The organism is Yoonia maritima (assembly GCF_003003285.1).
Taxonomy (GTDB): domain Bacteria; phylum Pseudomonadota; class Alphaproteobacteria; order Rhodobacterales; family Rhodobacteraceae; genus Yoonia; species Yoonia maritima.
In genome coordinates, this window is the sequence record NZ_PVTP01000007.1 from 1 (window position 1) to 57671 (window position 57671).

Below are 57671 nucleotides of genomic sequence, written 5' to 3' on the forward strand. Positions count from 1 at the left end.
CAAGCCATACGTCGATTGGGACAACGGTGCGTGAAACCGTTCAATGCGGCCCAGGACAGAACCAAATCCAAAATACAGCCACCAAACGCACCCCAGCGCAAAGCACGTAGATTCAACGTAAGCGTTGCAAACGCTACCTCTTTTTCTGACTAATAGGGTAATCCAGTGCCTGATACCTTCCCTCAAAAAGGAAAGTATCATGACGCAGCGGACGATCTGGGGATTTGAGGTCGAGACTTCGCCCAAAGGAAAAAATATCTGGCCATATGACCTAAAACGAGAGGTCGTTAGACGAGGCTGAATTGGCGGTCGACGTCTTCGGAATTGAACAAAAGAACGCAGTTCGCGGGTTCGCGATCTCGTCCGGCGCGCCCCGCTTCTTGCAGGTAGTTTTCCAATGACCCCGGCACATCCCCGTGGACGACCAATCGCACGTCCGGCTTGTCGACCCCCATCCCGAAGGCATTGGTCGCGGCGATGACGCGCAGGTTTCCTACGCGGAAATCCTCTTGAATCTCGCGTTTGTCATCAGCGCTCAGGCCCGCGTGATAACGCTCGGCGGCGATGCCCTGTTGTTTCAGGAACTCCGCCACACGCTCCGTGGCGCTTCGGGTTGCACAATAGACGACCGCCCCGGAAACACCTTCGCTTGGGAGGTGGGACTCGATCGTGTCGAGGATATCCGCCATCTTGGTCGCCCGCTGCGTTGGCAGCACCTGAAAGCTCAGGTTCGACCGTGAAGCGCCGCCGTCTATCAGGGTTAGATCGGCGCCCAACCGGTCCTGGAAATGACTGCGGATGTCCTGCACAACATCGGGCTTAGCTGTCGCAGTCAAGCAAAGCACTGGGGCAGGGTCGTTGCCTGAACTTTCTTTGATAAACCGCGAAACGTAGCGATAGTCTGGCCGGAAATCGTGGCCCCATTTGGAGACGCAGTGCGCTTCGTCCAACACCCACAGCCCGACCTCACGCTGGGCCAGAACGGATCGGACTGTCGTGCTGCGCAGTTGCTCAGGCGAAATCAGCAGGATCGCAGCATCTCCAAGCCGGACCTTATCAAGGGCGTCCTGCCGCTCAGGCAATGACAACAGCCCGTTGACTGTGACCGCCGACGAAATGCCGGACCGCACCAAGCCTTGAACCTGATCCGCCATCAGCGCGACAAGCGGCGATATGACGACCGTCAAGGCCCCGGTCTTGTCATACCGCGACAGGGCAGGGATCTGGTAGCAGATGGATTTGCCCGTGCCCGTCGGCAAGATGCCCAACAAGTGGTCGCCATCCATAGCGGTAGCGACGATTTTCTCTTGTAGGGGGCGTCCGTCGTCGTCCACCGGTTCTGGGCGGAAACTCGGAAAGAGCACAGGATCAAAGCTGTAGCTGGTCAGTAGTGCCGAATGATATCCGTCCTGATTAAACGTCTCATCGTAGCGCAAGTGTTAATTCCCTGAATGCATCGTCATCGGAGCGCCAATCTGCGCCTCGCTGTCTCTCAATGGGTCTCAAGGTACTTCAACCCCCTGTCGGTGATGCAGCCACCCTCAAGAAGGCCGACATCCTCAAGGAAGATCCTTGCGGTGTGCAAGCGGGGACCACTGGGCTCGACACGTATACGGGAGCGAGCGCGCAACCGCGCATCCTCCAGCTCAACCAGATAAGTATAGCCGCCTTGAAGTCTGAGCTTCCGTGCCGCCACTTCGAGATGACGGCGAATGATCCGATCGTTAAGTAGTAGTCCCATAGCTTCACGAGCACTCATGGTCCTGTGCGCTTCGATCCAAGACAATTCTGTCGCGCATGTCTGGAAGCCCGGCTTGGCATTGAGGCTCTCTGCAAGCTCGGACACCCTCGGCCCCCACTTGCGCCAAAGGCGCGCTACTACGGTCATGATCACCTCAAGAGGTGCCTCTTCTCCGCGGGCATCTTCCTGCATTTGCTGGAGGCTCTTGTCCAATGCAGATAGCGTTCTCAGCCAATCCTCAAACGGGACGTCAGGCACATCAACCACCAGATTGCTTGCCAAAACCGGCATCGCCACTCCATCGACCGACTCCTCGATTCCATAGATCGCATGGTTCATTAAGGCTTCGTAAGCGACACGCAGCATGTCTGATGCCTGGTAGTGCTGCCATGCGGTATGGACCTCAAAGAAGTCCCCATTTGGCTCGTTCTCTGCCCAGTACCAGCGCAAGGCCTCCTGACTTACCGCTCCTCTGTCTGTCTTTCGGGAGACGTCCAGGATGGCCAGAAGAGTACGTCGCCGCTTCGAGCCTGGATCCACGCTTTCATCGCCGCCAATCAGGATTTCACGAAGAAGCTCAGCCTCCTGACCATCATGATCCAGCTCCGACGGTGCCAGTGGAAGCATCTCTGCGAGTTCACTTTTGTCCACTACACCCGCTCGCGCGACTTCAAAGAACCGATCAATGGAAATAGGGAAGGCTTCCTCGTAAGCTTCTGCCAGCATTTTGCCGACCTCAGTCGGGATTGGCATTTTATGTTCCTTGGCACGGGTCAGCAAACCGCAATCGCGCATCTGCCCGAAATAGGTGCCGGGAAAATCTCCGCGCTTTGGGCCAATGTATCTGTTTTCCCGGGGAGTGCTGAGGTCTGTCGCAGCACGGAAGTCTATCTTGTCGCTACTACCGTCTTTTAGCATCCGATTGGCGAACCTTGATCCAGCGATGCCGGTCTCAAAGGGGTGTTGCGCACAAGCAAGTGCATAGAGTGCTTCGATACGGCGAACATGCGCATCGAACTCATCGGTAGATGTGATCCGCGAGTGCTTCAAGTTATGCGTGATCCACCAGGCGTGGAACGAATAGTGCCGCAGACGAGTAGTAATTGAGCTGAAGCCCGGGACGAGTCCCTGATAGAAATTCTCGATGGGTGAAAGCATCGCCAGATGATCGAGACCTGAAGCGACACCCATTTCTGTCCACTCGACGTTACCGTCCATTACTGATCCCCGCACCATGATGTGACGAGAGCTTATGGCGAAATCAATTCAGAGGAAAAACTTTTCCGACCATCTGTTTTGAGTTTGATGCCCGTGCGATGGTAAGAACACAGGTGCGATATATACAACTCTGCAACAGGGGCCGGGACGACCCTGCGGAAAACGCGGGTCTCGGCCCAAAGCTGCCGTTCATCGCTACTGTTTTCGCTGCATTGCAGCGTCCTCGAAGCGGACATTGGCTTGGGAGTTCCGCAATTTCGGGGGGGCATGACCGTAATGCGGACGAAGCGCCATTTCGCTGCGCCTGCTCCAAGGTCTGCTTATGCCGCTTCAATCTCTGGCAGCCTTACATCGGCTTCCTTGAGCTGTTGGGCGACAATCTCATTGAACGTCATGCTTGGGTTCGTTTCGGCAAGCATTCCAACCTTTATCCAGAATTCCGCCTGCGCATTGATGGACCGGCACATGACCGTGCTGGCTTTGCGGATATCCTCGTGTAGCCCGTCGCCGATTTTTACGATGCCCATTGAAAAGTCCCTTCACGATTTATATACGAAACATATATAATTCGTATATTAGGTAATGTGCCACCAGTAAAGGGAAAGAACGCCAGATGGACAGCTATATCAATGTTCCGGTCGCCCCTGCCGCTAAAGATGCGCGCCGGACTGAAAGCATCAAGCTCTATGGACCGGACGCCTTTGAGGGAATGCGGCGCGCAGGTGCGCTGACCGCTGCTTGTCTGGACGGCGTCGCCGGTCTGATCCGCCACGGCCTTCCCTTGTCAGACATCAATACCTACGTGCTGGACTTCGCGGCATCGCATGATGCGACACCTGCGACCCTTGGCTACAAGGGCTACAAATATGCCTGCTGTACATCTGTTAATCACGTTGTCTGTCACGGCTTTCCCAATGAGAAAAAGCTGCGGGACGGTGATATCGTCAACGTTGATGTGACGCTTATCTTTGACGGATGGTACGGCGATTCAAGCCGGATGTACGCCGTCGGCAAGCCCAAACGGGCGGCAGAGCGGCTTATCCAGATCACGCATGAAACGATGATGCGCGGGATTGAGGCCGTGCGCCCCGGTGCGCGGCTTGGCGATATCGGCCATGCCATCCAGTCCTATGCGCTGTCGGAACGCTGTTCGGTGGTTCGCGATTTCTGCGGCCATGGCATTGGGCAGGTTTTCCACGATTCTCCCAATATCCTGAATTTCGGCAGAGCAGGGGAAGGGTTGGAGTTGCGCGAAGGTATGATTTTCACGGTGGAGCCCATGATCAATCTGGGCCGTGGTGACGTGAAGATGCTCGCGGATGACTGGACGGCGGTGACCCGCGACAAGTCCTTGTCGGCTCAGTTTGAGCATTCGGTAGGTGTTACTAGTGATGGGGTCGAAATCTTCACTAATTCAACAAAGGGCCTTCATGCGCCCGGTGTTGAAATTGAAAAAGCAGCGACGTGAATAACTCCCTCAGCCCCGCAACATTTTCATTGATTGGGAACGTAGTGCCGGTCTATTTGATGCATGTGGGATGCAAACGCTCGCGCAACAACTGGTTGGAACGTTGATCTGCCAAAGACCGACCTAGACCGGAAACGGGCGATCCTCGATGATGGCCTCCATCGCGAAGTAGGATGTGACGGCGTCAAGTTCGATCGTATCGATGAGCCGTTGATAGGCACTGTCAAAGCTTTCCATGTCTTCAGTAACAATTTTGATCATGTAATCATAATCCCCACCAATCCGATAAAAATCCACAACGTCAGGAATTGATATCACATGACGCCGGAATTTTGTTAGCCAGTCTTTCGAGTGACTGCGCGTGCGCAGCATCGTGAACACCACAAGGTTTTTGCCCAAAGCGCGACGGTTAATCAAAACGCGCTGCCCAGAAATCACCCCCCGTTCCTCAAGTAATTTCAGGCGCCGCCAGCAGGCATTTTGCGAAAGCCCTACCAGTTCGGCCAGCTCGCGCTGGCTCAACCGTTCGTCTCGTTGAAGCTGCCGGATAAGGGCGCGATCAATTTGATCTAACTTATGGTTCATTTTTCGATCGTAACCTTCATAATTTTAGCTATTTTGGGTAGAATAGACATAAAATATCGATCTAACATATATTAGTCTAAGGGCAATCAACATAAGGAAAACCGCCCGTGACCGCCCTGACAAACTTTCGAGACGCGCTAACCCGCCCAGATCTTATTGAATTTTTACGCAACGGTCTTATCGGGGACGGCGCAGATATCGAAACAGCATTCGGGACACGTCAGCTCGTCTATGCGGATTACGTGGCGTCTGGGCGCGCGCTTCGGCAGGTCGAAGACTTTGTGATGGAAAATGTCCTACCCTACTATGCCAACAGCCACACCGAAGCCTCGTTTTGCGGGATGACCATGACACGGATGCGCGAAGAAGCCCGCGCCACAATCGCACGTTTGGTAAAGGCCGATGACAGCTGCCATGTCATCTTTGCAGGCTCGGGCGCGACGGCGGGAATAAACCGCATTGTAGGTCTGTTACAGATCAGGGAAATGGTCGCTGCTGGCAAACGCGCGGTCGTCCTGATCGGCCCCTATGAGCATCACTCGAACATCCTGCCATGGCGGGAATCCGGCGCCGAACTCATCGTCGTGCCAGAGGCCTTTGGCGGCGGCATTGATATGGACGCATTGCGGTCCAAACTGGCGGATGCGCAGGATGCCGAACTCATCGTCGGCAGCTTTTCGGCGGCCTCGAACGTCACGGGCATCATCACCGACACAACAGAGGTCACACGCACCCTCAAAGCCAATGGGGCGCTTGCGATTTGGGATTATGCCGGTGGCGGAGCGTATCTCCCGATGGAGATGGGCGATTCCGACTGCCAGAAAGACGCGATCGTTTTCTCACCCCATAAGTTCCCCGGCGGCCCCGGCTCGTCCGGCATTGCGGTGCTGCGAGATAGCATCGTGCGTCGCTCAACCCCCACAGCACCTGGGGGAGGGTCCGTGAGTTTCGTCTCACCCTGGCGTCATGAATATGCCTCCAAAGTAGAGGCCCGCGAAGAAGCTGGTACCCCGAATGTTGTTGGCGACATCCGCGCGGCCCTTGTGATGTTGGTGAAAGATGCGATCGGGACCGACGAAATTCTTGCACGAGATGCGTTGCTTCGTGAAAGGGCCTGCTCTCACCTCGCGCATAGCCCTAACATTCGAGTGTTGGGCACCTTTGAAAGAGTAAACGCGCTGCCGATTTTTTCGTTTCAGGTGTTGGACGATGACGGCGGCCCTGTCCACCAACAGTTGTTCACGCGCATGTTGTCAGATTTCTATGGCGTTCAGGTGCGTGGCGGGTGTGCCTGTGCGGGGCCCTATGCCCATGCCTTGCTCGGCCTGGAAAAACCACAATCCGAAGACCTTTTCGCGCGGTTGGGAGCCGGCCACGAGATAGAAAAACCGGGGTGGGTGCGGTTTAACCTCAGCTACCTTCACAGCGATGCACAGGTTGAGACTATCCTGAGTGCAATCACGCAATTGGCCAGCACCGCGCGGGACAGTGCGGGCAAATACGACTGCGACCCGGCAACGGCCCGTTTCAATGCAAAGGCCGCCTAACGGCGACTCTTGTCAGCTGGAATGACCCAAAGGGTGCATAAGCCGATTTGCCCACCCGAAAATAGCAATTGAGTGGATAAGGTCCTGAATTTCGACCTCGTCCATTCCAGCTTTGCGCAGGGCTTTGATGTGGGACTGATCCGCACGGGGCGGCGTCGCGGTCAAGGCTTCGGCGAAATCCATTATCGCCGCGTCCCGCTCGCACAGCGCATCTCGCCGCCCGGTATACAGCGCTGAGGTTGCAAACGGCCCCGCCAGTTTGGCATGCTGGCGCGCATGAACGTTGGCGCAATATTGGCAGCCATTGACCAAGGACGCACCAAGCGCGCCTAATTCGCGATCCGGACGGGGCAGGCCACCCTCAACGTACATGATGGCGTTGAACAATTCCGTGCGAGCCACGTAGCTATCGGGATCATGGACAAGCGTACGCACATAGGGCGACACTTTTTTGGCGGACGGCGTGACCTGCATGGCAGCCAGTTGGCGCTCGGTGGCATCCTCAATTTCCACCGGGGGTAAATGCGGTGTCCATTTTAGCGGCTTGATTTTGATCTGTGGGATATCATCACGCATGATCGGTGTCTTTCAAAAGCGAGAGCCCGTGCACAATGCGCATTTCATAACACACCTGCGCTAAAAGCTCTGACAGGGCTACGATCTGGGGCACAGAAAACCCGACATCCAACAAGTCTTGCAAATGGGTTTTCGACGCATCGGAAGGCGTTTTCGCAATGAGATCCGTGTGACGCGCCAACGCAGCAAGTTTTCTGTCCTGCGGATCGCCGCCCGCAGCGAAGTCACGGAGTTCAGCAGTGCTTGGCGCAGGATAACTTGCAAGAAAATCAGGGTTTGATCCTGTCCCCGCCGCCCGTCGGGCCACGGCATAGCGCACGTCCGAAGTCAGCCCAAGATTGTCATCTGGATGCAGAACAGCCGCACGGCAAACCTCTGCACCGTCAACAAAATTCGGCCGGAACGCTCTTAGCTCGTACAAAGCATCGTTCGGGGAAATCCCGAGTGTTGTGTTGATGACGTTGTTCGTTTTCATGTCAGACCTTCGGTAGTTTACAGCCAGCACGGATGCTGTCCGGAACGGGGATGAACATTAATCGGATCACGGGGGTGCAGGCCCCATCACCAGATCGGGCAGCCAAAGCGTGATTGCCGGAAACGCAGAGATCAAAATCAAGGCAACGAAAGGCGGGATTAACAGCGGTAGAATAGCGATCGAAAGCCGTTCGAATTTTACACCGGATACCGCAGACATCAGGTACAGTCCGACGCCCATCGGCGGTGTCGCGATCCCGATCAGAAGTGCCAGTGTGATGATCATGCCGAATTGCACACGGTCGACGCCAAAGGCATCTGCAACTGGCAAAAGCAACGGCAAAAGAATGATCTTAGCCGGTGTCGCCTCCATGAAGCAGCCAATCACGATCAGCAGAACCACGACAAATACGAGGAACATCGCGCGGCTGTCGATGGCGTCCAAGAATCCGGTCGCAAAGGCTTGGGGCACCTGCTCAAAGGCAAACAACCACCCCATTGTCTGTGATGCGCCGATAATCATCATGATGAGCGCGGACAGCAATGCGCTTTCTTTCAGTGCGGTCCAAAGCATATTGAAACTAACGGCGCGGTAAAACACCCCGACGATAAGCGTGTAAACACAGGCAATCACGCCGGCCTCTGTCGCCGTCGCGAACCCGAAAATGATCGCTCCCAAAATGATGCAGGGCGCAATAAGCGCTGGGATGCCATCAAGGATGGCGTGCTTGATCTGCGTCAGAGTCTTTGGTTCTTCGCGCGGCATGTCTTGGAATTCGCACATCACGCGGATGTAGGCGATGAAGGACGCCGCCACCAAAAGCCCGGGCACGATCCCCGCAAGAAAAAGACGGGCGACGGACTCATTTGCCAGCCAGGCATAGACGATCAGGCTGATTGACGGTGGTACGATGGGACCAACCAGAGATGTCGCCACGGTCAAAGCCGCAGCGAATTCATGGGAATATCCACGTTCGCGCATCGCGCGCACCTCGATCTGTCCAAGGCCCGCGATATCGGCGGTCGCGGCGCCAGAAACGCCGGCAAAAATGAGCGAGGCAATCACGTTCACATAAGCCAAACCAGCACGCACACTGCCGATCAACGCCAGCGCGAAATTGAATATTTTGTCCGTCATCCCGACGGCATTCATCAAATTACCCGCAAGGATGAAAAAGGGAATTGCAAGGAGGGCAGGCTTGCTCGCGCCTTCGATGATCTGCTGCGGGAAGACGAGGGCAAAATCCATCAAGTCTGCCCAATACAAGCCAGCCACAGCCCCCGCGCCAATGGCGATAGTGACGGGAACACCGACCATCATCAGCAGCATGAAAGAGCCGATTACGACAAAGCCAAGCGTCATTTTGCGGCTCCTGTATCAAGATGTTCAAGCGGATCGGATTTTGGAAAAGGCTCAATGTCGCCGGTCAAAACCTGCAAGGCATGCAAGGCAAAATGAGCCACAAGACACAGCGCAGACAAGAACAATGGCAGGCTGTGCACGTATATGGGGAGCGCGATTGTCTCCATGTGGCCCGTCTGCAAACCAATCAATTCAATCGCTGGCGACAGAACCATATACATAAATAAGACACCGATCATGTCCGCAAAAACGGCAAGCACTTTACGGATGGGCAACGGCATACGCGCCGCAATCAGGTCAACAACCACATCTCGGTGTTCTCGCATGTAGACGAAAACACCCAAGCAAGTCGCCCAAATGAACAACAACATTGTCCAATGGAAAACTCCGTCATAAGCCCCGCCGAAAATAGACCGGCTTGCGATGTTGAAAGCATTGATCGCCAACATGATGAGCAACAATAGAGCTATTGCGGCTTTAAAAGCAGCCGCGATAGCGTCCAAACTCGCTCCGAGAACGGAGAACGTAATTTTCATTACTCCGCGCTTTCCCGTGCGGCTTCAACCGCGTCCATCAGGCCCTCTTGCAATTCTCCAGCCGCCTCACGCGCGGCGTAAAATTCGGACGTTGTCGCCAAGATCGCAGAGGTGTCGAAACTGTCAGAATATGTCACGCCTTCGAGGGCTTTGATCCGTTCAACAGTTTCATCGGCGCCTGAGAAAATGGTTTCCCAAGCGAAGGCGGACGCATCTGCATGGGCGCGCAGCAAGGCATCCTGATTTTCGGGGGAAAGGTCCTCGAATGCCTCTTGGTTCATCATGAACGCGATTGCCTGCGGGTATTCATCTGTACGCACGATGTTGGGCGCAACCTCGTAGAAACGCGTGGTTTCAATCAGCTCCAGTGGTGACGTCACGGCGTTTACGATATTGCGGTTGATCGCATCGTAGACTTCGCCCCATGCAAGCACGACAACTTCGGCGCCTTGGTTTTCCCACACATCAATCACCAGCTGGCTGTTGAACTGACGAATGCGAAGTTCAGCGATGTCTTCTGCGCTGGTAATTGGATCGACAGACAGCAGCGTGCGGAACGAACCACGTGGGAATGCAGGTGCATCGCCCAAAACAGAAATGCCGGATGCATCGGTTACATTGTCAAGCCAGCCTTGCACCATATCGCCACGTATGAATTCGGCCCAATGGTCATAATCTTCAAAAAGAAAGGGCGCGGACGCATAACGAATATTATCTTCCCAGCGTGCAAGGAACGTCATGGCGGACGGCGCGAGCTGGATGACACCCGCGCTAAGCTGCTCGACGACCGCGTCCATTTCACCAATTTGCGAGTTCGGGAAAATCCGGATGGTCAGGTCGCCGTTCGAATACTCCGCAGTCTTCTCTGCGAGGATTTCATAGGCCTGACCTTCGATGCTGTCTGGCGACACCATGGAACTAAGGCGCCATGTTTCGGCGGCAACCGGAAGCGCGGCTGTGCTCAAAAGGGCGGTGACGGCTAAGCGAGTGAAACGGTTCATTGGAGACTCCCCTTGGTTTTTTACTTTATGGACTTGCAATTATGCAAACATAGCATAATGATGAGCCTATCATGTCAATAGAAAATAATAAAAAGTTTGACCTCAAAGTGTTGGAAGCCTTTCTGGCGGCCATGTCTTGCGGGTCCATGACGGGAGCCGCCGTTTATTTGGGCATTGGGCAGCCCGCGGTAACTCGCATGATCAAAGAATTGGAGCTGTCTGTCGGGTTTCAGTTGTTCCATCGCAACGGCCCCCGCATTTCCCCCACAGATCGCGGCCTGCGGTTTCATGAGGAAGTTGAACGTGTTGTTGCTGGCCTACGCCAAATCGGGCAGCGCGCCGATGCAATTCGCACGGAAAAAGTTGCGTCTATCGACATCGCCGCAACACCCGCTATGGCCGCAGGCTTGACTGGTGCGACATTGACGGCGTTAGGTGAATTCCTTCCACAGCAGATCAATGTCCAAACCATGAATGCTGAGCACGTTATCGGGGCCCTGCGCAGCCGAACTGCGGACTTTGGTATAGCGGCCAGTCCAATTGATCACGCGGGCATGGTGCGCCATGTCGTCTGTGAATCCCGTCTTGTAGGCGTGGTGTCAGACGCATCACCACTGGCGCACTCACGCGCACCTCTGCCGCTGTCGGTCTTCGCAGACCAACGCCTCATAACTGTCGGGAACGCGTTTCGCATACGCCACACCATTGATCAGGCGTTTCAAAAATCTGGTATCATCCCCCCTTCGGAGTTTGCCACCAACGCATCATTGAACGCCATTATGGCGGCCCGTTCTGGATTGGGTATCGCAATTGTGGACCCCGTCACGGCCTACGGTGTTCCTGTAAACGGTGTGAAGATCGTCGAACTGGCGACTGAAATGCCGTATTCTTGGGAGCTGCTAAGAGACGCCAATCGGGCCTTGGCACAACATTCCAGCGCCTTCGTTGATGCCTTTTACAAAGCCTGCTTGGCAACTGTGCCCGATTGCACCGTGAAAATGGCCGAGGGCGTGACATCCTTTCCACAAAGTCAAAAAACCTTACCGGGGACTGCACCATGACAGACGCGACTAACCTGACGGAGTTGGAGGCCGACTTCACCCGCCAGCGCACCCTTCTAAACCTACCACCGAAGCCTTGGATGCCCGTCACCAAGGGCCCAAGCGGAGACCCCGTACTTGATGTTGCAATTATCGGCGCAGGGCTTTGCGGTTTGGTGGCGAATGCGGCCCTGGAGATGGACGGCATTAGCAATGTTCGCCTATTGGATCGCGCCCCTGCCGGCCAAGAAGGCCCTTGGATTACTTTTGCGCGCATGGAAACGCTGCGGACTATTAAAGAAGCCGCAGGTCCGGCTTTGGGCATACCTGCGTTAACATTTAGGGCTTGGTTCGAAGCGCAATGGGGCGTCGCCGCATGGGACGACATGACCCTCGCCCCGCGCACGATGTGGATGGATTACCTGAAATGGTATCGCAAGATGACCAAACCAGACATCATCAACGACTGTGACGTGACAGAGATCGTTCCCGAGGGCGCGTTGTTTCGCCTCTCGACCAGCACAGGCGAAATCTGGGCGCGTCGCGTGGTTTTGGCGACGGGTTTGGACGCATTAGGCGCCCCCAAACTGCCACCTGTCGCCCAAGGATTGCCAGAGGGGAGCGTGTACCATTCCGCAGATGTTTTTGATGTCGACAGCCTGAAAGGCAAACGCGTGATTGTGGTTGGGGCTGGGGCCTCTGCAATGGACAACGCCGCTGCCGCCCTTGAAGCGGGATGCGCGCGGCTTGATCTCCTCATTCGCCGCCCCGCCCTTCCTGCCATCGACAAGTTCACTGGCACAGGGTCACGCGGCATGACTGCGGGCTATATGGCGCTGACGGATGCCCAAAAGTGGGAGATCATGGACCTTGGCGACAAGTTCCCTGTGCCGCCCCCTGCCCATTCCGTTGCACGCGTCGCGCGGCATAAAAATGCTCACCTGCACCTTGGCGCACCAATCAATGGAATGTCACATGGTGCAAACGGTCTATCCGTCGAAACGCCGCAAGGCGTTATCGAGGCCGATGTCGCCATCTTTGCAACAGGGTTTGGTATCTCAGAACAGAGCCGCCCCGAACTGTCTCATTTCTTTGGGCACTGGCGCACGTGGGCCGATGTCGTTGGGGCGGACAAGGCCGCAAAGAACCCGGTTCTCGCCGCGCACCCGTATCTAAACGCTGACTTCACCTTCGCGGAGCGCACGGCAGGTACATGCCCCGCCCTCGCGCGGCTGTGCTGCTTTGCCTACGCGGCTGTGCCAAGTCAGGGTAAAGTCACATCGGGCATTCCATCTGCAACGGAAGGTGCACGGAGGCTTTCGAGCGGCCTGGTGCGTTCATTATTTGCCGAAGACGCGGCGTTCCATCTTGATCGCTTTGCGACCTATGACACCCCAGATTTCGAACCTGATATCTGGCCCGCTTCTGCATTAGCTGCGGCCAACTAGACCCTCTTTCAAAAGGCTCCTTTATGACCTCTAAAGATCTCCACTCCAGTTCCATCATTGTCGATGCTTTGCAAAGTTCCGATTTCAACCGCGAAATCCTCCTCGATGCGCAACAAGGCGGCGTCAGCGCAATCAACGCGTCCTCCGTGCTCTGGGAGAATTTTCGAGGTGGTATGGATTACGTGACAATGTGGCGCGAGAAGCTGGCAGAAAACGCCGATATCGCCATGCTCATTCGTACAACAGACGACATTCGCCGTGCGAAAGCAGAGGGCAAGGTCGGGATTATCATGGGCTGGCAAAACACATCCCCCGTCGAAGATCGCCTTGATAACTTCGCGCTCTTCAAGGACCTCGGTGTGAACATCATGCAGTTGACCTACAATACACAGAACTTCTTTGGCGCTGGGTATCTGGAAACAAGAGACAGCGGGTTGACCCGTTTCGGGCATGAAGCTGTTGATGCAATGGATGAGGCCGGCATTTTGATCGACCTGAGCCACGTTGGTATTCAGACGTCGCTGGATACCATCGAATATTCGAAAAAACCGGTCGCAATCACCCATTGTCTGCCTGGCGCGCTTTTTGATGTCCCGCGCAATAAACCCGACGAGGTGTTTCAGGCCTGTGCGGCTAAAGGCGGTGTTATTGGAACATCATTGTTCGCGCCCGGATTGGCTGCCGGTAATGATGCCACGGTTGCACATGTGATTGATGCGATGGAACACACCTTGGATCTCGTTGGGGAAGATCACGTGGCCATCGGCACCGATTTCAATCACAACCGCGCGCGTCCCGGCCCTTGGTTGCTTTGGGCCAACAAAGACAAAGGAACCGGAAGCACGCTCGCCGATTTCGGGTCTGCCAAGATTTCAAAACCCGAAGGCATTCGTCATAATCGTGAATTTGGCAATCTCACTGAGGAAATGCACAACCGAGGTTGGAGTAAGGAGCGCATTGTCAAAATTCTGGGCGGAAATTGGATGCGTCTGTTCGATCAGACTTGGTAAATAGCCGATATTGCCCATGCTCTAATGGCCTTCGGCCTGCCCAAGTGATCACAGTTGCGCGCCATGAATACCCAGCCTTAGGACACCCTTTTCCCGTGTTGCGGCAAACCGAAGTGGTTCTATTTTCAGTGCGCGTGAAGCTAAGTTGAATTCAAGGTGAGGCTCAGTCGAGCCGACCGCAGTGAGAGGGATGAAGGTCCGATTTTGGTAAGCTGCAACGCAGCATAGGGAACGTTGCTCAAGGTCCGTAATGAGCCGTGATTTGAGGGCTATATTTTCCAGTTTCCTGAAAGTAGGCGTTAGCTGCAATGCGGAAATATGACAACGTGGGCTCAAACCTGCCGTTCTCCGCGTTGCAGCAAGTCCAGTTTCACAGGTGCAGGCTCGCCGCTGCTTACGGCCCTTTGCGGACATTGGCCGGTGATCTGGGATGCTGCGGTTGCAGCCCGCATTGCCGACATTCGCTGCGAGCGCAAAATTCAGCAATGGTCGAACTCACAGTCTGCGGGACATAGTTGCCATTCATTCATGACAATCCAATGTCTGCATTTACGCTTTCTGGTGTTCGCCGTCGCACAAATTGTGGTCAGCCAATGATGCAAGCACGTAGCAATCTTCTGATACCCCTTCGCCGTCGCAACCTTTCGATATCCGGCTAAGCTCCTTCTCAAGCGTTCGTAGACGTTTGATCTTTGCTCGAACGTCCGCCAGCTGCGACGCTGCAATATCTGTTGCTGCCTCGCATGATCGATCTGGATGATCTTGGAGTTCAATCAAAGATGAAACGGCCTCGATGGAGAATCCAAGATCACGGGCATGTCGGATAAAACTCAGTCGCTCCAACCCAGCTTTGTCGTAACGCCTTTGATTGCCTGCCGTGCGCTCAGCTTCAGGCAAGAGCCCCATTTCTTCATAATACCGGATGGTCGGAACCTTGACCTTTGTGCGCTTCGAAAGCTCGCCGATAGAAAACATAAAGAAACCTCTTGAACCTCTAGTTACTAGAGATTGTATACGAATTGGGACAACAAGAGAAGAGTCCCAAATGCCCCACGATTATTTGTCTGAAACGCTGCTCCTAGACTACCAGAACCTCGCAATAAAGGCACTCATCGCGCAACGCGGGTGGGCAGCGCTGTCAGACGGCGAGCGTATCGGCGCAGCTTATGACTTTGTCCGCAACGAAGTCTTGTTCGGCTACAATTCTGACGATGCCTTGCCAGCCTCACGGGTGCTGGCGGATGGCTATGGCCAGTGCAACACCAAGGGCACGCTGCTGATGGCGCTGCTGCGCGCCTTGGGCATCCCTTGTCGGTTTCGCGGCTTTACCATCGACAAAGGACTGCAACGTGGCGTGGTACCAGAGTTGGTCTATCCGCTTGCGCCACGCAACATCATCCACTCTTGGGTTGAGGTACAGCATCGAGGAGAATGGTTAGAGCTTGAGGGCTTCATTCTGGATCAGGGCGTTTTGACGGCGCTTCAAGCCGCGTTTCCAGATCGTAACTCGCTTTGTGCTTACGGGGCAGGCACCGATTGCCTTCAAGCGCCGAACGTCGCCTGGAGCGGCAAGAGCACCTACATCCAAAAGACTGGGATCAATCGGGATTTCGGGGTCTTTGACAGCCCAGATGCTTTCTATGCAAATTATCGGCAACTGACCGGATTTCGCGGGCTAGTCTATCGACTGATCATTCGACATTGGATGAACAGGCGGGTTGCGCAGATGCGTGCGGGACGTGTCCCAACGATACCCGGTGGGGACGAGAATCTTCTGCCCGCCAAGTCCACTTTGCTAAAAAAGAAGGCCGCGTGATGGCCGGCTGCTGTGGACATGACGCCAAGTTCGACGGCGTTTCAGATAACTACAAAAGGCGACTTTGGATCGTCATTACCCTCAATGCGACGATGTTCTTTGTCGAGATGACAGCAGGCCATCTGGCCAAGTCTCAGGCGTTGCAAGCCGACGCCCTCGACTTTGCGGGCGATGCGCTGACCTACGGAATTTCACTTGCAGTCATCGGGGCATCGCTCCGCGCGCGAACAAACGCGGCATTGTTCAAAGGCGTCAGCCTTCTTCTGATGGGCCTTTGGGTGTTTGGATCGACGGTCTATCGCGTCTTCTATATTGGCGTCCCCACAGCTGAGATCATGGGTATCGTCGGCTTTCTTGCGCTGCTCACCAATCTGGCAAGCGTATTGCTGTTGGTTCGTTACAAGGATGGTGATGCTAATGTCCGGTCGGTCTGGTTGTGTTCGCGCAACGACGCGATTGGGAACGTAGCAGTGATGTTTGCAGCCCTCGGCGTGTGGGGCACGGCAACGGGTTGGCCTGACCTGATCGTGGCAACCATTATGGCCGGATTGTTCTTATCATCGGCCTTCCAGATCGTGCGCCAAGCCTTGGCAGAACGGCGCGAAACGACTGACCATAAGCACATGGAAGTGTGATGCAGGCGGTCTTGATCGTCGTCGGCCTTGTGATCGCGGCGGCCACCCTAGCCGCGATACTTTGGTCCATCGCATACCTTGAGCGCCGCCTTTGGCCACCAAAGCGATACACCAAGGCGACTCCTGTCTTGGTTTGGGTTCCGACATTCACGCTATTCGGCATCCTGATCGTCTTAGGATTGATGAATTGGGGAAGCCTACCAATCCCAACTTGGCTGCGGTTCGGAGTTGGCATTCCGCTGATTTTTGCTGGCAACGTCATCGTGTGGTCAGAGGTCGCGCAGTTCGGAATAGCCCAAACTTGCGGCGCGAAGGGGTCGCTTCGAACGGGCGGCATGTATCGCTATTCCCGCAATCCACAATACGTCGCAGATATAGCAATGATTATCGGCTGGATCGTGCTTTGCGCGTCGTCTGGAGCGGCGCTAGTCGGCCTTGCAGGAATAGCCGTTCTAATTGCCGCGCCTTTCGCCGAAGAGCCATGGCTCAAAGAGCACTACGGTTTCGCGTTCGAGGACTACTGGGCTAGCCACCGCCGCCAACACCCGCGCAATTAAACAGTTAACAACCTCTTCAAAGATCCGGCCAGCGGAGAGTCTACGGATCAAGTCAACCAGATCCTTTCCTTCAGGATACCCGATATTAAACACACGGCAGCGGTCGAGCAGTGGTGCGGGGATGCCGTCACGTTCATTCGCCGTCATGATCCAGCTGATCTGGCTCATATTGTATGTCCGGCGCGTGAAGGGGCAGCCCCATGCTGTCGATGATGTCGGTTCGAGCAGGCCCAGAAGTGCGTCCGGCAGCGAAACCCGCGACCCTCCACTGGCGGTCATGGTGCCTGCTTTCTCGATTTCATCGACAATCATGATTGGGTTGGCGATACCGGTCTTGGCGATTTCCTGAAGGGGCACGCCACCCTGCGCTTTGCTCCATGTCGCGTCACATCCCGCCACTGTAAAGCTTGCGTTCGAGCTGCCCACATCAAGCGTCCTGACGGGCGCGCCGGACAAGGCGGCGAGCTTGCGTGCATAGGTCGATTTTCCGCATCCGGGCGGGCCGATCAGGATCACGGGCGGCAGGTTCAACCATGTTTGTCCGGTATTGTATCGCGCGCGTAGGGCTTTGTAGGCCCATGTTGAGACATCGGACATCCACGGCGCGGAGGCATGCAGCTCGGCGATCATTTCATCAACGGCGTGCAGCGTTGATGGCCCCACTAAGACCGGATGGGCGGTCGCGAGCTCTTTCACAAACTTTTGCACTTCATCCTTCGGCCCAGCGTTTTTCAGGGCGCGGTCATGTAGGCCCGTTTCCTTCCGGTGGTGCTCTCTTGCAGCCTCGTAGACAAAGCTGACTTGCACGGCATCTCTTATGGCTGCGACAAAATCCTCGTCCGGATCCTCATGCGTGAAGCCAAGAAGTTCAATCTGGTCATGATCGATCAACCCCCGCTGCTCGATGATCTCAGCCACATTCGCGGTCATGAAGTCGCTGATCTCTTCTTTGACACGGTGCTCTACTGTCTTTTGGGAAACAGAGTTATCGCGCAGGAAGTCGATCATACCAACAGCTTCCGCTTTCTGCAGAAAGTCGGCTTTTACGTCGTCGAGATCGGGACGTCGGGGAAGGAGTTCGGTGAAGTCTTTGAGGTAATGTGTCATCTGTCCATGCCTTTTGGGGGCCATCAAGTATGGCGTCATCGGCACGACGGATCTGAGGATGTTCATGGGACACACAGTGATCGGCCAGGCCGATCAGCCTGGTTTACAGCTTGGGTGCTGCGATAATCTTTGGTGTGTGTATCAACGTCATGGGGTCTATATCCGACCAAAGCGGCTTCGGTTCAAGTCCCTTCGGCGACGGCTGAACCGATTGCCTACCCCAGACCTGGCTCATCGCCCTCGATATCGCTGACAATGTCTTCCGCGATCCGCGTCACCTCCGGCGCGATGTCGGTTCGCGTCAGGAATGCCCGGACTCTGTCGATGTGTTCGTCGAGCTGGAAGATCCGCGCGAACCGGTTGTTTTCAATGAAAGCGAGGCGTTTACATAATTTAGTCCGGCCATTTCAACTTCCCCTCGGATTCGAAGGTGTCGAAATTCTAGTTCGCAAACCGAGCGAGATGCATAGACGAGATGCACCTACGAGATGCAGCTGGGAATCAATTCCCAAAACGCGCTTCGCGTCTCAATCAAATCAATGAGTTATAGAAAAGCTGGCTGGGGTGGTAGGATTCGAACCTACGGTACACGCTACCAAAAAGCGTTGCCTTACCACTTGGCTACACCCCATCAGCGAGGGGGTGGATACTGCGAAGATGCGCAGTACACAAGCCCCATTTCGACAAAAAATGTCATTCTTTTAAACTATCGTCACGGAGCAGGTCTTCGGTGCTGTCTTGGTCTCGTTCTGCATCAACGATCCGGGTTAATGCGGCGTCGCTCTCGGCTTTTACAGGTTGGACGCGCGTGCTTTCGGCTGGAGGTGGTTCAGGTATGTCACGAATGATTTGAATGGCTTGGGTCGCATCCGGTATGTCAATACCAGCGTTTAGAATCGCAAGTTTTACTTGCCGTAGCGTTTCACCTTTGGCCCGAACAATTGAGCTATTATTTTGGTCAACCCAGCCAGTTACAACGAGTTCAATACCAGCGGGATGTAGGGCTTCGATCCACGCGTCAGCGGCAGGTTCTGCTAGGATAAAAGGTAAGGCCTGCACCGTTTCAGAAACGAGATTGCGAGTTTCTTGGAGGTCCGCATTGCTGTCGACCATGATTGAAAACTTGAAACGGCGCTCTGCATTTTGGCTGTAGTTTATGATCCGGCTTTTGAACACGGTGGCATTGGGGATACGAATATGGTTCCCATCAAACGACAGCAAAATCGTCGCGCGGCTGGTCAGGCGTATGACTTTGCCCTGATCTCCGTTGATTTCGACTGTATCATTCGGACGAAATGGTTGACGGATGGACAGCATGACTGATGCGATAAAGTTTTCGACAGTATCACGGACAGCAAAACCAAGCGCGAGGCCGATGATCCCGGCCGCGCCTAAGATCGTGCTTAGCAACGCGGTCGCGTTCAAGATATCCAGAGCGATAACAATGCCGAAGATAACAAAACCAATGCGAAGCAATTGCCGGTATAGGTCTGCGATAAATTGGTTCGGGGCAAGGCGTTCCCACGGATGACGCATGCGAGCGAGTGTGAAACCTACAAAAACCACCAAGGCAAAGGCGAGTGCTGCAATGGCCGCAAGCGGGAGGAATATGATAAATTGATCCACGCGCGACATGAACCTATCAATCGCGGGATTAAGGCGCTGACTGATATCGGCGGTTTCGGTTACTTGATTTTTTACCGCAACGACGCCTTCTATGCGGGCGGCTAGGGTGTCGAGGGCGCTAATCTCCATCGTCGATGTTGTTGTGCCGCGCAGGGTGACTATGCCTTCGCTGACGAGAACGGTAACATCATCATAGTTTCCAAGCTCACGCAAAATCTCTCGCATGCGGACAGCGATGTCGGCATCTTGCTGGTGATAACCTTGGGTCGTAATCGTGCCGTTCGCCTCTTGGGCGGTGGCGGGCGCAGTAAAGGATAGAAGCAGAAATAGGACGGTAATAGCGCGCATAGGGTCAATCCATGGAAATAACATGGACTGACCTTATGAATATGGCGGGTCGGGGAAAACCCCTATTACACGCGCAGTGGGTCAGCCTTAGCGAGCGCATCAAATCCCATCAGGCTTTTGACAAGGGCATCCATGTTGTCCAGTTGGATCATATTAGGCCCGTCAGACGGTGCGTTATCAGGATCTTCGTGGGTTTCAATAAACACCGCCGCAATCCCAAGCGAAACAGCCGCACGGGCCATGACCGGCGCGAACTCTCGCTGTCCGCCCGATGAGCCGCCCATGCCGCCGGGCTGTTGCACAGAGTGGGTTGCATCCATCACAACTGGGTAGCCAGTGCGCGCCATCGTTGGCAACGAGCGCATGTCGGCAACCAACGTATTATATCCAAATGAAGAACCGCGTTCCGTTAATAAGATGCGTTTGTTGCCGGTACTTTCGATTTTGGCGACAACATTGGGCATGTCCCAAGGCGCAAGGAATTGCCCCTTTTTGACATTGATAACAGCACCTGTTTCGCCAGCGGCAAGCAGTAGGTCGGTTTGGCGGCACAGGAACGCGGGAATTTGCATGATGTCGCAAACTCCAGCAACGGTTGCGCAATGTTCGGGCGCGTGAATATCGGTTAGAACGGGGCAACCGATGCTGTCTTTCACGGATTGCATCACTTTTAGGCCTTCGTCCATGCCAAGGCCGCGCTTACCACCCAACGAAGTCCGGTTGGCTTTGTCGTAGCTTCCCTTGAATACGAATTGGGCGCCGTGACGGGCGCAGACTTCAGCCATATGACCTGCGATCATTTGCGCATGGTCGGTACTTTCAAGCTGGCATGGGCCAGCGATGAGCAAAAGTGGTAGGTCATTGCTAACCGTGAGTGGGCCGATTTCGACGTTATGCATTAAGAGCTTACCTGTTCGCGAAGGATTGAGACTGTGATGGAGATGAGCAAGTAGATGCCCGCAAAAATAAGGAGTGCAAGCAAGGTGTTTTCGAATGCACGAGGGTAGGATGCTTGGTCAGGGATGACCGGATTAACGCTTTGCGATAGGTAGCGTACCTGCCTGTTGGCTTCGATCCGGGCGGTTTCCATTTGGGTAAGCGCCTGTTGCACCATGCTTGTTTGGAAGTTGTAGTTTTCCTCGGCGACCCGCAGTTCGGTATTGCGTGCAGCAAGCGACACTGCACCGGTGGACGTGCCTGTTAATTCTTCTCTGAGTTCTGAGATGAGCTGATCGATGTTTGCGATTTGGTCGCGCAATGCCTGAACTTGGATTTCGCTGGGCCGTTCAACGTTCAACCGTGATTGAAGCACGAGCGTCAACTGCTGGCGCTCACTTTCCAGCGCGTTGATCTGCCCCATCCGCGCACCGGATTCACTGCCCGCATCGATCTGCTGCATCGACTCTTGCAGTTCGAGCCAGCTTGCAAGCGCTTCGGCGCGGCGTGCTTCGGCGTCTTCATAACTTTGCAGTGCACCTGTCATTTGATCGACGCGCAAGCGGCCGGTCAGTTGGTCGACCTGTTCCTCTGCATATCCAATCAGCGCCTCAGAGAAAGCAAAGCTTGTGTTGGGGTCTGCGGCAATGACCTCCATTTTGATGATCCCTTCTGTGGGATCATAACTAATGCGGACATGGTCAGTATAAAGTTTAAAGGTTTCTTCGTTGGTCGCGTTTTCAGGAAGGCGTTGAATTGAATCGATGCGTTCGTCGCTGAAGTGCTTTTTGAAACCGTGGTCTTGCTCTAATCGCAACATCGCTTCGCGAGAGGCGAGGTAGGATTGTACCGCGATACTGTCTTGCTGCGTCGCCATTGAAGTCCCTTGAAACAGCGTAGAAAGCCCAGCAGGGCTTGCCGATTGCGACTGCGCTTGCTGGATCACGACTTCTGATTTGGTGGCGTACATTGGGGTTGCGATTGTATAGAAATACCAACCAACCATGAATGTCGGCAGCAACACAAAGAAGGCAAGTCGCGTAAACATAAGCAGCAGTTTGCGGCGGCGGCGGCGGGCAATATCAACCTGAATTTGACGGATTTCCGCGGCATGCTCGGGGTTCATTTTCAGCCCGGCTGAGCCTGCGACCTTGGCTTTGTGCCGCGGGTTTACCTTTTGAGGTAGCTGTATCTGTCCGGGTTGGCCTGCGTTACTGCTATCTTCTGGCATGACCAATTCGAGCACTGATTTCTGTTGGAATGGGTCAATACCTGCAGCACGTAACTGCCGTACTGCATCAAATTCAGAGGTAAACGTAAGGCCGCGTTTTTGGGCGACACGACGTGCCATCCGCAATTGACGCGCGGTTAGACGTTCTTTGCTGATCGCTTCGTTTTCGGTTGCGATCGCATCGGGGTCTTCTAGATGGTTTTCCGGGTTGTGGTTCTGGCCCTGAACGTTCGTTTTAGATTTGACCCCATCACGGCGGATGCGAAACCTTTTAACCTTGGGTTTAATAGTCATATGCGGCCTTTGCCTCTTCCAGTGTGTCAAACATATAGAGCTGCCCGTTTCGAAGCACCGCAGCGGTGCGGACAAAACGTTCTAATGTTGCAGCTTGATGCGACACGATAATCATCGTTGTGGTCTCAAGACGTTCACGTAAAATAGCGCCGGCTTTGCGGTTAAATTCCGCATCCGTAGACCCCGGCATACCTTCGTCAATAAGGTATATATCAAAGTCTAATGCGAGCATGAGAGCAAATGAAAAGCGTGCTTTCATACCGGTTGAATAGACCCCAATAGGCATATCGAAATATTCTTCTAAGCCGCAAAGCCAGCGGCAATACGCTTCGATGTAATCAGGGTCCAAACCGTAAAGTCGGGCAATGTACCGACAGTTTTCTTTGGCGGTCAGGCTGTTCACAACCCCCCCCATGAACCCAAGCGGAAATGACACCCGACAATCTCTGGTTATGCGTCCTTCGTCCGGTTTTTCGAGGCCCGCCATCATATTGATAAGCGTTGATTTGCCTGTGCCGTTTGGCGCAAGGATGCCCAGAGATTTGCCTAGTTCGACCCGAAAAGACACGCGATCAAGGATCACCTTGCGTTGGGTGCCTGTCCAAAAGGATTTACTGACTTCTGCAAATTCTAGCATTTCTATCCCACGATTAGCCCGCTGGTCGGGCTTACGCATCGTGACCCAGAGTCGTTAATTCTGGGTCGCGATTTTAGCGTTACGCCGTACTATCGCAAAAATGAGCGATAAATACAGCAACTTCTGTGGGTGACTGCGCCGTTTGGCGCAACACAGGCTTAGCCGTTTTGTTTTTGTACCTTGGTCAGTTTCCCAGCGACAATAGAAACAATCGCCGCAAAGAAGCTGAACAATGCACCCATTTTGGCAGCATCTTGCACCGGAATATCGCCAAGCATCACCGTGCTATCAAAGGCAACTGCAGCGATAAACAGCGACACGGTAAACCCGATTGCGGAAACGCAACCGATGACAAACAGGTCGATGATGCGCATTCCGTCAGGCAATCCCAGCCCAAGCGGACGTGCTGCGAACCATCCAAATAGCATAACCCCCAGCGGTTTACCGATAAGAAGACCGGCCAAGACCAACCACGTTGGCGACCCGATTGATGAAAATTCCACACCAGCATTTAGCAGGCCAAAGAAGAACAAGACGACCTCAACAGGGTGTTTCAGAATGTGTTCGATGTGGTTCAGTAGATCGGTAAGATATTGTTCTGCCTCAGAGAAAATACCAAATGCGCGATCTGCGTGTGGGATGGTCGGTACAATCGGCAGTAGACCCAGGGCAGGGTGAATACCGGCCTGTTGAAAGCCGTACCAGCTTGCGCATGCTGCCACGAGGTATGGCCAGAACGATAGTTTGTTACGTACCCAAGTTGATGTCGGGCGCATTTCATTACCACGGTCCATGCGACGCGGCAGGCGGTTGAACAGGTAAAAGACTGCGAGTGCGGCAAACACTGAAAGCAGCAGCCATTCTGGAGCAAGTTCGCCGGAAGGATAGAAAATCGCGAGGATAATCAGGCCCGCAGCGTCATCGGCAATTGCCAACAGAAGCAAGAACCGAACAGCCGGGTGACCGGCGCCAAACACAAGGCGACCAACAAGATAACTGAACGCAATATCCGTCGCCGTCGGAATAGCCCAGCCATTTGCAACAGCATTGTATGTTTCTGAACCTAAGAAATACGCAAGACCAAGATAAACAGAAATGGGTCCGACCATACCACCAAGCGTTGCAAACAGCGGTGTCGCTGCTTTTTTACCGCGCAAGCTGCCGTTTTGAAGAATGACGGCTTCCCAAACTTCTTTGGCGGCGATGGCAAAGAAAAACGCCATTAATACATCGTTTACAAGGTAGTGGAGCGTGAGTGTTCGGTAGGTAACCTGACCGTTTTCATCGTAATGCGCGTGCCCAACCCATGAATCATGGATCAGCTCAAACTCGACGAAATGGTGATAGCTGGTCGCATCAATGTTGGCCCAAACCAGAGCAATCGACGCTCCAATGATCAACAACAGCGAATAGTTGGTTAAAAAGTTCCAGACGCGATACATGCTATCCCCCAATTTATTTAATTCGCAAGTAAAGCAAAGGTGGCGTGTCATCAAGCTACGCAGGCGTTAACTTGTCGTGAGGGACATGATATATGAGTGCAGATGTGCAGCGAGCGTGGAGGCGCCCAGATATTAGGCGCGCATAAGGCGAAGACTTAATCAAAATGGCGCTTGAGTTTCGTATAAAGACGGAGGAATTCAACGGTTCTATATGAAAGTTCGCCTCTCTTGTGCTCTTTGGAAACATCAGTGGAATATCCACTGATATTGTGCGGTTTGATGCCTGTCATCGCTTGATCTATTACCGTCAAATCGGCTAGCCTAAATTCATAAACCCCCTTTAATTGGAGTAACTTATGTCCAATCAGCGCATTATTCGATATGATACAGCCGACACGCAGGCCGGCGGCCAAAAGCGCCCCTTTGCAAAGGCCGTACGCGCAGGAGATTACGTGCATATTTCGGGGCAAGTGCCGACAGTGAATGGTGAGGTCGTCACCGGAGGAATTGCTGCGCAAACTGAACAGGTCATTGCAAATATAAAAAACGTACTCGCGCTGGCAAGCTGTGGCATGGAGGACATCGTCAAAGTGAATTGCTGGCTGGATGACGCGCGCGACTTTTCGTCATTCAATGCCGTGTTTGAAAAACACTTTGGACCGAACCCACCCGCACGTTCGACCGTTGAGTCGCGTCTCATGGTTGATGCCAAAGTCGAAATTGACGTGTTGGCATGGAAACCGCTTTAACCCAAGGGATGATGTGTTCCGATGAAAGTACTCATTCACCAAACACAAACGACCGCTGCGGATTGCGTGGCGGGGCTTTTTGCTGATCGGCTAATGCAAAAGCCGGATACGGTTCTTGGGTTGGCAACCGGTGGCACAATGGAAGCTGTTTACAAACGGCTGATCGCCCGCCATCAAAATGCGGCTGTGAGTTTTAGTAAAGCACAGTCGTTCAATTTGGATGAATATGTTGGGCTGGCCCCGGATCATCCTTGTTCTTATTGGCACTACATGCGCGAAAAGCTGTTCAATCATGTGGACTTTGACTCGGATCGTACGTTTCTTCCACATGGCGACGCGCCGGATGCCGAGGCCGAAGCCGCCCGATATGAGGCCGCGATTGTCGGTGCCGGTGATATCGGTTTGCAGCTTTTGGGGTTGGGGGCGAATGGCCACATTGGTTTTAATGAACCGACCTCAAGCCTTGTGTCGCATACGCGGATCAAAACGCTGACTCGTTCAACCCGAGAGGCGAACGCGCGCTATTTCGATGCGTTTGATGATGTGCCGCGACTGGCGATAACGATGGGGATTGGCACAATTATGCGTGCCGATGAAATTGTTCTGCTCGCATTTGGTGCGGGCAAGGCCGATGTTGTCGCTAAGATGATTGAAGGGCCTGTTTCCGCAGCATGTCCCGCATCAATTCTGCAAATGCATCGCAAAGTGACTGTGGTCTTGGATGAAGCCGCCGCAAGTGGTTTGGCATTGCGCGCCTATTACGAAGAAGTTCACCCTGAGGTGCTTGATCCTGCGATTTGATCAAGTGCTTTGCGCAGGGCGGTAACAGACGATACGTCTGTCGCGCGCGCGTCAGTTGTTTGAAATCCAAAGTCTGAAATTTTGGGGTTATGTGGTGCTGGGGCATTGACTGAGCAAGAAGCGTGTACTTCTGTCAGGAGGAGTCTTGCTGCGAAGTCTGTTACGTTTGCCGCGTTGACCCCGCCGCCGGGCATGACTGTAATGTCCGGTTTTTCAGCCATCGCCGCCAACCGGTCCAAACCTGCCAGCGCCGTTTTTGCGCCACCAGAAGATAGGATTCTTTTGACGCCAAGTTCGGCGCAGATGTGCATTGCTTCATCAATATCGGGCGTAAGATCAATTGCGCGATGTAGTGTGATGTCTAATCCGTCTGCAGCTTGAACCAACTGTTCCAACGTTTCACCGTCTAACCGTCCGTCTGGCAAAGATGCGCCAATCACGACCCCTGCAAGTCCCGCCATTCGGACTGCGTGAATTTCAGCGACCAATCCAGCGCGTTCTGTTGCGGTCCATACAAAATCACCGGCACGTGGCCGGATCATCGCCATCGCGGGTAGGGGGGCTTCGCTTGCGATTTGCATCAACCCGGCGGATGGCGTCAGGCCCCCAACGCCAAGTGCGGCACATAATTCGATCCGATTTGCGCCGCCATCGACTGCAGCACAAATGCCTGCGGTGTCGTCAACACAGACTTCTAACGTAATCAAGATCGCACCCTTTCTAGGTAAAATAATATGGTCGCGCCTAACAATCCGCCGATTCCGCCGATGATTGACGCGGTGCCATATCCCCCCAATGATGTCCCAAGTGCAAAAAAGCCGGCCCCAATAGCTGCCCCCAGAAACATGTTCACCGCAATGAGCGATGCCGACAGCCCAGGCCGGTCTTTAATCAGGTCCAGCAAATAACTAATCGGTAGGGATATGATACCAGCGGCCGAAAACCCGGCAATCAGGCTTGCAAGATAAACCTGCCAAGGTGCTGTCGCCCCGGCCAGCGCGGCGAGATAAACGAAATATAGCCCTGCTGAAATTGCCAACGCGGTTGTCAGGTGTATTTTACGAACGACCCACGCCCAAAAGAAGATAAAAGTCACTTCGAGCAGTGCGACCAAGCCGACAAGAAACCCAATATCGGCAGCGACACCGTTTGCACGTCCCGTGACGATTAACGGTAAAACCGCTGCATTCACCGAAAGCACCTGCGTGATCAGCGCGACGCCAATGATCCGAAGAACGGTACCGGGCGCTAAAACCTTAGCGAGTTCTAAAAGCGCAGGTGCATATGCTGTCGTAGGTGTTGCTAGATTTTGATCTGGTTCAAGCCATAGTAGGATAGTCAATAAGCATCCGCCTGCAACAACGGCCGCAATGAGATAGGACAGGATCATGCTGTCTTGTTGGGCTAATATCAGGCCCACAATTCCCGGCACGACAACCCAGGCAAGCGACACCATCATGCGCATCAGGGCATTCGCGATACTGGCTTCGTCCGGGGCAAAGCTGTTGGTGTGGGCGCGTACATTGCCAAACAACATGGAATTTGTCGCATGAAAAAGCGCGAGCGGCCCAATTGTTGCAATAACAAACGTCAGTGGTGTCGGGTTGAGCCAGATCGTGCCGTAGCCGATGATTCCGAAGGACGCGACAAAGATAAGCGGTCGTCGGTAGCTTTGAAACCTGTCGGACAAATAGCCGCTGGCAATTGCGATCGTGACATGTGCGATAGATGCAATGAACGCCACCGCCGCATATGCGTTATCAGACAGTCCAAGCTCGCGAATACCAATGACTGCTTGATACGGCGATGTCGCTCCGCCAGCAAAGCCATATAGGAATATCGCAGCTGCCGACGCGCGCACCACTTTGTGGTCGCGCAGTATCGATATCCATGCGCTCATGATTAGTTTTCAAATCGCGCGGATGCTTGCGGGCTAGGGGTGAAACTGTCTCTTTGGTCGAAAGGTAGCGTCCCTTCTGCCCTGTTGATATTTGCAAGACGGGCGATGTCTTGGTTAACGACACCATCGGTTAGCGCCATCAGGTTCGGCGTTGCAATTGGCGCAAGATCGGGGGACAGATACCCCGATTTCACCACCAGCAGGCCAAATGACTTTGGGTCCAACCCAAGTCCGGCAAAGTCCGAAATATTGTGATAGGGGCGACGGCGCGCTGCAAGAACCACAGTGACCCCATCAATTTGAACGACGACTTGTCGTTCGGCTGCCGTGTCGCCCGGATGTAGGCTGCATATTTTAACTTGGCATGTGACACGACCGCCAGCAGGATCAAGCGACGCGCCGATGGTAAGAGGCAGTGTCGCGCCAACCCCAGCGTCGAAACACGCGTCAACGGCGGGGCGGTCGGTAATTCCCGCGATCAGCGCATTCTGCCAATTGCGTTCAATGAGTGATGAAAGCACATCCGCTCGGTCGCCGACACCGCCACCCGTTGGGTTGTCGCCACTATCAGCAAGGATCACGGGCTTGGTTGATGTCTGTGCTGCGATGTCTAACATTTCGTTCAGTGGGCCAGTCGTCGGGCCAAAGCGAAATTCGTCGCGGGCGTTCCAAAAGCGATTGGCAATTGTGCTGGCGGCGTCTGCGGCGGCAGTACGGTTTGTGGCCGTTACCACCGCGCAGGCTGTTGCACGGGGTTCATCTGCCCAAACATAACCAATCATCAGATCAGTGCGCCAAACGTCAGCACTTTCAAGGTCAGGTAACGCGGCATACAGCGACTTGGCTGGTTCGTCTTCGGTCGATGAACGTTCGCCGGGTAAAAGATGTGGCACTGCAGCACGCATGACACCCGGGCGCCAGCCTGTTTTTAATGCTCTCATGAGCATCGCAAATGACGCTGTCATGGTTTCTGCGACATCGATATGCGGCGCTGTACGGTAAGCGGCGAAAATGTCGATCTGATCGACGATCCGTTGTGACACGTTGCCATGCAAGTCATAGCTGACCGCGATCAGCATCTCAGGGCCGACCGCGGCGCGGACCGCCGAAATCCAATCGCCTTCGGCATCGAACATGCCATCAACATTCATTGCCCCATGCATTGCAAGATAGACAGCATCAAAGGGTTTTGCGGCTTCAAGGCGTTCCAAAAATTCGGTCTTTAACGCGTCATAGGTTTGACGTGACACAGGCCCACCCGGCACCGCGCGCGCATGCAATAGCGGTGCTATTTCGGCTTCGAAATCTTGAAGGAACGAAAAATAGTTATGTGCGGTCAGGGCGTCGCCACGCATGACGTGAAAGTCTTCGGTCTGCATAAGTACAGGAGAGTATGTCGAACATTCGGTGTGAATACCGCCAACAGCAATGCGCATGGGGTGTCCTTTGGGAAGATGAGGGAGGCTGGCGAGGCCGTGAACCGGCCTAACCATATGTTAAAGTTCAGGGTGAAGGCGGACCTGACGCGCAAAACGAAGCCAGTCCTTTTGGTCCTTTTGGGTCCATGCGGCCTCTGCCACCGCACCAAGGCGCGGAAAGACAAGGTCGTTGAACCACTGTTTGGTGGTGAAGTGTTCGCACCAGATACAGGCCTGAACGCCGCGCATCTTGCTGCGTAAATCGGCGGGAAAGTCACCTTCGGCTTCGTAGGTATAGCTTTGCTCTGGTGGGACTGGGCCCGCCCATCCCGCGCCATTTTCAAGCCAATCGGCACCCTGCACCATATCAAGATAATATGCCTGTCCGGGGGTCATCACTACATCGTATCCTTGTGCGGCAAGTTCGATCCCGACGGTTGGATTTTCCCATGCCATCAGCAAAGTGTCCTCTGGTGGGACTCCGCCACCGTGGGCAATTTCGTTCCAGCCGACCATGACTTTGCCGCGTGCGGTCAGCATTGCTTTTACCTTGCGTAAGAACCAGCTTTGCAGCTCAAATGTGCCTGCTAGGCCCTCTTTGGCCATAAGTTCTTGTGCTTTGGGCGATGTCAGCCAGGCGTTATTTGCAACTTCGTCGCCACCGATGTGAATGTACTTTGAAGGAAATATCGCAGCGATTTCGTCAAATACCCGTTCCAGCACGGTAAACGTTTCGGGGATGGCTGGGTTTAGTGCGTTATTGAAATAGCCTTGCACCGGATAGTAGCTGTTTGGGGGTTCGTCTGGATCCACAAGCGCAGGGAGCGCCGCCAATACCGCAGCGGCGTGTCCCGGTGTTTCGATTTCAGGCATAACATCGATCCCAAGGCTTTGGGCGTGAGCAACGACGCTGCGCATCTGATCTTGTGTATAATAGCCGTGCCGTTTTTCATGACCATCGCCAAGCTGTGGTAGCATCGTAGGCACGTCTGCGCCGCGGGTGGCACCTGTTTGGGTCAGCTCGGGGTAGGCAAGGATTTCTGCGCGCCAGCCTTCGTCATCGGTGAGGTGCCAATGGAAGGTGTTCATCTTGTGCCATGCTAGAATATCAACGACGCGCAGGACTTCGTCGTAGGTCCAGAAATGCCGCGATACGTCCAAGTGGCAACCGCGCCAATCATACCGAGGGGCATCAACGATACTGCCCGTTTGTGGGAAGGAAAATGCGTGATCTATCGATGCACCATGAAGCATTTGCGCCAATGCGATCAGTCCATAGCGTTGACCCGTTTCACTGCCAGAGATGATGGTTATCTCGTCACCAAAGTCGATGTGATAGCCTTCTTCTTTGATGCTTTTATCGTGTTTAAACCGCAGGCCGCGGCTTCCCAGTGTCGGGGATAGTTGAAATATGCGCTGGGCGGTTGGGAATAAACGCCCGTGCAGCGCATCAATTGAAACGACAAGCCGTCGATCTGCAATCGACATGTTTTCACTCACATGAAGAATGATAGGTGCATCCCCGGCTGTGGCATCAATTTCATTTGGCCAAGGCAGTAGCGCGAAGGGCAGCGTTAGCCGTCCTTCGGGGAGGCGCGGTGCGGGTCGCACAGGGGCTTGGCCATCATGCATCAGATCGCCAACGTGGACCTTGGCATGGGTGCCGTCAGCATAGGTAACCCAAGCGGTCTTGGCCGCGTCGTTACGGTGGAATGGCGATCTGTTGATTCCGGTTACTGAAAACGTCCAGCTGGCGCCCGGTGCAATGACCGCGTCATCGAGTGGTGCAAATTCGTGATAGTTGGCATCCCGGCGCAAGAATTTCGCACCCGTTAATAGGTGGGTCGGCATGATCCGGGTGATTGATGTGAGCGAAAGTTTGAAGTCAGTCAGTGGCGTGTCGGACAAATTGGTCAAGTTGACCGTCCATGTGCCTTCTGGGCCGGGTTCCGGGTGCCAAGTGTTTTCAAGAAAGTAAGTCATCGGGTGTCCTGTTGGCAAAGCGTCAGTAATCGTTTGATTGGCTAAAGGTGCGGGCGAGCGCGGGAATGCCAGCTGTTAATCCGCAATCGACAGGTAGGCAGGTTCCGGTAATGGCCGCAGCAAGAGGGGATGACAAAAAGCCGACTGCTTCGGCGACATCGGTAGGATGCACAATGCGCCCAAGCGCGTAATGTTCGGCGGCCTCATCAAATACGTTTGGGTTGGCTTTTGCGCGGTCTTCCCATGCTTGGGTTCTGACTGTGCCGGGGGCGACAGTATTGGCACGGATACCATAGCGGCCATATTCTACTGCGATTAATTTAGTGAGGTGGATCATGCCCGCCTTGGCGGCGGAATACGCGGGATGTCCGAAAACGCCTATTCCGTTGACCGAAGCGATATTTACGACAGCGCCTTTTGTCGCAATCAATTGATCGGCCAGCGCGCGAAACACGATATACGCTCCATCAAGGTTTAAACTGCGATCAAACTGCCAATCGTCAAGCGTGGCGGACTGCAGGCTAAGAGCGTGAGATGCCCCTGCGTTATTCACCAACGTTATCACGTCGCCCAACAACTGGGCCGTTTTTGCCATGGTCGTGCAGCTATCGGCATCGGTTATGTCAACCTGAAGCGGCTTAAATCCTTCACCCAAATGTTGTGCAGCATCTTCTGCCGCCGCAAGATCAAGGTCAGCGAGTAGAATGAGATCATGATCATGTTTCAGTCGCGCAGCAATTGCGCGCCCGATGTCACCCGCGCTTCCGGTGACGATGGCAATGCGTGGTGCCATTTTGTCCTCTTATTCGCGGCAAGATGAACCTGACCGGCGCGGCCGCGACACGCCGATCTGATATGATTAGTCGCCCAAAATCTGGCTGTCGTCGCCGCCGTCGCGGTGCTTGACCAATTGTTCTTTGATGCCGCGAAGAATGCGTGTGGATTGCGCACGGTCTTCGTAGGCGACAAGATTTGCAATAATGTCGATCACGGCTAAAGATGCATAACGTATTGATGTAGCACGAAAAATATTCTGACCTTCGGGTAGGTCGACCGAAATCACCACATCTGCGGCATCTGCTAGCGGTGACCCCCCTTGCGTCAATGCAATCGTTGGAATGCCACGTTCGCGCAGTAGTGAAAAACAACTGATCAGTTCTTGGTTTCGTCCCGACACAGATGACCCGAACACAACAGTTCCGGCTTGGGCCGCCGCAGAAAGCATCAGGTTCATTCCATGATCATTTGAAGCGGAAATCCGTGCGCCAAGCCGGAAAAGGCGGTTCTGCAATTCATTCACGATCATCGAAGAGTTGCCGCCAGATCCAAAGGCATAAATCATTTCAGCCTTCGCAAGTAGGGCAACAGCGGCGTTGATTTTGTCCAGCTCAATCGTGCGGTGCATTTCATAAAGCGCGTTTTGCGCTTTGGTTACAATGTCCTCGGCAACTTGTTCTGGTGTCGTGGTAACGGATTCGGGCTTAAGGTAGCGCAGACCGACATAAGCACTTTTGGCGAGTTGAACCTTAAAGTCAGAAAATGACGCACAACCCAGCCTGCGGCAGAAACGTGTCACCGTTGGTGGGGACACCCCCGCCCGCGTCGCGATGTCCGTGATGGATGCATTGGTCGCATAGTTCACATCTGCTAGGACAGATTCCGCAAGCTTTCGTTCAAGCGCCGATAGTTTGCCATCTTCGTCAGCAAGCGCGACGATAAGGTTGCTGGCCGAAGTCGTTCCGGACGCAAGGGAGTAATCTGATGGTTTCGTCATGTTATTCCTTGCCGCCGTGCGGCCCCTTCACGATGCTGTCTTTCGCTACCCTGCAAGACAAACATGGTCGGCGTCGAGATCAAATTTTGGGCAATTAAGAAATTCATTTTCTTAATTTACCCTAAACTACACATATTCGTCTAGATTTTTTCAAAATATTTGTGTCTTTATAGAAATGAATTTCATTGGATGGTGCATATGACGACGCTACGCGACCCTTTTCTAAATCCGTTCCCAGCGACCGACGTTGACCGGCGCGCAATTTGGGAAATGCTTGTTCCGCGCGATATTGATGCATTTGTTGCTGCGGATTGGTCGGCGGTGGCCGACGATTTCATCGTTGAAAATTTCACAGGAGTGAGCGGTCATTTCCAAAGCGACCCGGATCAATATGATTTAGCGTATCCAACCTTAGATGCGTACCGCGACGACTGGACCCGTCAGGCGCAAGACTTTGTCGCGCAGTGCGATGCAGGGGTGTATGACGGTGATCCGCGTGATGGCATCTATGGCGCTACCCGGCTTGAACAAATTGAGATCACAGGTGATGCTGCGTTGGTGCGCAAGAAATTTGACGGGCAACTTAAGCGTACCGATGGCACCGCCGAACGTATGAACTGGCAGACATTATACTGGTGCCGTCGCAAAGGTGGTCGCTGGAAAATTGCAGGCTTTGTTGGATATCTTCCACACATCAAGGAATAATAATGACCCAAGGCAGCGCAAGGCGTATCTTTGTGGCCGCAATGGCGACCGAGACAAACACGTTTTCACCGATCGTGATTGATCGCACGGCATTCGAGGAATCGTTTTATGCCGCGCCGGGCATGCATCCGTCGACGGCGACGTTATGTACGGCGCCAATTCCCGTCGGGCGTAAGGTTTGCGCTGAAAATGGGTGGGATTTGATCGAAGGAACGGCGGCTTGGGCTGATCCTGCGGGGCTTGTTTCTAAGCAAGCTCACCACGGGTTGCGTGACGAAATCCTGGCGCAGTTGCAGGCGGCAATGCCGGTGGATGCCGTGGTTTTGGGGCTGCATGGCGCAATGGTTGCGCAGGGCTGCATTGACCCAGAGGGTGACTTGCTCGCACGGGTCCGTGAAATGGTGGGGCCTGATGTGCTCGTCTGTGCTGAACTTGATCCACATAGCCATTTGACCGCAAAGCGGGTGTCTGCGGCCGATTTCTTTGTGGCGTTCAAAGAATTTCCCCACACGGATTTTGTTGACCGGGCAGAGGATCTTTGGGCGCTTGTCGTGGGGCGGCTGGACGGGGACATACACCCGGTCATGTCGACATATGATTGCCGGATGATCGATGTGTTTCCTACATCGCGCGAACCCATGCGCAGTTTCGTGGATCGCATGATTGCGATTGAACGGGATGACCCCAAAGTCTTGTCGATATCTGCCATTCACGGCTTTATGGCGGGTGATGTTCCTGAAATGGGCGCTAAGATGATTGTGGTCACGGACGGTGACGTCCCTTATGGCGATGCAATGGCCGAACGGTTGGGGCAGGAATTATTTGCCAATCGTGGCAAGCATATGATGCCAACGATGGATCAAACGGAAGCGGTCGCTGTTGCAATGGCCGCCAACACAGGGCCTGTTGTTCTTGCTGATATGTGGGACAATCCCGGTGGCGGTACGGCGGGTGATGCTACGGTTGTTTTGCGCGAACTGATGATCCAAGGCGCAACCGGCGTTGCGGTTGGCACGATCTGGGATCCTATTGCTGTTAAGCTATGTATGGCGGCTGGCGAAGGTGCGGTGATGCCGCTTCGCTTTGGCGCGAAATCGGCCCCGATGACGGGGGACCCAGTTGATGCATTGATCAAAGTTATTGGCGTGTCCGCTGATGCCGCCATGGTTTTCGGCGAAAGTGTTGTGCCGTTCGGCCCCGCTGCCCGCATTTCACTGTTAGATGAAGGTGGCAACGAGGTCGGAATAGAGGTGATCTTGAATACTGTTCGGGCCCAAAGTTATGATCCCTCATTGTTTGCAGTGATGGGGATTGACCCGCTTGCGCAGAAAATATTGGTGATAAAGTCCACTAATCATTTCTATGCGTCCTTTGCGCCAATCGCGACACAGGTGTTGTACTGCTCTGCTGGTAAGCCTTATCCCAACGATCCGGCGACGAATACTTACCGCAATGTGCGCACCGACATTTGGCCGCGTATTGATAACCCCTTTGCACAGGATGACTGATTTTGACTTCTCCTTGGCCGAAACCCGGCACGCCTTTTTCTGACATTCTAACGCCTATGCCTGTCATCGACGAGGACCGCGTTGTCGCGAATATCGCGCGAGCGCAGGCTTATATGACAAAGCACGGTAAGAATTTTCGTCCTCATATCAAAACACACAAAATCCCCGCCGTTGCGCAGCAGCAACTTGATGAAGGCGCCGTTGGTATTAACTGTCAAAAAGTCACCGAAGCCGAAGTTTTCGCGGATGCTGGATTTGATGACATCCTGATTACCTATAACGTTTTGGGTGCGCCGCGATTGGCGCGCCTAAAAGCGTTGCATGCGAGGGTGCCAAAGCTAACAGTGGTCGCTGACAGTACCGTCACTGTCGATGGGTTGGCAGCGGCGTTTGCTGGAGGTCTGCCAATTGCAGTTTTGGTGGAGTGTGACACTGGTGGCGCGCGCTGTGGTGTGCAATCACCCGCCGATGCGGCAGCGCTTGCAAAGCATATCGCGCAGACGGGCGGCGTGCGTTTTGACGGACTGCTGACCTACCCATCCGTTGATGGTGCATCAAAGGTCGAAACGTTCATGAAAGACACTCTGGATTTGTTGTCTGAAGCTGGAATTGATTGCCCTGTGCGTTCCAATGGCGGTAGCCCAGATTTGTTTTCGGCGCATTTGGTCCCTAGCGCGACCGAGCACCGTGCAGGCACATATGTTTACAGCGACCGATCCATGGTACGCGCCGGCGAATGCACGGTGGATGATATTGCGATGCACGTTCTGGCAACAGTGGTTTCACGACCAACGCCGACACGCGCTGTTCTGGATGCGGGGTCCAAGGCGCTCACGTCTGATCTGTTAGGGTTTACTGATCACGGAGAGATTGTTGAATTGCCCGGGGCACGTATCGTGTCGCTTTCGGAAGAACACGCCGTTGTTGATCTATCGCATTGCGCCGTGGCAGCACCCGCGGTCGGGGCGCAGGTTCGTGTTATCCCTAATCACACCTGTGTCGTATCGAACTTGTTTGACCGTGTGGTGTTTCACCGGTCGGGTGTCGTGACGCGTGTCGAAGCGGTGGCTGCGCGCGGTACTGTTTGGTAAGGTCGCGGTATGACAGATCTAACAGTATTTCACGCTGAACAAATCTTTGATGGATACGATTGGCATCGCGCTGCTGCTTTGCTTGTCGCTGATGGTCGGGTTGATGGGATAGTGGCGTCGGTTGATGCGCCGTCTGGCATTCAGGTCAAGGGCGCAATCGTGCCGGGACTGGTTGACCTGCAAGTAAATGGCGGTGGTGGCGTTCTGTTCAACAATGACCTTTCCCGGTCCGGGGTTGAGGCAATTTGCGCCGCGCACGCGCAGTTTGGCACGACCTCTGTTATGGTGACATTGATCACAGATACGGTTGCACATACTGCAGCGGCGATAGGCGCAGCTGTGGATGCAAGCGATGTTCCCGGTTGGCTTGGTTTGCACCTTGAGGGGCCGCATCTGGACCGATCGCGCAAGGGGACGCACGACCCTGATCTGATCCGGCCAATGAACGATGATGATTTGGCGCGTTTGATCTCGGCGAAGGGTCGTCTTGAGCATATGATTTGCACTGTCGCTCCTGAATCTGTGACGGTGGGCCAAGTTGCGACTCTTTCAGAAGCGGGAATCGTCGTGAGCTTGGGCCACACTGGATGCACTCATTCAGTCGCACGTGCCTATGCTGATGCGGGTGCGCGCATGGTGACGCATCTGTTTAACGCGATGGGTCAGTTGGAACACCGTGCGCCAAATTTGGTTGGTGCTGCTTTGGATGATGGGCGATTTTCGGCGGGCTTAATCGCAGATGGGTATCATGTCGACGATAGCGCAATGCGCATTGCGCTGCGCGGAAAGAATGGCCCAGGGAATGTCTTCTTGGTGTCGGACGCGATGTCGACGATTAGGGCTGACCTTACTGGGTTTACGTTGAATGGTCGCGAGATATTTCGCTCGGATGGGCGATTGACGCTTGCGGATGGTACGCTTGCTGGGGCGGATATCGCATTGATCGACGCCGTGCGGTATGTTCACCAATCTCTTGGGCTACGGTTGGGCGATGCGTTGAACCTCGGCGGGTTGCATCCTGCGCAGGCGATGGGGATCAATGATCGCGGTCATCTTAAAGCGGGCGCGCGCGCTGATTTCTTTGCTTTGACACCGCAAATCACTGCTGATGGGGCATGGATTTCGGGCCAAAATATTAGGGACAACGCATGATCTTGTGCTTTGATATCGGTGGGACCGCGATCAAAATCGCTGAGGCCTATAGCACGGACAAGGTTATACCTAAGGGGCGGATCGCAACGCCAACGGATGACTTTGATGCATTTGTCGAAATCCTGAACGATGCTGTCGCTGCCGCAAATATACGTCCTGACGTTTTGGCCTTTTCGCTTGCTGGTGTGCTGGACCCTGAAACTGGGGTGGCCACGATGGCGAATATTCCGTGCCTAACTGGTCGACGTTTGCAGCATGAGCTGGAGAACCTTTTGGGCCTGCCTGTCGTCCTTGCAAATGATGCTGATTGCTTCGCCTTGGCCGAGGCAACAGTGGGCGCGGGGCGTGGGCATGATGTTGTGTTCGGGTTGATTCTCGGGACCGGCGTTGGTGGTGGTGTCGTGGTCAACGGAAACCTGATTAATGGCGGTGGCGGTTTTGCTGGTGAAATTGGGCATGGGCCCATTGCGCAACGTGTTCTGGACGATCCGAATGTAACGCTGCCCGCTTTTTCATGCGGCTGTGGCCTATCGGGCTGTTTGGATTCGATTTGTTCGGCGCGCGGGCTGGAGCGGCTGCATACGCATCTACATGGCGGTCAAAGTGCCGATAGCCGAGACGTTATCAGTGATTGGAAAAGCGGTGATCCGCGTGCGGCTAAAACTATCGCTGTCTGGCTTGCGGTATTGTCTGGGCCATTGGCTGTCATGGAAAACATGTTGGGTGCTGGCGTGGTTGCTGTCGGCGGCGGACTGTCAAATTCAGCGCTGCTGATCGCGGCGTTGGATGGCGAAGTGCGAAAAAAATGCCTGCGCCGATTCGAACGCCCACTGATTGTACCGGCCCAATGCCCAGTCGAGCCGGGTTTGGTCGGGGCGGCAATTCTTGGGTTGCGGCGTCATGAAAATGTTGCCGCATAGACCGAAGCAAATTTTGCTGAAATGCTGTTTTTTTGGCATATTGTGAAAACTAATTACACATCATGCCGAAGTTTGTCACATTTATATGAAAAATTCTTGACCGAACGGCCGATTTCGGCCCAAGTTTAGAAAAAGAATTTCTTCACAGGGGGTGCGACATGAAAGTCGCCATCATCGGTCTTGGCTTTCGGCTTGGGTATCTTGGGTACGTCTTTAGTGAGATGGACCCGGACTTTGAGATTGTCGGTTACTTTGATCCCGTCCCTGCCGGTATGGCCACGTTGGACGAACATGGCATCAGCGCTGGCACTGCGTACCCATCGCCAGAAGCATTGGTGAAAGCTGGGGGCTACGATCTTTTGATGATTGGTTCGCCCAATCACATGCACCTTGATCACATCCGGCTTGGCCTTGAAGCTGGCAACAAAGTGTTCTCAGAGAAACCAATCGTGTCGACGATTGAACAAACCTATGAACTTTCCGCTTTGATGGGGAAATTCGGACCCGAAAATTTGATGGTGGGTTTGGTTTTACGCTATGCGCCGCTGTACCGCGATCTGATTGCCGCGCGTGATGCAGGTATGTTGGGAAACATCGTTTCGGTCGAAGCTGCCGAACATATCTATCCCTATCATGGCGGGTTTTTCATGCGCGACTGGCGGCGTTACGAAAAATGGTCCGGCAGTTTTATGTTGGAAAAATGCTGTCACGATCTGGACCTTTATAATGGCCTAATCGGTGCACGCCCTGAACGTGTGGCAAGCTTTGGTGGACGTAAAACCTTTGTTCCGGCGAACGACCCGAAAAACGAAGGTGTCAACGACCTGGATATTTATCATCGGAAACCATCGGGTTGGAACGGATCGGACAAGGTGTTCGACAGTGACGGGGATATTATCGATTATCAGGTGGCGATAATTGAATATGCCAATGGCGTTGGGATGAATTTCCACACGAACCTAAACGCCCCGGATCAATTTCGCCGTTTCGCGGTTTTTGGTACAAAAGGACAGGCCGAAGGTGATTTCATCCGCGCCAACTTTAAGGTCACTGACGTTTTGTCCGAAGAAACGAAGATCGACAAAGCGTATCAGGCCAGTGCTCTTTCGCAGCATTACGGTGCAGACGAGGAGATGGCAGCAAAGGTTATCGCCCATGTGATGAAAGGCGGGCCGCTGCCGGTATCGCCACTTGATGCGCTCGAGGCGGGTATTCTTGCGCTTTCAATGGATGACGCGCGGCGCAGTCGCCAAGTGGTCGATATGCGCCCGATTTGGGATCGATATGATAACGCCTTTGCCACGAAGGAGTTCGTTGCATGACCCAAAATCGTGCCGCGTTGATCTTTGCTTGGGCTCTTCTTGCGCCAGCGATTATTTATGTCCTTGTGATTGTTGCTTGGCCGTTGGTTGAGACCTTCCGGCTGTCATTTACCGATGCCTCACTGCGCAAAACGACGAATTACGTTGGATGGCGGAACTACCTGAAAATATTCGACCGCGATTTCCTTGAGATTATTATCCGGACGTTCACTTGGACGTTCTTTTCGGTACTGCTGAAAATGCTGATTGGTACCTTTGGTGCGGTGCTATTGAACTGCGCCGTACCGGGGCGTCACGTGTTCCGTATTCTTACGATGCCACCTTGGATCGTGCCGATGGCCATTGGCATTTTCATGTGGGGCTGGATGTATAACGGTCAATTCGGGATGATTTCGGGGCTGTTGCAACGGTTTGGCATTGTCGACGGTCCTGTTGCGTTTTTAGCCTATGGGAACACGGCCTATTGGTCGACCATTGTGACAGATGTTTGGATCGGTGTGCCGATGGTCACGATCTATTTTCTTGCGGCAATCCAGTCGATCCCGCGGGATCTGTATGAGGCCGCTTGGACTGATGGTGCTAGCCGCTGGATGCGGTTCCGCAGGATTACGTTGCCGCTTATGGGCCCCGCCGTGATCACCATGTCCATGCTGTCGCTTATATCTACTTTTAACAGCTTTGATATCATCTGGATCCTAACCCAAGGTGGACCATCGGGCAGCACCACTACCATGATTATCGACACCTACGCCACGGCAATTGGATCGAAGAAATATGGTGAAGGCGCTGCACGCGCTGTCGTGATCTGCATCTTCTTGTCGCTGTTTTGCGTCGCTTACTTCCGCATGACCCGCAAACTCGCGGCTGCAGAGAAAACATAGGGGGCACAGATGGCACTGAAGTTGTTCAAAAAAGACCAAACACGGGCGATGATCGATCGCTACAGTTGGGCTGAACTGGTCGGCATATATGTGGGAATTGCGTTATTTCTGTTCTTTATGTTAGCCCCTTTTATCGAAGGTTTCCTTGTCAGTTTGAAACCGCTGGCACAGCTATTTTCATCGCCCTATTCATTTCTTCCCGAAAACGGCTCATTCGAGGCTTATCGCACAATGTGGGTGAGCGTTCCTAGCTTTGGGCGCTACATCTTTAACTCGCTGTTGATCTCAACCATCGCGACAATCATCGTGCTGATCCTTGTGGTGCCTGCGGCATACGCCTTTGCGCGGTTCAAGTTCAAAGGCATGGCGATGGTTCTGGCTGCATTCCTGGCCGTATCGATGTTTTCTGGCGCGGTGCTATTGATCCCGCTGTTTCGGTTGATGCGGACGCTGGGTCTTTTGAACACGTATTTCGCGATGATTGTCCCCGGTGCTGCCTTTCTGATCCCGTCGGCGATTTGGCTGCTGCGGACATACATGATGCGTATCCCTATCGAACTGAACGAAGCGGCCTATATGGATGGTGCGTCACAGTTCTATACCTTCCGCCGGGTGATATTGCCGATCGCGCGGCCGGGGATCATCGTTGTCGCGATTATGACCTTTATCGGTGCCTATGCGCAGCAATTCATCTTTGCTTTGACGTTCAATTCGAAGACCGAATTCATGCCGCTACCGGTGGGGCTATTTGCCTATTTTGGCAAACAAGAAGTTATCTGGAACGAATTGATGGCCGCGAGCTTTGTCGGGATCGCACCCGCAATGGTCATTATCTTCTTTCTACAACGCTATCTTGTCGGTGGTCTGACCGCTGGCGCGATCAAACAATAATAACAACATTTTTTAACCAACAAAACGGGAGACTAAAATTGACAACCCTCACACATAAGGCGCTTTTGGGCGCACTGCTTGCTGGGACAACTGCGTTGCCTGCGCTGGCAGAAGACATTAGCTGGATCTATTGCGGCGATTCAATTGACCCAGTCCACGAACAATACATCGCCGAATGGGAAGCCGCGAACGAAGGCTGGACCGTGACACCCGAAGTCGTCGGTTGGGCGCAGTGCCAAGACAAAGCCACCACATTGGCCGCAGCTGGCAGCCCGGTTGCGATGGCCTATGTCGGGTCACGCACGCTCAAGGAATTTGCACTGAACGAACTGATCGTTCCTGTGCCAATGACTGAAGAAGAACAAGCATCATACTACCCCAACATCGTAGATACGGTGACCTTTGAAGGCACACAGTGGGGCGTGCCAATCGCGTTTTCCACTAAGGCGTTTTACTGGAACAAAGACATCTTCGAAGCGGCTGGTCTAGACCCGGAAACGCCGCCAGCGACATGGGCAGAAACCATTGCCTTTGCAAAGCAGATCACAGAGAACACTGATGTTGCTGGCTATGGTCTGCCTGCCAAGACTTTTGACAATACGATGCACCAGTTCTTGCACTGGGTGTACACCAACAACGGTCAAATCATCGACGCAGACGGCAACATCACCATGGATAGCCCAGAAGTGCTGGCGGCTTTGCAGGCCTATAAAGACATCGTGCCCTATTCCGTTGAAGGTGCCACCGCTTACGAGCAGAACGAAATTCGCGCGATCTTTCTTGATGGATCGGTGGGTATGATCCAAACATCTGTTGGTGCCGCATTCATGCTGCCCGAAACTGATATCAGCTGGGGCGTAGCCGACCTGCCGGTTGGGCCAAGCGCCGAAGGTCCCGGTACATTGTTGATCACAGATTCTTTGGCGATCTTTGACGGCTCTGGTGTTGAAGAAAAGGCGATTGAGTTCGCTAAATTCATCACCTCGCCGGTCGTGCAAGAAGCCTATGAAGGTGGCGGTGCTGCCAGCCTGACACCGCTTCGTCCCGGTCCGGCAGTGGATGAAATGTTGGCGAATGGCCCGTATTGGCAACCATTTATCGACGGTATCGCGTTTGGCGGACCAGAGCCATTGTTCACCGATTACAAAGGTTTCCAAAACGTGATGATCGGAATGGTCCAGTCGGTCGTGACTGGCGACGAAGAACCTGCAGCGGCCTTGGCCGAAGCGGCAGCAGATCTTGAAGAATATAAGTAGGTCCCCCGTGGTCCAGCCGCTGTCATGTGGTGGCTGGACTACATTTTTCCGGTGAACCCCGGTTATGAACTGAATTGACTAAACACTAGGAGAACCCCTTGGGCCAACTATCACTCAAGAATGTTGTAAAGACTTTTGGCGACTTTGAGGTCGTAAAAGGGGTGTCTTTGGACGTGCACGAAGGCGAATTTATGGTCTTCGTTGGCCCGTCAGGCTGTGGAAAGTCGACACTGTTACGGATGATCGCCGGGCTTGAGCACACAACAGATGGCGACATCGTTATTGATGGCAAGCGGGTTAATGATCTTGCCCCGGTTAAGCGCGGCATCGCGATGGTGTTTCAATCCTACGCACTTTACCCGCACATGTCCGTCTATGAAAATATTGCGTTCCCCTTAAGGGTCGAACGCGCACCTGAAGATGAAATTCGTAAAAAGGTTGAAGCAGCAGCAGCAATCTTGCACCTTGAATCGCGTTTGAAACAAAAACCCGGAAACCTGTCCGGGGGACAGCGGCAACGTGTTGCGATTGGGCGCGCGATTGTACGCGAGCCAGAGATATTTTTGTTCGATGAACCGCTTTCGAACCTCGACGCGGCACTACGTGCGGATATGCGCCTTGAATTGACCCGCCTGCACAAGCAGCTTGGGGCGACCATGGTTTACGTGACCCATGATCAGGTCGAGGCCATGACTATGGCCGACCGGATTGTTGTGTTGAACGGGGGCTATATCGCGCAGGTCGGTGCCCCGCTTGAGTTGTATCACAAACCTCAGAACACTTTTGTCGCTGGGTTTATCGGCAATCCGCGCATGAACTTTATGCCTGTTAAATGTGTCGCGGTATCCGATACGGGCGCGGAGATTGATTTTAACGGTCAAAAACTGACAATTGCGGTCGATGTACCAGCGGATCAACGTACCGCATTGATCGGAACCAAGGTCACGCTTGGCATTCGACCAGAGCATATCGCGATCGGACCGGGTGACGCGGTTATGACGATTAGGCCCACCGTTATTGAGCATCTAGGTCAGCAAACACTAGGCTACGCAGCATTGCCTGATCGCGAGGAAAATTTTTGCTTTGTTCTAACGGGGACGCAGATCATCAAGGATGATCAAGACATTCAAGTGTCATTTTCGGCGGCGGACTGTCACTTGTTCGATGTTGATGGCAACGCATTTGAACGCTCTGTCGAACTGTCGGCAATGACCGTTCCAGCACAGACCTAGGCCAGTACAACACCATCGTAAGTCCTGACACAGCGTGGCGGCTTGCGACGTTGAAACGCGCGTGTTTCCCTTGCCTCATCGGTCTGGGCACAATACCGGGTGTTGTAAGAAAATTCGATGGTTCGAGACTGTTTTGCTGCCCGCGTTCCGGTCTCAAGTGAAAGAAGTGCTGAATGACTGACCTTGATACCGCCCACGCCGCAATGGACGCGGCCCCCGAAGATGATGCTGCGCGTCTGCGTTTTTACGAACGGCTTGCCGACACAGAGCTGTTCATGTTGTTGGGGGAAGAGGCTGAAGGCGATCAAGTCACACCTGAATTGTTTGAAATCGAAGACCAGCGATTTGCGCTTGTTTTCGACCGTGAAGAACGACTGTCTAAGTTTGTAGGTCGCGCCGCACCTTATGCTGGCATTCCGGGGCGCGGATTGGTGCAGATGTTGGCCGGGCAGGGGATCGGATTGGCGTTGAACCTAGAGGTTGCTCCGTCTGCGATGTTGATCCCGGCAGAGGCTGTTGATTGGCTGGTTCAGACGCTTGCACATGCGCCAGACGAGACAGAGGCGCGGCTGACCGAAATCAACGCGCCTGCTGGTTTGCCAGAGGCCGTCGTGACTGGATTGGATCGCAAGCTGGCGATTGCAGCTGGAATGGCAAAATTTGCCTACCTTGCCGCCGCTACTTATGAGGGCGGTGCGAGTGGCCACGTTCTAGCATTTGTTGACGCAACGCCGGGTGCAGAACAGGCGCTTGCGAATGCCGCGAGCGAAGTGTTGACCTTTTCAGGGATAGAAGCGGGTATGATGGACGTCATGTTTATACGTGCCTCTGATCCGATTGCTGGTCATTTGGCCAAGGTTGGGCTGCGTTTTGATCTACCAGAGATCGAAAAACCGTATGTGCCGGGTGCGCCCGGTATGGACCCAAATAAGCCACCAAAGCTGCACTGATTTTCGTTTAATATCCTGCGCTTCGATCGACGAGGTGCTGGAATGGTTTGCCAGCCTCACCACGGGCGATGTTCTCTGCGACGACCTCTGCTGCTAGATCAGCGCGCGTGGCCGATGCAATATGCGGGGTTACGGTGACTTTGGGATGTGCCCAGAATGGATCTTCGGGCGGCAGTGGTTCTACGCGGAATGTGTCTAGCGTCGCGTGCGAAAGCTGCCCCTGATCAAGTGCCGCAAGCAGTGCCTGATCATCAATCAATCCGCCACGACCGGGGTTAATCACGACAGCGCCTTTGGGCAGCTTTGCAATTGCATTTTCATCAAGCGTGTTTTCAGTGGCTGGCGTCTTTGGTAGCAGTAAGATGAGTATCTGTGCGCTGGACAGTGCCGTTTCAAACCCGTCTGGCCCAGAAACACAGGTTAGCCCTTCGACAGATTTCTGACTGCGGCTCCAGCCGGTGACAGGAAAGCCCAACTGCGCGAGCGCTTGGCCGCAGGCCTGACCCAAGGCACCCAATCCCAGAATTGTAACCGGTCTGTGCTGCGCAAGCGGCGGAGTGACGTCATTGCGCCAAACGCCATCCTGCCCGTTGATATGGTCATCCATCCCCAGATGATGCCGCAGCACATGACCTGTGACCCATTCGATCATCCCCTGATCCAGCCCACCGCCAACCATCCGTGCCAATGGGATTGTCAGGGTTTCATTGCCAACGATATCTTCGACACCGGCCCAAAGCCGCTGCACCAGTTTGGCGCGGGTGAAAGGTGCGAAATCCGTGATCGGGGCCTCACCACCAAAGACGATATAGTCGACCTGATCGGCTGGGATATCGCGTGACAAATGAACATCGAATGGCAAGGATGCGAATGCGGCTTGTAGATGCGGCTCGTATTCATCCCAAGATGCATCATTGCCGGTAAATAGGATATTGATCATTAGCGTGGCCTATGGACGTGGGCGCTTTGGACAAGGCCAAAGGCGACAAGAAGAACAAGCATGGCAGAGCCGCCATAGCTGACGAGCGGAAGCGGCACACCAACCACGGGGGCAAGCCCCATGACCATCGCCATGTTTACCGCAAAAAATAGAAAGAATGTCATCGCGATGCCCAGCGTCAGCAACGCAGCAAACCTGTCTTTGTTGCCGATTGCCGAGGCAATGCAAAACACCACAATCAGTAGATAGAGCAATAGGAGCGTGGATGCCCCCACAAAACCGAACTCTTCTGCCAAGGTGGTGAAGATAAAGTCAGTGTGTTTTTCGGGAAGAAAGTTCAGGCGTGACTGTGTACCTTGCATGAACCCGCGCCCCGTCCAGCCCCCTGAACCAAGGGCGATCTTTGCCTGCGTGATATGATAGCCCGCGCCAAGTGGATCGTTTGACGGGTCGATGAACGTATCAATGCGCCGGAACTGGTAGTCTTTGATCAACTGCCAAGTGGTGCCTCGGCTTTCGAAGACCGCGACAATCGCCGCGACACCCGCGCCGACAACCGTCGCGAAATAGGCCCAGTGAACGCCAGCCAAAAACATGACGGTCGCGCCGCCCATCAAAAGCAATAGCGCGGTCCCAAGGTCAGGCTGCTTGAGCACAAGCATCGTAGGGACAAGGATAAAAATAACAGGCAATGCCACCCACAGCGGGCGTGATGTTTTTTCGTTTGGTAGCCAATCGTAATAGGCCGCGATAAACATAACTACGGTGATTTTTGTGACCTCGGAAGGTTGCAAAACCATAAAGCCAAGATCAATCCAACGCTGCGCCCCCATGCGTACTTCGCCGAAAAGCTCCACTCCGAGCAGCAGCAGGAGCGACCCGCCATAAGCAACAAAAGCCATGTTTCGCCAAAACCAAATCGGAACCATGGCAATCGCGAACATTAAAAACATACCAAGTCCAAAGCGCTTCATCTGCGGTTCCATCCACGGTGTGGGGGACCCACCCGCAACTGAATACAGCATTAGAAATCCGGCGCAGGCGACAGCGGACAATAGCATGACCAATGGCCAGTTAATGTACCAGATTTTGCGCAGCCCCGTAGGGACATGTTTGGTGTTATGTTCAAGATAACTCATGCGCGGCTTTGCGCCTTTGCGCCCATCGGGATACGCGTTTCGATCCGGCGCTGCTGTTCGGCAATTTTGTCGCGGACATTGGCCGGATAAGCGTCCAGCGGTGGCGCACCGCCGTATTGGGCCTGCAAAATGACATCGCGTGCAATCGGCGCTGCGGCACTCGAACCCCCGCCGCCATGTTCAACGATGACAGCGACAGCATAGCGCGGATTATCAAGAGGCGCGTAGCTAACGAATAGGGCGTGGTCCCGGCGTTCCCACGGCAGGTCTTCGTTGCGGGTCACCCCGGCGGCACGTTCTTCTGGTGTAATACGTCTGACCTGACTGGTCCCGCTTTTGCCAGCCATTTTATAGCCTTCGGTCAAAATACGCGAACCGTAGCCAGTACCACGCCTATTATTACAAACATCGTTCATTGACGCACGAATGCGGCGCAGCGTATTTTCGTTCAACCCAAGGCTCTCTCCGCGCCCGCTGGGCTGTTCGACGCCATCAATCAACCGCACTAGCCGAGGGGTGATTTCATGTCCTGTCGCGATCCGTGCTGTCATAACGGCGAGTTGTAGCGGCGACGCAAGCACATAACCCTGACCGATGGATGCGTTGACCGTGTCACCAATCCGCCAGTCTTCGCCGCGCACCGATGATTTCCATTCTTTGTCAGGGGCAAGCCCTGAAGCCACGGCTGACAACGGCAGGTCATGTTTAATCCCTAGACCAAGCTTGCGCGCCATCGCCGCCATTTTGTCGATACCAACGCGCTGGGCGATTTCGTAATAATAGCAGTCACAACTTTGCTTGAGGCTGTCATGTAGATTGATGTTGCCGTGCCCGCCGGATTTCCAGCAGTGAAAGCGGATGCCGTAAACATCGGTGTAACCGGGGCAATAAACGGTTTCGTCAGCGCTAATAACGCCGTCTTCCATAGCGGCCAGTGCCGTGACCATTTTAAAGGTCGATCCAGGCGGGTAGGTGCCTTGCACAGCTTTGGCAGCCAGTGGACGATATTTATCCTCGTTCAGACCGGTCCAATCTTTGACTGAAATACCGCGCACGAATAGATTTGGGTCGAACGACGGCGCAGAGGCAATCGCGCGTAAATCGCCGTGTTCAAGGTCAATGACGACGACACCGGCAGATTCTCCATCCAACCGGGCTTGCGCGTAAGTTTGCAGCCGGTTGTCGATTGTCAGTTGAACGTCTTTGCCTGCGTCACCTTCTTGGCGATCAAGTTCACGCATCACACGACCAACTGCGTTGACCTCGATCCGGCGGTGGCCAGCGCTGCCACGCAGGGTATGTTCGAGCTTGTTTTCAGCGCCTGACTTGCCGATCTGGAATTTCGGAATTTGCAAAAGCGGGTCTTGATCGTCGATCCGGCTGAGGTCATAGTCACTCACTGGGCCAACGTAGCCAACAACATGGGCAAGGTCGGCACCCCAAGGGTAAACGCGGCTTTGGCCGACTTCGGCCTGAATGCCGGGCAGGGCCGGGGTGTTCAGGTTGATCTTGGCAACATCGTCCCATGTCAGGCGTTCAGCGATGGTCACGGGTACAAACGGCGACCGGCGCTGCATTTCTTCCATCGCACGGGTCAGTTGTTCTGGCGCGATATCGACGATTTGCGTCAGTTTCGACAGGACTTCGCCAACGTCACCAGCGTCTTCGCGGACCATAACAACGCGGTAGTTTTGTTCATTGTCGGCGATGGCCTCGCCGTTCCGATCAAAGATCAATCCACGGGATGGAGGAAGCAGCCGAATGTTGATGCGGTTTTCTTCGGCAAGCAGACGAAATTCGTCGGCGTGTTCGACCTGCATTGATTGCATGCGCCAACCAAGCACCGCCATGATCGCGATTTGTGACGTACCCACAACCAACGCACGGCGGCTGATGGTGCGCGTGCTTTCGATAACATCTTTGGGTGGTCGTTTCATACGCGCTGTCCTCTGCTTCCGGTTTCACCGGGTGTGACGCGGGTGATACCGAAAACATAATGCATGATCACGACGACCAAAGGATAGATCGCAATTGTCAAAATCAGTTGAAGTAAAATCATGCCGAATGGTGCCACATCAACAGCGAGAAGTAGGAGGATAAAGCGATTTGCAATTGTAATGGCGATGATGCCGATTGCGACGCTACCCCACTCTGCCAAAAATGGCATTGATCGGAATTCACGACTGCGTTTGCGTAGCTGTTCGGTCAATATAATGACGATCCCCGCCCATAGCCCGGGCGGGCGTTGAAAGATCAGATCGCCCATCAAAAAGGTCGCTGCGATGATCCAGACAGGCGTATATTTGGGGCGGCGCGCAACCCAGGCCAATGTCACGGCAAGGCAGATGTCAGGTGATACCATGCGAAGATGCCATGTTCCAAAACTGATCACGCGGGGTTCCATGCTTTGTGGAACCAGCTGAAAGACCATGATGACAAATGCGATGAACACAAATGCGCCACGCTTGATCCATACTTGGTTGTCTGCTGGGCTAGCCATCGCTAGATACCACAGGGGGAAGCGGTGATGCTGGCAACGCGGCCGGGCCATAAAACTCGGCCTCGGGTGTAAGCAACCCACCCGGATCGTTGATGGTTTCATGGGGTTGCGCGCGCAGGACACGCAGAAATTCTAACCGCTGGTAGTCCGCCGACAGTCTAACGCGCAGGCGTTGGTCAGTGCCAAGCGCTACTTGTCCAACCAACAGATCAGCAGGAAACACGCCGCCATCACCAGAGGACACGACGCGGTCACCGGGGCGGACAAGTGCGGTGTCTTCAAGAAATTCCAATGGTGGGTTCAGCGTGTTGTCTCCTGCTAAGATAGCCTTTTGGCCGGATGGTTGGATCGTTACGGGAATACGGCTGGATGTGTCAGTCAAAAGCATCACGCGGCTGGTTTCCTGACCGACGCCCGCAATGCGGCCCACTAAACCGATACCGTCCATCGTGGGCCAGCCGTCGATGATGCCGTCACGGGCACCGACGTTCACCAGAACAGACTGACGAAAGGGTGACCCGCTGTCAGCGATAACCACGCCAGTGACATAGGTCAGCTGCGGATCAAGGCTCACGTTGTTCAGATCCAGCAGCTTTGCGTTTTCTTGTTCAAGCTGAAGCGCGGCTTCTTTCCAGGCTTTCATTTGCTGAAGCTCGCGCCGTAGATCTTGGTTCTGTGCCGAAAGCTGCTGATAGCTTTGGAAATCTGTTACCAGCCCAACAATGCCGTTGATTGGGGCCATGGCCCAGTCAAATGATGGAACAACTTTGTCTATCGCGGCGGCCCGAAACCGTTCTACTCGAGGGCTGTCGATCCGCCAGACAAGAAACAAACCAAACAGCGCAAGCAGAAGTACCCCAACCAGCAATCTGCGGATCGGGGTAACAAAGTCTTCGGTGTTCTTGTCTCTTGCCAAGGGCAATTATCCCCGGTCTGACTTAGCTGTCGTAGTCGATCACGTGCCGCAGCTGTTTTTCATACTCAAGCGCGCGGCCAGTACCCAATGCCACGCAGTTCAGCGATTCATCGGCAACCGAAATCGCAAGGCCAGTTTGTTCGCGCAGCGCCAGATCAAGCTGACCCAACAGCGCGCCGCCACCTGTTAGCATGACACCGCGATCAACGATGTCCGCAGCAAGATCCGGTGGAGTTGCTTCCAATGCGGTCATTACTGCTTCGCAAATTTGCTGCACAGGCTCTGCGAGCGCTTCGGCGACTTGGGCTTGGCTGATTTCAGTTTCCTTTGGGACACCGTTCAACAGGTCGCGTCCACGGATATGCATCGACTGGCCACGGCCATCATCGGGCATACGTGCGGTGCCGATAGATGTCTTGATGCGTTCTGCAGTTGCTTCACCGATCAACAGGTTATGCTGACGGCGTAGATAGTTGATGATCGCCTCGTCCATGCGGTCACCACCGACGCGTACGGAACGGGCGTACACGATGTCACCCAATGACAGAACCGCAACCTCGGTCGTACCACCACCGATGTCGACGACCATGTTACCTGTCGGGTCTGTAATCGGCATGCCGGCACCAATCGCCGCAGCAATCGGTTCGGCGATAAGGCCAGCGCGACGCGCGCCAGCAGAAAGCACCGATTGGCGGATCGCACGCTTTTCGACAGGTGTTGCGCCATGCGGGACGCAGACGATGATCTTGGGCTTTGAAAATGTCGAACGGCGGTGAACCTTGCGAATGAAGTGTTTGATCATTTCTTCCGCAGTATCAAAGTCAGCGATCACACCATCGCGCATTGGACGGATGGCTTCGATGCTGCCAGGGGTCCGGCCAAGCATGAGTTTTGCGTCTTCACCGACAGCTAGGACCTTCTTCACGCCGTCTTTGACGTGATAGGCGACAACCGAAGGTTCTGACAGAACGATGCCCTTGCCTTTGACGTAGACCAGCGTGTTCGCGGTCCCCAAGTCGATCGCGATGTCTGAAGAAAATAATCCGCCGAAGCCTGCCATTTCGTGGTCTTCCGTTCTGATTGTGTTTTTACCGCGCCGTCCCGTGACGCCCATTGCTGATAGTTATACGGCGGCATGAACAGGGATAGAAGCCCTTCATTCAACGAACCAAGCGGCATTTCGCAAATTTAACTTTTAAGATATTTTTTGCTGTATAATCCCGAAATTAAACGAAATTATATCACTTTTACAACTTATGTGGTGGTGAGTGCGCAACAAGACGCAAATCGGCGTCTTCACACAAACGAGAGCGGACGACCCACATGATTAGGCCGCCCGCAATATTCGAGTCGATATGACCTTAGCGGTCTTTGTAGCTGACACCCTTTACATCGTACCCGGGCTCGGACTGTTCACGGCGAACCAGCAGGCGGTTCAGCGCGTTGATGTAGGCCTTGGCGCTGGCGACGACTGTGTCGGTGTCTGCGGACTGACCAGTCGCGATGCGACCTTCTTCTTCCATGCGTACAGATACCGTTGCCTGTGCGTCAGTGCCTTCAGTGACCGCTTGTACTTGGTACAGCTGCAAACGGGCACCGTGCGGGAACAGCGCCTTGACCGCGTTGAACGTTGCATCAACAGGGCCGTCACCCGTGGCTGATGTTTTAACGTCAGTACCGTCGATCTCCATCACCATGTCGGCGGTTTGCGGACCTTCGGTGCCGCAAACAACGCGCAGCGATTTCAGCTTAAGGCGGTCTTCGTCGCCACTGTTTTGGTGCATCAGTGCCAGCAGGTCGTCGTCAAAGACTTCCTTCTTGCGGTCAGCCAAATCTTTGAAACGGACAAAGACATCTTTCAGCTGATTGTCGGCCAGATCATCAAAACCCAGTTCATTCAGTTTTGCGCGCAACGCAGCACGGCCAGAGTGTTTGCCCAGAGGCAGTGAGGTACCAGACAGGCCCACATCAGCCGGACGCATAATTTCGAACGTTTCAGCGTTCTTCAGCATGCCGTCTTGGTGGATGCCGCTTTCGTGTGCAAAGGCGTTCTTGCCAACAATGGCTTTGTTGAACTGTACCGCGAAACCAGACACAGCGGCAACGCGGCGTGAGATGTTCATGATCTTGGTCGTGTCGATCCCGGTTTCATAGGGCATGATGTCGCCTCGCACCTTAAGGGCCATGACGACCTCTTCCAGCGCTGTGTTACCGGCACGCTCGCCCAGACCGTTGATGGTACACTCGATCTGACGCGCGCCGCCTTCGACAGCAGCCAAAGAGTTCGCAGTCGCCATGCCCAGATCGTTATGGCAGTGCGTTGCAAAAATCACCTCATCGGCACCGGGAACGGTTGCGATCAGGTTGCGGATCAGCTCGGCGCTTTCAACGGGCGCTGTGTAACCGACCGTATCGGGGATATTGATCGTCGTGGCACCGGCCTTGATCGCGATTTCTACGACGCGGCACAGGTAATCCCATTCTGTGCGGGTCGCGTCCATTGGGGACCATTGCACGTTGTCACACAGGTTGCGGGCATGGGTGACCGTGTCGTGGATACGTTCGGCCATTTCATCCATGTTCAGGTTCGGAATGGCGCGGTGCAGTGGCGACGTGCCGATGAATGTATGGATGCGCGGAGATTTCGCGTGCTTCACGGCCTCCCAGCAGCGGTCGATATCTTTATAGTTTGCGCGGGCCAGTCCACAGATCGTCGACGTTTTTGCCAGACGGGCGATTTCACTGACGGCCTTAAAATCACCTTCAGAGGCGATCGGAAATCCAGCTTCGATAATATCGACGCCCATTTCGTCCAGCAGTTCAGCAATTTCCAGCTTTTCCGCATGTGTCATTGTCGCGCCCGGTGACTGTTCGCCGTCGCGCAGGGTGGTATCAAAAATCAGAACTCTATCTTTGGTCATCTGATCATTCCTTCAAATATGGTCTTTGGGGGCGGCGGGTCGATCCGCGTCGCCGGAATTTGGTTCACCTTGCGGTTCGATCAACAGCACTTTGGCTTCTTGATCTGCACGAGGGCGATGTACGACACCTTTGGGTACGATGAAAAGCTCACCGGCGTTAAAAGTCACACTTTCCGCGCCTTCAAGGTCCATTGTGACCTGACCCTCGATAACAAGAAAGAAATCGTCGGTGTTGTCGTGCTTGTGGTAGGGGAATTCGCCTTGAAACTTAACGACCATCACGTCGTTATTGTTATAGCTGGCGACCACCTTGGGATCCCAGTGGGTGTCAAAAAGCGATAGCTTTTGCGCAATATTAATGGCTTGCATGGTTTTTCCTAACTCTGATGGGGTGTTTTCAGCGCTGTATCTCAACTCCTCTGAGCACGCGCGCCAAACAAGGCCGTGCTCAGAGGCGAGTTAGGAGTAGGTCAAGGCCACGCGCAAACGGCGCCGGAAGGCGCTGCGGGTTTGTGATATGTTGGGCGTTGAACATGGCGGTATTTATACGCGGGATTTCGACGTTGAAAAGCAAAAAAGCCAGATTGCAACGAAGTCATCAGCGAATACTGGTCGAAATGATTGGTCGCGCTAACTCATCAGCATGGAAAATGCTTTAATAATTGGTGCCTCGGGCGGTATTGGTGGGGCGCTTGCGGATGCGTTAGAAGCGCGCAGAGTGTCGGTCACAGCGTTGTCGCGATCCGTAGACGGATTTGACGTGGAGCAGCCTGATCGCGCAGATGCAATGTTGGATCAGATCACTGACCGTTATGATCTTATTGTTGTTGCGCTGGGGATACTGGCACCGCCCGGTCAAGCGCCTGAGAAAAGTCTTTCTGCGATGGATCATTCTGCCATGGCGCGTGTGTTTGCTGTGAATGCGGTTGGTCCTGCGATTGTTGCGCGTCATTTGCCACGGTTGTTACAGCGCGATACGCGTGCGGTCGTTGCCGTGTTGTCCGCGCGTGTTGGGTCAATCGGTGATAATGAGATTGGCGGATGGCATTCTTATCGTGCATCCAAGGCTGCGCTGAACCAAATCCTTCGAGGTGCCGCGATTGAACTAAAGCGCACCCACCCTGCATCAATTTGCGTCGCGCTTCATCCGGGAACCGTGCGTACGGCATTTACCGAAAACTATGCGGCGCGACACAAAACAGTTTCGGCGATCAAGGCCGCCACAGATCTGATGCACGTGGTTGATGGGCTATTGCCGCAGCAGACTGGTGGGTTCTACGATTATTCTGGTAATGAGGTGCCGTGGTGAGGATTGTTCTTGTCCTTGGTGATCAACTGTCGCCGCAGTTATCCGCGTTACGCAAAGCAGACAAAAAGACCGATATTGTCGTCATGGCAGAGGTAATGGGCGAAGCGAGCTATGTTCCACACCACCCCAAAAAGATCGTGCTCGTTTTGGCCGCTATGCGTAAATTTGCGGAACAGCTACGGCAAGACGGATGGCGTGTTGCATATAGTCAGCTGGATGATCCAGAGAACACAGGTTCGATCACAGGCGAGCTTATCCGGCGTGCGGCAGAGTATGATGCAGCTGGCGTTGTCTATACAGAGCCGGGTGAATGGCGGCTAATCAACGCACTGGTCGTACTGCCGTTGCGGACACATTGCCTGTCCGATGATCGGTTTGTGGCAAGCCACGCTGAATTTGAAACATGGGCCGATGGGCGCAAGGCCTTGCGGATGGAGTATTTCTATCGAGAGATGCGGCGCAAAACGGGGCTTTTGATGGATGGAGCAAAGCCAGCGGGCGGGAAGTGGAACTATGACCACGAAAATCGTAAACCCGCGCCCGGTGCTGTTCACTATTCCGGCCCGTTGCAGTTTGCACATGACGCGGTTGTAACTGACGTTATTGCATTAGTTGCTGATCAGTTTGGTGAAAATTTTGGATCGCTACACCCATTTTGGTTTGCAACAGACACCGCGCAGGCAAATGAACATTTAGATCATTGGCTTAAATTCGGGTTGCCGCATTTCGGGGATTACCAAGATGCGATGCTCTTGGATGAGCCATTTTTGTACCACGCGGTGATTGGGCTTTATATGAACATCGGCTTGTTAGACCCGATTACCGTCTGTCAAAAAGTAGAGTCGGCATATCGCGCTGGGGATGCACCTTTGAACGCGGCAGAGGGTTTTATACGGCAGATCATTGGCTGGCGTGAATACATGCGTGGCATCTATTTCTTAGAGGGGCCAGATTATACGTCGCAGAATGCACTGGGGCATGACCGTTCTTTGCCCGCGATGTTTTGGGGCGCACAGACCAAGATGAACTGCGTCGCGCAATCCGTAAGGCAGACCCGCGACGAAGCCTATGCACATCACATTCAACGCCTTATGGTTATAGGGAATTTCGCGCTATTGGCTGGACTAGACCCTGAACAAGTTCACCAATGGTATTTGGCGGTCTATGCTGACGCCTTTGAATGGGTTGAGGCACCGAACGTCATCGGGATGAGCCAATTTGCTGATGGTGGGATCATCGCGTCAAAGCCTTATGTGTCGTCTGGCAACTATATTCATAAGATGTCCAACTATTGTGGAACGTGCAGTTACCGCGTTCAAGACAAGACTGGGCCGACGGCTTGCCCGTTCAATATTTTGTACTGGGATTTTTTGCATCGCCATCGTGATCGGTTTTCCGGCAATGGTCGAATGGGGAATATCTATCGTGTGTGGGATCGTTTTGACGATGATAAACAGGCGACAATATTGTCAGACGCTGCAGATTGGCTATCGCGCTTGGATGCCCAAGAGCCTGTCTAGCAAACAAAAAAGCCGCGCCTTTGATTATCAAGGGCGCGGCTTTGTCATGGCTTTCGCCCTATTATTCAGTTGTTGCGGACACCAACGCGCCGTCAGACCAAATGCCCGTGCTTTCTTGGCCGGTTGCGTATGTCATCGTGCCTTCGCCTTCGCGGCGACCGCGTACAAATGCGCCTTCATAGACGTCGCCGTTGGCATAGGTTGCAAGACCTTGACCATTGATCATGCCTTCGCTCCAGTCGCCGACAAAGTTAAACCCATCGGGAAGGGTGATCTCACCTTTGCCATTGCGCTGGTTGTTTGAGAATTCGCCGATGTAAATTGTGCCGTCAGCATAGGCAGCGCGTCCCATACCGTTGCGCTGACCTTCGGACCATTGCCCTTCGTAGGTGTAGCCATCGGTATACGTCATCTTGCCTTGGCCGTGGTTTTTGGCATTCAGGAATTCACCTTCGTAAACCAGACCATTGATGAATGTCGCAACGCCAGAGCCGCTGATTACGCCATTGTCCCAGTCACCTTCATAGGTCGACCCGTCTGGGTACGTCATTTTTCCTGTGCCATGGGCCAGATCGTCGACAAAGCTACCAACGTAGACTGATCCGTCGGGATAGGTGGCTTCGCCGTTACCTTCGATTTGGCCTTCGACCCAGTCACCTACATAAACATAGCCGTCCGCACCGCGCAGGGTTCCCGTTCCGTGACGTTGATCGTTTGCGAACATACCTGTGTACACGTCGCCGTTCGCATAAGTAACGGTTCCTTCGCCTTCGCGTTTGCTTTCGACGAAATTTGCGTCGTAAACATCGCCGTTTGTTTGGGTCAGCTTGCCTTGGCCTTGAATTTGGCCATCTACCCAAGCGCCGCTGTAGATAACGCCATCTGCCATAGTCATTGTGCCGATGCCATCACGTTCGCCCGCAACAAGAGAGCCTTCGTACACGGCGCCATCAGGATAAGTGATCCGTCCTTGGCCTTCCTTGATGCCATTGACCCACTCGCCTGTGTACACATAACCGCTTTCGCTCGTCATGGTGCCGGTACCGTGGTACATCGCGTTACGGAATTCACCTTCGTAGGTTAGGCCGTTTGCGTAATTTGAGACCCCTTGGCCGGTGATGTTTCCATCCACCCAGTCACCTTCGAATGTCCCGCCATCTGCAAATGTGATTCGACCCTTGCCTTCTGGCTTGCCTGCAACGAATTCGCCCTCATAGACGGATCCATTCGCAAAGCGTGCAACCCCTTGGCCACGGA

53 protein-coding genes, 1 tRNA gene and 1 pseudogene (1 of these 55 running past the window's edge) are annotated in these 57671 nt (G+C 54.0%); 23 read left to right on the top strand and 32 right to left on the bottom strand.

Annotated features, from left to right (window positions below):
- Window positions 1–293: 293 nt before the first annotated feature.
- The 3 genes and pseudogenes from CLV80_RS11085 to CLV80_RS11095 all read right to left on the bottom strand — a co-directional run.
- Window positions 294–1358: pseudogene (locus tag CLV80_RS11085) on the bottom strand (RecQ family ATP-dependent DNA helicase); the annotation flags it as partial.
- Window positions 1359–1492: 134 nt separating this feature from the next.
- On the bottom strand, window positions 1493–2959 hold the full coding sequence (locus CLV80_RS11090; RefSeq protein ID WP_106358004.1) for a hypothetical protein: 1467 nt from the start codon (window positions 2957–2959) through the stop codon (window positions 1493–1495).
- Between the two features lie 320 nt (window positions 2960–3279).
- The gene (locus CLV80_RS11095) at window positions 3280–3486 is read right to left on the bottom strand and encodes a ParD-like family protein (RefSeq protein ID WP_106358005.1); all 207 of its coding nucleotides are present in this window, start codon (window positions 3484–3486) and stop codon (window positions 3280–3282) included.
- A gap of 86 nt (window positions 3487–3572) precedes the next feature.
- On the opposite strand from CLV80_RS11095, the gene map reads away from it, so the two are divergent.
- Window positions 3573–4427, top strand: coding sequence for a type I methionyl aminopeptidase (gene map, locus CLV80_RS11100; protein WP_106358006.1), 855 nt, complete (start codon window positions 3573–3575; stop codon window positions 4425–4427).
- A 123-nt stretch (window positions 4428–4550) separates the two neighbouring features.
- On the opposite strand, the gene CLV80_RS11105 is transcribed toward map, so the two are convergent.
- Window positions 4551–5012 (bottom strand): Lrp/AsnC family transcriptional regulator, encoded by a 462-nt coding sequence (locus CLV80_RS11105; protein ID WP_106358007.1) that lies wholly within the window; start codon window positions 5010–5012, stop codon window positions 4551–4553.
- Window positions 5013–5119: 107 nt separating this feature from the next.
- On the opposite strand from CLV80_RS11105, the gene CLV80_RS11110 reads away from it, so the two are divergent.
- Window positions 5120–6559, top strand: a complete 1440-nt coding sequence (locus CLV80_RS11110; protein ID WP_106358008.1) for an aminotransferase class V-fold PLP-dependent enzyme — start codon at window positions 5120–5122, stop codon at window positions 6557–6559.
- Between the two features lie 12 nt (window positions 6560–6571).
- Here CLV80_RS11110 and CLV80_RS11115 read toward each other — a convergent pair whose 3' ends face one another.
- The 5 genes from CLV80_RS11115 to CLV80_RS11135 all read right to left on the bottom strand — a co-directional run bounded on the left by CLV80_RS11115 (window position 6572) and on the right by CLV80_RS11135 (window position 10509).
- Window positions 6572–7135 (bottom strand): peroxidase-related enzyme, encoded by a 564-nt coding sequence (locus CLV80_RS11115; protein WP_106358009.1) that lies wholly within the window; start codon window positions 7133–7135, stop codon window positions 6572–6574.
- Window positions 7128–7610, bottom strand: a complete 483-nt coding sequence (locus tag CLV80_RS11120) for a CMD domain-containing protein (RefSeq protein ID WP_106358010.1) — start codon at window positions 7608–7610, stop codon at window positions 7128–7130. Before CLV80_RS11120 ends, CLV80_RS11115 begins: the two co-directional genes overlap by 8 nt.
- 66 nt (window positions 7611–7676) lie before the next feature.
- Window positions 7677–8972, bottom strand: a complete 1296-nt coding sequence (locus tag CLV80_RS11125; protein ID WP_106358011.1) for a TRAP transporter large permease — start codon at window positions 8970–8972, stop codon at window positions 7677–7679.
- On the bottom strand, window positions 8969–9508 hold the full coding sequence (locus CLV80_RS11130) for a TRAP transporter small permease (protein ID WP_106358012.1): 540 nt from the start codon (window positions 9506–9508) through the stop codon (window positions 8969–8971). Before CLV80_RS11130 ends, CLV80_RS11125 begins: the two co-directional genes overlap by 4 nt.
- On the bottom strand, window positions 9508–10509 hold the full coding sequence (locus CLV80_RS11135) for a TRAP transporter substrate-binding protein (protein WP_106358013.1): 1002 nt from the start codon (window positions 10507–10509) through the stop codon (window positions 9508–9510). Before CLV80_RS11135 ends, CLV80_RS11130 begins: the two co-directional genes overlap by 1 nt.
- A gap of 71 nt (window positions 10510–10580) precedes the next feature.
- On the opposite strand from CLV80_RS11135, the gene CLV80_RS11140 reads away from it, so the two are divergent.
- Genes CLV80_RS11140 through CLV80_RS11150 form a run of 3 tightly spaced genes read left to right on the top strand, consistent with a single transcriptional unit; the run spans window position 10581 to window position 14007 of the window.
- Window positions 10581–11570 carry a LysR family transcriptional regulator gene (locus tag CLV80_RS11140; RefSeq protein ID WP_106358014.1) on the top strand — a complete coding sequence of 330 codons (990 nt, stop codon included), beginning with the start codon at window positions 10581–10583 and terminating at the stop codon, window positions 11568–11570.
- Window positions 11567–12997 carry a flavin-containing monooxygenase gene (locus CLV80_RS11145; RefSeq protein ID WP_106358015.1) on the top strand — a complete coding sequence of 477 codons (1431 nt, stop codon included), beginning with the start codon at window positions 11567–11569 and terminating at the stop codon, window positions 12995–12997. The genes CLV80_RS11140 and CLV80_RS11145 overlap by 4 nt, the downstream gene beginning before the upstream one ends.
- Window positions 12998–13020: 23 nt before the next feature.
- A complete protein-coding gene (locus tag CLV80_RS11150) occupies window positions 13021–14007 on the top strand; it encodes a membrane dipeptidase (RefSeq protein WP_106358016.1) in 987 nt (328 codons plus the stop codon).
- Between the two features lie 549 nt (window positions 14008–14556).
- Here CLV80_RS11150 and CLV80_RS11155 read toward each other — a convergent pair.
- Entirely contained in the window at window positions 14557–14982 is a 426-nt protein-coding gene (locus tag CLV80_RS11155) for a MerR family transcriptional regulator (RefSeq protein ID WP_106358017.1), read from the bottom strand.
- Window positions 14983–15052: 70 nt separating this feature from the next.
- Here CLV80_RS11155 and CLV80_RS11160 point away from each other — a divergent pair, with 70 nt between their 5' ends.
- The 3 genes from CLV80_RS11160 to CLV80_RS11170 are packed head-to-tail and all read left to right on the top strand — an operon-like array spanning window position 15053 to window position 17015.
- Window positions 15053–15823, top strand: coding sequence for a transglutaminase-like domain-containing protein (locus tag CLV80_RS11160; RefSeq protein ID WP_106358018.1), 771 nt, complete (start codon window positions 15053–15055; stop codon window positions 15821–15823).
- Entirely contained in the window at window positions 15823–16458 is a 636-nt protein-coding gene (locus tag CLV80_RS11165) for a cation efflux transmembrane domain-containing protein (protein WP_106358019.1), read from the top strand. Before CLV80_RS11160 ends, CLV80_RS11165 begins: the two co-directional genes overlap by 1 nt.
- Window positions 16458–17015 carry a methyltransferase family protein gene (locus tag CLV80_RS11170; RefSeq protein WP_106358020.1) on the top strand — a complete coding sequence of 186 codons (558 nt, stop codon included), beginning with the start codon at window positions 16458–16460 and terminating at the stop codon, window positions 17013–17015. The genes CLV80_RS11165 and CLV80_RS11170 overlap by 1 nt, the downstream gene beginning before the upstream one ends.
- Here the strand turns inward: CLV80_RS11170 and CLV80_RS11175 are convergent.
- From CLV80_RS11175 to CLV80_RS11205, 7 genes are all read right to left on the bottom strand, one after another.
- Window positions 16911–18122, bottom strand: a complete 1212-nt coding sequence (locus tag CLV80_RS11175) for an AAA family ATPase (RefSeq protein WP_165793371.1) — start codon at window positions 18120–18122, stop codon at window positions 16911–16913. The genes CLV80_RS11170 and CLV80_RS11175 overlap by 105 nt on opposite strands.
- A 556-nt stretch (window positions 18123–18678) precedes the next feature.
- Window positions 18679–18753, bottom strand: a tRNA-Gln gene (locus CLV80_RS11180).
- Between the two features lie 62 nt (window positions 18754–18815).
- Window positions 18816–20096, bottom strand: a complete 1281-nt coding sequence (locus tag CLV80_RS11185) for a mechanosensitive ion channel domain-containing protein (protein WP_106358022.1) — start codon at window positions 20094–20096, stop codon at window positions 18816–18818.
- 65 nt (window positions 20097–20161) lie between these two features.
- On the bottom strand, window positions 20162–20995 hold the full coding sequence (kdsA, locus tag CLV80_RS11190) for a 3-deoxy-8-phosphooctulonate synthase (RefSeq protein ID WP_106358023.1): 834 nt from the start codon (window positions 20993–20995) through the stop codon (window positions 20162–20164).
- The gene (locus CLV80_RS11195; RefSeq protein WP_106358024.1) at window positions 20995–22557 is read right to left on the bottom strand and encodes a KpsE/RkpR family capsule polysaccharide export protein; all 1563 of its coding nucleotides are present in this window, start codon (window positions 22555–22557) and stop codon (window positions 20995–20997) included. Before CLV80_RS11195 ends, kdsA begins: the two co-directional genes overlap by 1 nt.
- Window positions 22547–23194: an ABC transporter ATP-binding protein gene (locus tag CLV80_RS11200; protein ID WP_106358025.1), complete on the bottom strand. Its 648-nt coding sequence runs from the start codon at window positions 23192–23194 to the stop codon at window positions 22547–22549. Before CLV80_RS11200 ends, CLV80_RS11195 begins: the two co-directional genes overlap by 11 nt.
- Before the next feature lie 158 nt (window positions 23195–23352).
- A complete protein-coding gene (locus CLV80_RS11205; RefSeq protein WP_106358026.1) occupies window positions 23353–24636 on the bottom strand; it encodes a Na+/H+ antiporter NhaA in 1284 nt (427 codons plus the stop codon).
- A gap of 356 nt (window positions 24637–24992) precedes the next feature.
- Between CLV80_RS11205 and CLV80_RS11210 the strand changes: the two genes are divergently transcribed.
- Both CLV80_RS11210 and nagB read left to right on the top strand, forming a co-directional pair.
- Window positions 24993–25385, top strand: coding sequence for a RidA family protein (locus tag CLV80_RS11210; RefSeq protein ID WP_106358027.1), 393 nt, complete (start codon window positions 24993–24995; stop codon window positions 25383–25385).
- 21 nt (window positions 25386–25406) lie between these two features.
- The gene (gene nagB / locus CLV80_RS11215) at window positions 25407–26186 is read left to right on the top strand and encodes a glucosamine-6-phosphate deaminase (RefSeq protein WP_106358028.1); all 780 of its coding nucleotides are present in this window, start codon (window positions 25407–25409) and stop codon (window positions 26184–26186) included.
- Here the strand turns inward: nagB and CLV80_RS11220 are convergent.
- The 6 genes from CLV80_RS11220 to CLV80_RS11245 form a co-directional block, all read right to left on the bottom strand.
- The gene (locus CLV80_RS11220) at window positions 26156–26893 is read right to left on the bottom strand and encodes a copper homeostasis protein CutC (protein WP_243394522.1); all 738 of its coding nucleotides are present in this window, start codon (window positions 26891–26893) and stop codon (window positions 26156–26158) included. The genes nagB and CLV80_RS11220 overlap by 31 nt on opposite strands.
- Window positions 26890–28086 (bottom strand): MFS transporter, encoded by a 1197-nt coding sequence (locus tag CLV80_RS11225; RefSeq protein WP_106358029.1) that lies wholly within the window; start codon window positions 28084–28086, stop codon window positions 26890–26892. The genes CLV80_RS11220 and CLV80_RS11225 overlap by 4 nt, the downstream gene beginning before the upstream one ends.
- Window positions 28087–28088: 2 nt before the next feature.
- Window positions 28089–29522: a M81 family metallopeptidase gene (locus CLV80_RS11230; protein WP_106358030.1), complete on the bottom strand. Its 1434-nt coding sequence runs from the start codon at window positions 29520–29522 to the stop codon at window positions 28089–28091.
- Window positions 29523–29582: 60 nt separating this feature from the next.
- Entirely contained in the window at window positions 29583–31487 is a 1905-nt protein-coding gene (locus tag CLV80_RS11235) for a beta-N-acetylhexosaminidase (RefSeq protein ID WP_106358031.1), read from the bottom strand.
- Between the two features lie 22 nt (window positions 31488–31509).
- The gene (locus CLV80_RS11240; protein WP_106358032.1) at window positions 31510–32280 is read right to left on the bottom strand and encodes an SDR family oxidoreductase; all 771 of its coding nucleotides are present in this window, start codon (window positions 32278–32280) and stop codon (window positions 31510–31512) included.
- A gap of 66 nt (window positions 32281–32346) precedes the next feature.
- Window positions 32347–33261, bottom strand: coding sequence for a MurR/RpiR family transcriptional regulator (locus CLV80_RS11245; RefSeq protein ID WP_106358033.1), 915 nt, complete (start codon window positions 33259–33261; stop codon window positions 32347–32349).
- 198 nt (window positions 33262–33459) lie between these two features.
- On the opposite strand from CLV80_RS11245, the gene CLV80_RS11250 reads away from it, so the two are divergent.
- The 11 genes from CLV80_RS11250 to CLV80_RS11300 all read left to right on the top strand — a co-directional run bounded on the left by CLV80_RS11250 (window position 33460) and on the right by CLV80_RS11300 (window position 45169).
- Window positions 33460–33966, top strand: a complete 507-nt coding sequence (locus CLV80_RS11250) for a hypothetical protein (RefSeq protein WP_106358167.1) — start codon at window positions 33460–33462, stop codon at window positions 33964–33966.
- A 2-nt stretch (window positions 33967–33968) separates the two neighbouring features.
- Window positions 33969–35474, top strand: coding sequence for a M81 family metallopeptidase (locus tag CLV80_RS11255; RefSeq protein WP_106358034.1), 1506 nt, complete (start codon window positions 33969–33971; stop codon window positions 35472–35474).
- Between the two features lie 2 nt (window positions 35475–35476).
- Window positions 35477–36565: a D-TA family PLP-dependent enzyme gene (locus CLV80_RS11260; protein ID WP_243394523.1), complete on the top strand. Its 1089-nt coding sequence runs from the start codon at window positions 35477–35479 to the stop codon at window positions 36563–36565.
- A 9-nt stretch (window positions 36566–36574) separates the two neighbouring features.
- Entirely contained in the window at window positions 36575–37717 is a 1143-nt protein-coding gene (gene nagA / locus CLV80_RS11265; protein ID WP_106358035.1) for an N-acetylglucosamine-6-phosphate deacetylase, read from the top strand.
- On the top strand, window positions 37714–38637 hold the full coding sequence (locus CLV80_RS11270) for an ROK family protein (RefSeq protein ID WP_106358036.1): 924 nt from the start codon (window positions 37714–37716) through the stop codon (window positions 38635–38637). Before nagA ends, CLV80_RS11270 begins: the two co-directional genes overlap by 4 nt.
- Before the next feature lie 158 nt (window positions 38638–38795).
- Window positions 38796–39959, top strand: coding sequence for a Gfo/Idh/MocA family protein (locus CLV80_RS11275; RefSeq protein ID WP_106358037.1), 1164 nt, complete (start codon window positions 38796–38798; stop codon window positions 39957–39959).
- Window positions 39956–40840: a carbohydrate ABC transporter permease gene (locus tag CLV80_RS11280; RefSeq protein ID WP_106358038.1), complete on the top strand. Its 885-nt coding sequence runs from the start codon at window positions 39956–39958 to the stop codon at window positions 40838–40840. The genes CLV80_RS11275 and CLV80_RS11280 overlap by 4 nt, the downstream gene beginning before the upstream one ends.
- Before the next feature lie 9 nt (window positions 40841–40849).
- Window positions 40850–41731, top strand: coding sequence for a carbohydrate ABC transporter permease (locus CLV80_RS11285; protein ID WP_106358039.1), 882 nt, complete (start codon window positions 40850–40852; stop codon window positions 41729–41731).
- A gap of 38 nt (window positions 41732–41769) precedes the next feature.
- On the top strand, window positions 41770–42987 hold the full coding sequence (locus CLV80_RS11290; protein WP_106358040.1) for an ABC transporter substrate-binding protein: 1218 nt from the start codon (window positions 41770–41772) through the stop codon (window positions 42985–42987).
- A 98-nt stretch (window positions 42988–43085) separates the two neighbouring features.
- Entirely contained in the window at window positions 43086–44219 is a 1134-nt protein-coding gene (locus CLV80_RS11295) for an ABC transporter ATP-binding protein (RefSeq protein ID WP_106358041.1), read from the top strand.
- Between the two features lie 173 nt (window positions 44220–44392).
- Window positions 44393–45169 carry an SseB family protein gene (locus tag CLV80_RS11300; protein WP_106358042.1) on the top strand — a complete coding sequence of 259 codons (777 nt, stop codon included), beginning with the start codon at window positions 44393–44395 and terminating at the stop codon, window positions 45167–45169.
- 7 nt (window positions 45170–45176) lie between these two features.
- Here the strand turns inward: CLV80_RS11300 and CLV80_RS11305 are convergent, their stop codons facing one another.
- The 8 genes from CLV80_RS11305 to CLV80_RS11340 all read right to left on the bottom strand — a co-directional run bounded on the left by CLV80_RS11305 (window position 45177) and on the right by CLV80_RS11340 (window position 53954).
- Window positions 45177–46109: a 2-hydroxyacid dehydrogenase gene (locus tag CLV80_RS11305; protein ID WP_106358043.1), complete on the bottom strand. Its 933-nt coding sequence runs from the start codon at window positions 46107–46109 to the stop codon at window positions 45177–45179.
- A complete protein-coding gene (rodA, locus tag CLV80_RS11310) occupies window positions 46109–47248 on the bottom strand; it encodes a rod shape-determining protein RodA (RefSeq protein ID WP_106358044.1) in 1140 nt (379 codons plus the stop codon). The genes CLV80_RS11305 and rodA overlap by 1 nt, the downstream gene beginning before the upstream one ends.
- Window positions 47245–49185: a penicillin-binding protein 2 gene (mrdA, locus tag CLV80_RS11315; RefSeq protein WP_106358045.1), complete on the bottom strand. Its 1941-nt coding sequence runs from the start codon at window positions 49183–49185 to the stop codon at window positions 47245–47247. The genes rodA and mrdA overlap by 4 nt, the downstream gene beginning before the upstream one ends.
- A complete protein-coding gene (locus CLV80_RS11320; protein ID WP_106358046.1) occupies window positions 49182–49748 on the bottom strand; it encodes a rod shape-determining protein MreD in 567 nt (188 codons plus the stop codon). The genes mrdA and CLV80_RS11320 overlap by 4 nt, the downstream gene beginning before the upstream one ends.
- A complete protein-coding gene (mreC, locus tag CLV80_RS11325) occupies window positions 49741–50664 on the bottom strand; it encodes a rod shape-determining protein MreC (protein WP_106358047.1) in 924 nt (307 codons plus the stop codon). The genes CLV80_RS11320 and mreC overlap by 8 nt, the downstream gene beginning before the upstream one ends.
- A gap of 22 nt (window positions 50665–50686) precedes the next feature.
- Window positions 50687–51724, bottom strand: a complete 1038-nt coding sequence (locus CLV80_RS11330) for a rod shape-determining protein (protein WP_045998371.1) — start codon at window positions 51722–51724, stop codon at window positions 50687–50689.
- Between the two features lie 301 nt (window positions 51725–52025).
- Window positions 52026–53585: a 2-isopropylmalate synthase gene (locus CLV80_RS11335; RefSeq protein WP_106358048.1), complete on the bottom strand. Its 1560-nt coding sequence runs from the start codon at window positions 53583–53585 to the stop codon at window positions 52026–52028.
- Window positions 53586–53597: 12 nt separating this feature from the next.
- Entirely contained in the window at window positions 53598–53954 is a 357-nt protein-coding gene (locus CLV80_RS11340; protein ID WP_106358049.1) for a cupin domain-containing protein, read from the bottom strand.
- A 274-nt stretch (window positions 53955–54228) separates the two neighbouring features.
- Here CLV80_RS11340 and CLV80_RS11345 point away from each other — a divergent pair, with 274 nt between their 5' ends.
- A complete protein-coding gene (locus CLV80_RS11345; protein ID WP_106358050.1) occupies window positions 54229–54894 on the top strand; it encodes an SDR family NAD(P)-dependent oxidoreductase in 666 nt (221 codons plus the stop codon).
- A complete protein-coding gene (locus CLV80_RS11350) occupies window positions 54888–56414 on the top strand; it encodes a cryptochrome/photolyase family protein (RefSeq protein WP_243394524.1) in 1527 nt (508 codons plus the stop codon). Before CLV80_RS11345 ends, CLV80_RS11350 begins: the two co-directional genes overlap by 7 nt.
- A gap of 61 nt (window positions 56415–56475) precedes the next feature.
- Here CLV80_RS11350 and CLV80_RS11355 read toward each other — a convergent pair whose 3' ends face one another.
- On the bottom strand, window positions 56476–57671 hold the 3' portion of the coding sequence (locus CLV80_RS11355; RefSeq protein WP_106358169.1) for an MORN repeat-containing protein. It continues 184 nt past the right edge of the window; the window shows 1196 of its 1380 coding nt (coding positions 185–1380); its start codon lies off the right edge, out of view — the gene reads right to left on this strand; it ends in the stop codon at window positions 56476–56478.

What these genes read in the sequence shown, in the direction of transcription:
- CLV80_RS11090 (WP_106358004.1), bottom strand. Translation starts at nt 2,959, where the DNA reads ATGGACGGTAACGTCGAGTGGACAGAAATGGGTGTCGCTTCAGGTCTC.
- CLV80_RS11095 (WP_106358005.1), bottom strand. Translation starts at nt 3,486, where the DNA reads ATGGGCATCGTAAAAATCGGCGACGGGCTACACGAGGATATCCGCAAA.
- map (WP_106358006.1), top strand. Translation starts at nt 3,573, where the DNA reads ATGGACAGCTATATCAATGTTCCGGTCGCCCCTGCCGCTAAAGATGCG.
- CLV80_RS11105 (WP_106358007.1), bottom strand. Translation starts at nt 5,012, where the DNA reads ATGAACCATAAGTTAGATCAAATTGATCGCGCCCTTATCCGGCAGCTT.
- CLV80_RS11115 (WP_106358009.1), bottom strand. Translation starts at nt 7,135, where the DNA reads ATGCGTGATGATATCCCACAGATCAAAATCAAGCCGCTAAAATGGACA.
- CLV80_RS11120 (WP_106358010.1), bottom strand. Translation starts at nt 7,610, where the DNA reads ATGAAAACGAACAACGTCATCAACACAACACTCGGGATTTCCCCGAAC.
- CLV80_RS11125 (WP_106358011.1), bottom strand. Translation starts at nt 8,972, where the DNA reads ATGACGCTTGGCTTTGTCGTAATCGGCTCTTTCATGCTGCTGATGATG.
- CLV80_RS11130 (WP_106358012.1), bottom strand. Translation starts at nt 9,508, where the DNA reads ATGAAAATTACGTTCTCCGTTCTCGGAGCGAGTTTGGACGCTATCGCG.
- CLV80_RS11135 (WP_106358013.1), bottom strand. Translation starts at nt 10,509, where the DNA reads ATGAACCGTTTCACTCGCTTAGCCGTCACCGCCCTTTTGAGCACAGCC.
- CLV80_RS11140 (WP_106358014.1), top strand. Translation starts at nt 10,581, where the DNA reads ATGTCAATAGAAAATAATAAAAAGTTTGACCTCAAAGTGTTGGAAGCC.
- CLV80_RS11145 (WP_106358015.1), top strand. Translation starts at nt 11,567, where the DNA reads ATGACAGACGCGACTAACCTGACGGAGTTGGAGGCCGACTTCACCCGC.
- CLV80_RS11150 (WP_106358016.1), top strand. Translation starts at nt 13,021, where the DNA reads ATGACCTCTAAAGATCTCCACTCCAGTTCCATCATTGTCGATGCTTTG.
- CLV80_RS11155 (WP_106358017.1), bottom strand. Translation starts at nt 14,982, where the DNA reads ATGTTTTCTATCGGCGAGCTTTCGAAGCGCACAAAGGTCAAGGTTCCG.
- CLV80_RS11160 (WP_106358018.1), top strand. Translation starts at nt 15,053, where the DNA reads ATGCCCCACGATTATTTGTCTGAAACGCTGCTCCTAGACTACCAGAAC.
- CLV80_RS11165 (WP_106358019.1), top strand. Translation starts at nt 15,823, where the DNA reads ATGGCCGGCTGCTGTGGACATGACGCCAAGTTCGACGGCGTTTCAGAT.
- CLV80_RS11170 (WP_106358020.1), top strand. Translation starts at nt 16,458, where the DNA reads ATGCAGGCGGTCTTGATCGTCGTCGGCCTTGTGATCGCGGCGGCCACC.
- CLV80_RS11175 (WP_165793371.1), bottom strand. Translation starts at nt 18,122, where the DNA reads ATGACACATTACCTCAAAGACTTCACCGAACTCCTTCCCCGACGTCCC.
- CLV80_RS11185 (WP_106358022.1), bottom strand. Translation starts at nt 20,096, where the DNA reads ATGCGCGCTATTACCGTCCTATTTCTGCTTCTATCCTTTACTGCGCCC.
- kdsA (WP_106358023.1), bottom strand. Translation starts at nt 20,995, where the DNA reads ATGCATAACGTCGAAATCGGCCCACTCACGGTTAGCAATGACCTACCA.
- CLV80_RS11195 (WP_106358024.1), bottom strand. Translation starts at nt 22,557, where the DNA reads ATGACTATTAAACCCAAGGTTAAAAGGTTTCGCATCCGCCGTGATGGG.
- CLV80_RS11200 (WP_106358025.1), bottom strand. Translation starts at nt 23,194, where the DNA reads ATGCTAGAATTTGCAGAAGTCAGTAAATCCTTTTGGACAGGCACCCAA.
- CLV80_RS11205 (WP_106358026.1), bottom strand. Translation starts at nt 24,636, where the DNA reads ATGTATCGCGTCTGGAACTTTTTAACCAACTATTCGCTGTTGTTGATC.
- CLV80_RS11210 (WP_106358027.1), top strand. Translation starts at nt 24,993, where the DNA reads ATGTCCAATCAGCGCATTATTCGATATGATACAGCCGACACGCAGGCC.
- nagB (WP_106358028.1), top strand. Translation starts at nt 25,407, where the DNA reads ATGAAAGTACTCATTCACCAAACACAAACGACCGCTGCGGATTGCGTG.
- CLV80_RS11225 (WP_106358029.1), bottom strand. Translation starts at nt 28,086, where the DNA reads ATGAGCGCATGGATATCGATACTGCGCGACCACAAAGTGGTGCGCGCG.
- CLV80_RS11230 (WP_106358030.1), bottom strand. Translation starts at nt 29,522, where the DNA reads ATGCGCATTGCTGTTGGCGGTATTCACACCGAATGTTCGACATACTCT.
- CLV80_RS11235 (WP_106358031.1), bottom strand. Translation starts at nt 31,487, where the DNA reads ATGACTTACTTTCTTGAAAACACTTGGCACCCGGAACCCGGCCCAGAA.
- CLV80_RS11240 (WP_106358032.1), bottom strand. Translation starts at nt 32,280, where the DNA reads ATGGCACCACGCATTGCCATCGTCACCGGAAGCGCGGGTGACATCGGG.
- CLV80_RS11245 (WP_106358033.1), bottom strand. Translation starts at nt 33,261, where the DNA reads ATGACGAAACCATCAGATTACTCCCTTGCGTCCGGAACGACTTCGGCC.
- CLV80_RS11250 (WP_106358167.1), top strand. Translation starts at nt 33,460, where the DNA reads ATGACGACGCTACGCGACCCTTTTCTAAATCCGTTCCCAGCGACCGAC.
- CLV80_RS11255 (WP_106358034.1), top strand. Translation starts at nt 33,969, where the DNA reads ATGACCCAAGGCAGCGCAAGGCGTATCTTTGTGGCCGCAATGGCGACC.
- nagA (WP_106358035.1), top strand. Translation starts at nt 36,575, where the DNA reads ATGACAGATCTAACAGTATTTCACGCTGAACAAATCTTTGATGGATAC.
- CLV80_RS11270 (WP_106358036.1), top strand. Translation starts at nt 37,714, where the DNA reads ATGATCTTGTGCTTTGATATCGGTGGGACCGCGATCAAAATCGCTGAG.
- CLV80_RS11275 (WP_106358037.1), top strand. Translation starts at nt 38,796, where the DNA reads ATGAAAGTCGCCATCATCGGTCTTGGCTTTCGGCTTGGGTATCTTGGG.
- CLV80_RS11280 (WP_106358038.1), top strand. Translation starts at nt 39,956, where the DNA reads ATGACCCAAAATCGTGCCGCGTTGATCTTTGCTTGGGCTCTTCTTGCG.
- CLV80_RS11285 (WP_106358039.1), top strand. Translation starts at nt 40,850, where the DNA reads ATGGCACTGAAGTTGTTCAAAAAAGACCAAACACGGGCGATGATCGAT.
- CLV80_RS11300 (WP_106358042.1), top strand. Translation starts at nt 44,393, where the DNA reads ATGACTGACCTTGATACCGCCCACGCCGCAATGGACGCGGCCCCCGAA.
- CLV80_RS11305 (WP_106358043.1), bottom strand. Translation starts at nt 46,109, where the DNA reads ATGATCAATATCCTATTTACCGGCAATGATGCATCTTGGGATGAATAC.
- rodA (WP_106358044.1), bottom strand. Translation starts at nt 47,248, where the DNA reads ATGAGTTATCTTGAACATAACACCAAACATGTCCCTACGGGGCTGCGC.
- mrdA (WP_106358045.1), bottom strand. Translation starts at nt 49,185, where the DNA reads ATGAAACGACCACCCAAAGATGTTATCGAAAGCACGCGCACCATCAGC.
- CLV80_RS11320 (WP_106358046.1), bottom strand. Translation starts at nt 49,748, where the DNA reads ATGGCTAGCCCAGCAGACAACCAAGTATGGATCAAGCGTGGCGCATTT.
- CLV80_RS11330 (WP_045998371.1), bottom strand. Translation starts at nt 51,724, where the DNA reads ATGGCAGGCTTCGGCGGATTATTTTCTTCAGACATCGCGATCGACTTG.
- CLV80_RS11335 (WP_106358048.1), bottom strand. Translation starts at nt 53,585, where the DNA reads ATGACCAAAGATAGAGTTCTGATTTTTGATACCACCCTGCGCGACGGC.
- CLV80_RS11340 (WP_106358049.1), bottom strand. Translation starts at nt 53,954, where the DNA reads ATGCAAGCCATTAATATTGCGCAAAAGCTATCGCTTTTTGACACCCAC.
- CLV80_RS11345 (WP_106358050.1), top strand. Translation starts at nt 54,229, where the DNA reads ATGGAAAATGCTTTAATAATTGGTGCCTCGGGCGGTATTGGTGGGGCG.